The sequence below is a fragment of the Acinetobacter sp. 228 genome, from assembly GCF_048147885.1.
The window spans coordinates 57,672-115,342 of the sequence record NZ_JAYWYV010000008.1; the positions used below are offsets into that span (position 1 = coordinate 57,672).

The 57,671-nt window shown below is 42.5% G+C and carries 58 protein-coding genes and 1 other RNA gene (2 of these 59 cut by a window edge); 32 read left to right on the forward strand and 27 right to left on the reverse strand.

The window, feature by feature from the left end:
- The 7 genes from ispC to lpxA form a co-directional block, all read left to right on the forward strand.
- On the forward strand, window positions 1-541 hold the 3' end of the coding sequence (ispC, locus tag VXQ92_RS08195; protein WP_416681072.1) for a 1-deoxy-D-xylulose-5-phosphate reductoisomerase. The gene continues 656 nt to the left of window position 1, outside the view; 541 of the gene's 1,197 nt are visible here — the last part of the coding sequence; its start codon lies off the left edge, out of view; its stop codon occupies window positions 539-541.
- 3 nt (window positions 542-544) lie between these two features.
- Window positions 545-1,900: an RIP metalloprotease RseP gene (rseP, locus tag VXQ92_RS08200; RefSeq protein ID WP_064096003.1), complete on the forward strand. Its 1,356-nt coding sequence runs from the start codon at window positions 545-547 to the stop codon at window positions 1,898-1,900.
- An 84-nt stretch (window positions 1,901-1,984) separates the two neighbouring features.
- Window positions 1,985-4,516: an outer membrane protein assembly factor BamA gene (gene bamA / locus VXQ92_RS08205; protein WP_416681106.1), complete on the forward strand. Its 2,532-nt coding sequence runs from the start codon at window positions 1,985-1,987 to the stop codon at window positions 4,514-4,516.
- Between the two features lie 82 nt (window positions 4,517-4,598).
- Complete coding sequence (locus VXQ92_RS08210; RefSeq protein ID WP_064096005.1) at window positions 4,599-5,096, forward strand: OmpH family outer membrane protein; 498 nt, start codon at window positions 4,599-4,601, stop codon at window positions 5,094-5,096.
- Between the two features lie 3 nt (window positions 5,097-5,099).
- Complete coding sequence (lpxD, locus tag VXQ92_RS08215; protein ID WP_064102044.1) at window positions 5,100-6,170, forward strand: UDP-3-O-(3-hydroxymyristoyl)glucosamine N-acyltransferase; 1,071 nt, start codon at window positions 5,100-5,102, stop codon at window positions 6,168-6,170.
- Between the two features lie 5 nt (window positions 6,171-6,175).
- A complete protein-coding gene (gene fabZ / locus VXQ92_RS08220; RefSeq protein WP_171254947.1) occupies window positions 6,176-6,661 on the forward strand; it encodes a 3-hydroxyacyl-ACP dehydratase FabZ in 486 nt (161 codons plus the stop codon).
- Complete coding sequence (lpxA, locus tag VXQ92_RS08225) at window positions 6,658-7,446, forward strand: acyl-ACP--UDP-N-acetylglucosamine O-acyltransferase (protein ID WP_064096008.1); 789 nt, start codon at window positions 6,658-6,660, stop codon at window positions 7,444-7,446. Before fabZ ends, lpxA begins: the two co-directional genes overlap by 4 nt.
- Window positions 7,447-7,506: 60 nt before the next feature.
- Here lpxA and VXQ92_RS08230 read toward each other — a convergent pair whose 3' ends face one another.
- Entirely contained in the window at window positions 7,507-8,304 is a 798-nt protein-coding gene (locus VXQ92_RS08230; RefSeq protein ID WP_064096009.1) for a YbgF trimerization domain-containing protein, read from the reverse strand.
- Between the two features lie 294 nt (window positions 8,305-8,598).
- On the opposite strand from VXQ92_RS08230, the gene ffs reads away from it, so the two are divergent.
- An RNA gene (gene ffs / locus VXQ92_RS08235) (signal recognition particle sRNA small type) lies at window positions 8,599-8,695 on the forward strand.
- Between the two features lie 207 nt (window positions 8,696-8,902).
- On the opposite strand, the gene VXQ92_RS08240 is transcribed toward ffs, so the two are convergent.
- From VXQ92_RS08240 to VXQ92_RS08255, 4 genes are all read right to left on the reverse strand, one after another.
- Entirely contained in the window at window positions 8,903-9,520 is a 618-nt protein-coding gene (locus VXQ92_RS08240; protein ID WP_416681073.1) for a regulatory protein RecX, read from the reverse strand.
- Window positions 9,521-9,611: 91 nt separating this feature from the next.
- Window positions 9,612-10,655 carry a recombinase RecA gene (gene recA / locus VXQ92_RS08245; protein ID WP_416681074.1) on the reverse strand — a complete coding sequence of 348 codons (1,044 nt, stop codon included), beginning with the start codon at window positions 10,653-10,655 and terminating at the stop codon, window positions 9,612-9,614.
- Between the two features lie 145 nt (window positions 10,656-10,800).
- Entirely contained in the window at window positions 10,801-11,241 is a 441-nt protein-coding gene (locus VXQ92_RS08250; protein WP_144723958.1) for an RNA-binding S4 domain-containing protein, read from the reverse strand.
- Window positions 11,234-11,908, reverse strand: coding sequence for an HAD-IA family hydrolase (locus tag VXQ92_RS08255; RefSeq protein WP_416681076.1), 675 nt, complete (start codon window positions 11,906-11,908; stop codon window positions 11,234-11,236). Before VXQ92_RS08255 ends, VXQ92_RS08250 begins: the two co-directional genes overlap by 8 nt.
- Before the next feature lie 676 nt (window positions 11,909-12,584).
- Between VXQ92_RS08255 and VXQ92_RS08260 the strand changes: the two genes are divergently transcribed.
- Window positions 12,585-12,824 (forward strand): hypothetical protein, encoded by a 240-nt coding sequence (locus tag VXQ92_RS08260; RefSeq protein WP_064096049.1) that lies wholly within the window; start codon window positions 12,585-12,587, stop codon window positions 12,822-12,824.
- 430 nt (window positions 12,825-13,254) lie between these two features.
- Here VXQ92_RS08260 and VXQ92_RS08265 read toward each other — a convergent pair whose 3' ends face one another.
- A complete protein-coding gene (locus VXQ92_RS08265; RefSeq protein WP_064102046.1) occupies window positions 13,255-14,262 on the reverse strand; it encodes an IS1595-like element ISAcsp6 family transposase in 1,008 nt (335 codons plus the stop codon).
- Window positions 14,263-14,657: 395 nt separating this feature from the next.
- On the opposite strand from VXQ92_RS08265, the gene VXQ92_RS08270 reads away from it, so the two are divergent.
- From VXQ92_RS08270 to VXQ92_RS08280, 3 genes are all read left to right on the forward strand, one after another.
- Window positions 14,658-15,509 carry a 3'(2'),5'-bisphosphate nucleotidase CysQ family protein gene (locus VXQ92_RS08270; RefSeq protein WP_064096050.1) on the forward strand — a complete coding sequence of 284 codons (852 nt, stop codon included), beginning with the start codon at window positions 14,658-14,660 and terminating at the stop codon, window positions 15,507-15,509.
- Window positions 15,510-15,569: 60 nt separating this feature from the next.
- Window positions 15,570-16,310, forward strand: coding sequence for a histidine phosphatase family protein (locus VXQ92_RS08275; RefSeq protein ID WP_064096051.1), 741 nt, complete (start codon window positions 15,570-15,572; stop codon window positions 16,308-16,310).
- Between the two features lie 237 nt (window positions 16,311-16,547).
- Window positions 16,548-16,673, forward strand: a complete 126-nt coding sequence (locus VXQ92_RS08280; RefSeq protein ID WP_416681077.1) for a hypothetical protein — start codon at window positions 16,548-16,550, stop codon at window positions 16,671-16,673.
- A gap of 193 nt (window positions 16,674-16,866) precedes the next feature.
- Here VXQ92_RS08280 and rpsT read toward each other — a convergent pair whose 3' ends face one another.
- Window positions 16,867-17,136 carry a 30S ribosomal protein S20 gene (rpsT, locus tag VXQ92_RS08285; RefSeq protein ID WP_005096723.1) on the reverse strand — a complete coding sequence of 90 codons (270 nt, stop codon included), beginning with the start codon at window positions 17,134-17,136 and terminating at the stop codon, window positions 16,867-16,869.
- A 214-nt stretch (window positions 17,137-17,350) separates the two neighbouring features.
- Between rpsT and VXQ92_RS08290 the strand changes: the two genes are divergently transcribed.
- The 3 genes from VXQ92_RS08290 to VXQ92_RS08300 all read left to right on the forward strand — a co-directional run bounded on the left by VXQ92_RS08290 (window position 17,351) and on the right by VXQ92_RS08300 (window position 19,419).
- Window positions 17,351-18,016: an NAD(P)H-binding protein gene (locus tag VXQ92_RS08290; RefSeq protein ID WP_064096052.1), complete on the forward strand. Its 666-nt coding sequence runs from the start codon at window positions 17,351-17,353 to the stop codon at window positions 18,014-18,016.
- 12 nt (window positions 18,017-18,028) lie between these two features.
- Window positions 18,029-18,538: a ribonuclease E activity regulator RraA gene (gene rraA, locus VXQ92_RS08295; protein ID WP_416681078.1), complete on the forward strand. Its 510-nt coding sequence runs from the start codon at window positions 18,029-18,031 to the stop codon at window positions 18,536-18,538.
- A gap of 101 nt (window positions 18,539-18,639) precedes the next feature.
- A complete protein-coding gene (locus VXQ92_RS08300) occupies window positions 18,640-19,419 on the forward strand; it encodes a glutathione S-transferase N-terminal domain-containing protein (RefSeq protein WP_416681079.1) in 780 nt (259 codons plus the stop codon).
- Between the two features lie 77 nt (window positions 19,420-19,496).
- On the opposite strand, the gene VXQ92_RS08305 is transcribed toward VXQ92_RS08300, so the two are convergent.
- Genes VXQ92_RS08305 through VXQ92_RS08315 form a run of 3 tightly spaced genes read right to left on the reverse strand, consistent with a single transcriptional unit; the run spans window position 19,497 to window position 21,672 of the window.
- Window positions 19,497-20,666, reverse strand: a complete 1,170-nt coding sequence (locus VXQ92_RS08305) for a JmjC domain-containing protein (RefSeq protein WP_416681080.1) — start codon at window positions 20,664-20,666, stop codon at window positions 19,497-19,499.
- 29 nt (window positions 20,667-20,695) lie between these two features.
- Window positions 20,696-21,289, reverse strand: coding sequence for a Maf family protein (locus VXQ92_RS08310; protein ID WP_416681081.1), 594 nt, complete (start codon window positions 21,287-21,289; stop codon window positions 20,696-20,698).
- Window positions 21,289-21,672 (reverse strand): DUF2237 family protein, encoded by a 384-nt coding sequence (locus tag VXQ92_RS08315; RefSeq protein ID WP_004279857.1) that lies wholly within the window; start codon window positions 21,670-21,672, stop codon window positions 21,289-21,291. The genes VXQ92_RS08310 and VXQ92_RS08315 overlap by 1 nt, the downstream gene beginning before the upstream one ends.
- Window positions 21,673-21,811: 139 nt before the next feature.
- Here VXQ92_RS08315 and VXQ92_RS08320 point away from each other — a divergent pair, with 139 nt between their 5' ends.
- From VXQ92_RS08320 to VXQ92_RS08335, 4 genes are all read left to right on the forward strand, one after another.
- Window positions 21,812-22,999, forward strand: coding sequence for a phosphoglycerate kinase (locus VXQ92_RS08320; protein ID WP_064102051.1), 1,188 nt, complete (start codon window positions 21,812-21,814; stop codon window positions 22,997-22,999).
- A gap of 151 nt (window positions 23,000-23,150) precedes the next feature.
- The gene (locus tag VXQ92_RS08325; RefSeq protein ID WP_064102052.1) at window positions 23,151-23,429 is read left to right on the forward strand and encodes a hypothetical protein; all 279 of its coding nucleotides are present in this window, start codon (window positions 23,151-23,153) and stop codon (window positions 23,427-23,429) included.
- A 120-nt stretch (window positions 23,430-23,549) separates the two neighbouring features.
- Window positions 23,550-24,587, forward strand: coding sequence for a class II fructose-bisphosphate aldolase (gene fba, locus VXQ92_RS08330; protein WP_064096059.1), 1,038 nt, complete (start codon window positions 23,550-23,552; stop codon window positions 24,585-24,587).
- 86 nt (window positions 24,588-24,673) lie between these two features.
- On the forward strand, window positions 24,674-25,528 hold the full coding sequence (locus tag VXQ92_RS08335) for an EamA family transporter (protein ID WP_416681083.1): 855 nt from the start codon (window positions 24,674-24,676) through the stop codon (window positions 25,526-25,528).
- Here the strand turns inward: VXQ92_RS08335 and VXQ92_RS08340 are convergent.
- A complete protein-coding gene (locus VXQ92_RS08340; protein ID WP_416681084.1) occupies window positions 25,491-25,718 on the reverse strand; it encodes a hypothetical protein in 228 nt (75 codons plus the stop codon). The genes VXQ92_RS08335 and VXQ92_RS08340 overlap by 38 nt on opposite strands.
- A 107-nt stretch (window positions 25,719-25,825) precedes the next feature.
- On the reverse strand, window positions 25,826-26,479 hold the full coding sequence (gene nfsB, locus VXQ92_RS08345) for an oxygen-insensitive NAD(P)H nitroreductase (protein ID WP_064102054.1): 654 nt from the start codon (window positions 26,477-26,479) through the stop codon (window positions 25,826-25,828).
- Between the two features lie 243 nt (window positions 26,480-26,722).
- Here nfsB and hpaI point away from each other — a divergent pair, with 243 nt between their 5' ends.
- Together hpaI and VXQ92_RS08355 are read left to right on the forward strand one after the other, a co-directional pair.
- Window positions 26,723-27,517 carry a 4-hydroxy-2-oxoheptanedioate aldolase gene (hpaI, locus tag VXQ92_RS08350; protein ID WP_416681085.1) on the forward strand — a complete coding sequence of 265 codons (795 nt, stop codon included), beginning with the start codon at window positions 26,723-26,725 and terminating at the stop codon, window positions 27,515-27,517.
- A 673-nt stretch (window positions 27,518-28,190) separates the two neighbouring features.
- On the forward strand, window positions 28,191-28,412 hold the full coding sequence (locus VXQ92_RS08355; protein WP_171254949.1) for a transposase: 222 nt from the start codon (window positions 28,191-28,193) through the stop codon (window positions 28,410-28,412).
- Window positions 28,413-28,442: 30 nt separating this feature from the next.
- On the opposite strand, the gene VXQ92_RS08360 is transcribed toward VXQ92_RS08355, so the two are convergent.
- Both VXQ92_RS08360 and VXQ92_RS08365 read right to left on the reverse strand, forming a co-directional pair.
- Window positions 28,443-29,162, reverse strand: a complete 720-nt coding sequence (locus VXQ92_RS08360) for a UDP-2,3-diacylglucosamine diphosphatase (protein WP_416681086.1) — start codon at window positions 29,160-29,162, stop codon at window positions 28,443-28,445.
- Between the two features lie 110 nt (window positions 29,163-29,272).
- A complete protein-coding gene (locus tag VXQ92_RS08365; RefSeq protein WP_064096065.1) occupies window positions 29,273-29,782 on the reverse strand; it encodes a peptidylprolyl isomerase in 510 nt (169 codons plus the stop codon).
- A gap of 423 nt (window positions 29,783-30,205) precedes the next feature.
- Here VXQ92_RS08365 and VXQ92_RS08370 point away from each other — a divergent pair, with 423 nt between their 5' ends.
- Window positions 30,206-31,933: a glutamine--tRNA ligase/YqeY domain fusion protein gene (locus VXQ92_RS08370; protein WP_416681087.1), complete on the forward strand. Its 1,728-nt coding sequence runs from the start codon at window positions 30,206-30,208 to the stop codon at window positions 31,931-31,933.
- Window positions 31,934-32,002: 69 nt separating this feature from the next.
- The gene (locus VXQ92_RS08375; RefSeq protein WP_416681088.1) at window positions 32,003-32,914 is read left to right on the forward strand and encodes a bestrophin family protein; all 912 of its coding nucleotides are present in this window, start codon (window positions 32,003-32,005) and stop codon (window positions 32,912-32,914) included.
- 79 nt (window positions 32,915-32,993) lie between these two features.
- Here VXQ92_RS08375 and VXQ92_RS08380 read toward each other — a convergent pair whose 3' ends face one another.
- From VXQ92_RS08380 to putA, 4 genes are all read right to left on the reverse strand, one after another.
- Complete coding sequence (locus VXQ92_RS08380; protein ID WP_416681089.1) at window positions 32,994-33,554, reverse strand: lecithin retinol acyltransferase family protein; 561 nt, start codon at window positions 33,552-33,554, stop codon at window positions 32,994-32,996.
- 391 nt (window positions 33,555-33,945) lie between these two features.
- Window positions 33,946-34,170, reverse strand: a complete 225-nt coding sequence (locus VXQ92_RS08385; RefSeq protein WP_034436106.1) for a hypothetical protein — start codon at window positions 34,168-34,170, stop codon at window positions 33,946-33,948.
- A gap of 243 nt (window positions 34,171-34,413) precedes the next feature.
- Window positions 34,414-35,496 (reverse strand): tRNA (uridine(54)-C5)-methyltransferase TrmA, encoded by a 1,083-nt coding sequence (gene trmA / locus VXQ92_RS08390; RefSeq protein ID WP_064102057.1) that lies wholly within the window; start codon window positions 35,494-35,496, stop codon window positions 34,414-34,416.
- Between the two features lie 184 nt (window positions 35,497-35,680).
- The gene (gene putA, locus VXQ92_RS08395) at window positions 35,681-39,436 is read right to left on the reverse strand and encodes a trifunctional transcriptional regulator/proline dehydrogenase/L-glutamate gamma-semialdehyde dehydrogenase (RefSeq protein ID WP_416681090.1); all 3,756 of its coding nucleotides are present in this window, start codon (window positions 39,434-39,436) and stop codon (window positions 35,681-35,683) included.
- Between the two features lie 118 nt (window positions 39,437-39,554).
- Between putA and VXQ92_RS08400 the strand changes: the two genes are divergently transcribed.
- A complete protein-coding gene (locus VXQ92_RS08400) occupies window positions 39,555-40,049 on the forward strand; it encodes an Lrp/AsnC ligand binding domain-containing protein (protein WP_416681091.1) in 495 nt (164 codons plus the stop codon).
- A 64-nt stretch (window positions 40,050-40,113) separates the two neighbouring features.
- On the opposite strand, the gene putP is transcribed toward VXQ92_RS08400, so the two are convergent.
- Window positions 40,114-41,622, reverse strand: coding sequence for a sodium/proline symporter PutP (gene putP / locus VXQ92_RS08405; protein WP_416681092.1), 1,509 nt, complete (start codon window positions 41,620-41,622; stop codon window positions 40,114-40,116).
- A 409-nt stretch (window positions 41,623-42,031) separates the two neighbouring features.
- Here putP and aspA point away from each other — a divergent pair, with 409 nt between their 5' ends.
- From aspA to VXQ92_RS08430, 5 genes are all read left to right on the forward strand, one after another.
- Complete coding sequence (gene aspA / locus VXQ92_RS08410) at window positions 42,032-43,483, forward strand: aspartate ammonia-lyase (protein ID WP_416681093.1); 1,452 nt, start codon at window positions 42,032-42,034, stop codon at window positions 43,481-43,483.
- 129 nt (window positions 43,484-43,612) lie between these two features.
- Complete coding sequence (locus tag VXQ92_RS08415; RefSeq protein ID WP_171255283.1) at window positions 43,613-43,978, forward strand: hypothetical protein; 366 nt, start codon at window positions 43,613-43,615, stop codon at window positions 43,976-43,978.
- Between the two features lie 123 nt (window positions 43,979-44,101).
- Window positions 44,102-47,560, forward strand: a complete 3,459-nt coding sequence (gene mfd, locus VXQ92_RS08420) for a transcription-repair coupling factor (protein WP_416681094.1) — start codon at window positions 44,102-44,104, stop codon at window positions 47,558-47,560.
- 229 nt (window positions 47,561-47,789) lie between these two features.
- Window positions 47,790-48,224 carry an HIT domain-containing protein gene (locus VXQ92_RS08425; RefSeq protein WP_004646760.1) on the forward strand — a complete coding sequence of 145 codons (435 nt, stop codon included), beginning with the start codon at window positions 47,790-47,792 and terminating at the stop codon, window positions 48,222-48,224.
- A 56-nt stretch (window positions 48,225-48,280) separates the two neighbouring features.
- Window positions 48,281-49,726: an adenylate/guanylate cyclase domain-containing protein gene (locus VXQ92_RS08430; protein WP_064102061.1), complete on the forward strand. Its 1,446-nt coding sequence runs from the start codon at window positions 48,281-48,283 to the stop codon at window positions 49,724-49,726.
- An 88-nt stretch (window positions 49,727-49,814) separates the two neighbouring features.
- Here VXQ92_RS08430 and fdx read toward each other — a convergent pair whose 3' ends face one another.
- From fdx to VXQ92_RS08470, 8 genes are all read right to left on the reverse strand, one after another.
- Window positions 49,815-50,153 (reverse strand): ISC system 2Fe-2S type ferredoxin, encoded by a 339-nt coding sequence (gene fdx, locus VXQ92_RS08435; RefSeq protein ID WP_191731178.1) that lies wholly within the window; start codon window positions 50,151-50,153, stop codon window positions 49,815-49,817.
- Window positions 50,154-50,168: 15 nt separating this feature from the next.
- The gene (gene hscA / locus VXQ92_RS08440; protein WP_416681095.1) at window positions 50,169-52,028 is read right to left on the reverse strand and encodes a Fe-S protein assembly chaperone HscA; all 1,860 of its coding nucleotides are present in this window, start codon (window positions 52,026-52,028) and stop codon (window positions 50,169-50,171) included.
- 36 nt (window positions 52,029-52,064) lie between these two features.
- Complete coding sequence (gene hscB / locus VXQ92_RS08445) at window positions 52,065-52,580, reverse strand: Fe-S protein assembly co-chaperone HscB (RefSeq protein WP_064096077.1); 516 nt, start codon at window positions 52,578-52,580, stop codon at window positions 52,065-52,067.
- Window positions 52,581-52,682: 102 nt separating this feature from the next.
- Window positions 52,683-53,003, reverse strand: a complete 321-nt coding sequence (gene iscA, locus VXQ92_RS08450) for an iron-sulfur cluster assembly protein IscA (protein WP_005107159.1) — start codon at window positions 53,001-53,003, stop codon at window positions 52,683-52,685.
- 34 nt (window positions 53,004-53,037) lie between these two features.
- Window positions 53,038-53,424, reverse strand: coding sequence for a Fe-S cluster assembly scaffold IscU (iscU, locus tag VXQ92_RS08455; RefSeq protein ID WP_004279815.1), 387 nt, complete (start codon window positions 53,422-53,424; stop codon window positions 53,038-53,040).
- 104 nt (window positions 53,425-53,528) lie between these two features.
- The gene (locus VXQ92_RS08460) at window positions 53,529-54,746 is read right to left on the reverse strand and encodes an IscS subfamily cysteine desulfurase (protein WP_064096078.1); all 1,218 of its coding nucleotides are present in this window, start codon (window positions 54,744-54,746) and stop codon (window positions 53,529-53,531) included.
- A gap of 1 nt (window position 54,747) precedes the next feature.
- Window positions 54,748-55,221 carry an Rrf2 family transcriptional regulator gene (locus VXQ92_RS08465; RefSeq protein WP_005096769.1) on the reverse strand — a complete coding sequence of 158 codons (474 nt, stop codon included), beginning with the start codon at window positions 55,219-55,221 and terminating at the stop codon, window positions 54,748-54,750.
- Window positions 55,222-55,333: 112 nt separating this feature from the next.
- Entirely contained in the window at window positions 55,334-55,984 is a 651-nt protein-coding gene (locus tag VXQ92_RS08470; protein ID WP_144723971.1) for a hypothetical protein, read from the reverse strand.
- A 203-nt stretch (window positions 55,985-56,187) separates the two neighbouring features.
- On the opposite strand from VXQ92_RS08470, the gene VXQ92_RS08475 reads away from it, so the two are divergent.
- From VXQ92_RS08475 to VXQ92_RS08485, 3 genes are all read left to right on the forward strand, one after another.
- Entirely contained in the window at window positions 56,188-56,667 is a 480-nt protein-coding gene (locus VXQ92_RS08475) for a phasin family protein (protein WP_064102064.1), read from the forward strand.
- 157 nt (window positions 56,668-56,824) lie between these two features.
- A complete protein-coding gene (locus VXQ92_RS08480) occupies window positions 56,825-57,097 on the forward strand; it encodes an HU family DNA-binding protein (RefSeq protein ID WP_004279807.1) in 273 nt (90 codons plus the stop codon).
- Window positions 57,098-57,227: 130 nt separating this feature from the next.
- Window positions 57,228-57,671: the 5' end (the start) of a SurA N-terminal domain-containing protein gene (locus VXQ92_RS08485; protein ID WP_416681096.1), read on the forward strand. 1,422 nt of this gene lie beyond the right edge of the window; 444 of the gene's 1,866 nt are visible here — the first part of the coding sequence; its start codon is at window positions 57,228-57,230; the stop codon falls past the right edge of the window.

The window sequence follows — 57,671 nt, forward strand, 5'->3', positions numbered from 1 at the left end:
AGTCGATTCTGCTACCTTGATGAATAAAGGTTTGGAATTGATCGAAGCCTGCCATTTGTTTGCAGTTCAAGAACAATTTGTTACAGTTGTTGTGCATCCACAGAGTATTATTCACTCAATGGTTCAATATGTAGATGGTTCGACTTTGGCACAAATGGGTAATCCGGATATGGGCACGCCTATTGCACATGCTTTGGCATGGCCTGAGCGTATCAGTACGCATGTGGCACCGCTGGATCTGTTTATGCATTCACAACTCAATTTTCAAGAACCGGATGTGCTCCGTTTCCCTGCATTAAAACTGGCACGTCAGGCCATGCAGAGTGGCGGAATTGCACCTACGATTTTAAATGCGGCCAATGAAATTGCAGTTGCTGCATTTTTAAATCAACAGATCAGATTTACTCAAATTCCTCAAGTGGTTGAGCATGTTCTGAATCAGATGGACAATCAGCCCGCACATGATCTGGAGGCTATCTTGCAAGCAGATCAAATGGCACGAGGTTTATCACAGCAGTATGTTGTGAATAAAGGAAGTTAAAACATGAGCGCCTTGTTTATTATTGCAGCCGCAATCCTGTTACTCGGTCCCTTAATTGCGATTCATGAGTTTGGTCACTATATTGTAGCGCGTAAACTGGGCGTTAAAGTTCTGGTCTATTCCATTGGTTTTGGACCGACCTTATTAAAATGGACCTCGAAAAAATCTGGAATTCAGTACCAATTGTCTGCCTTGCCTTTGGGCGGGTACGTCAAAATGCTGGATGAGCGAGAAGGCAATGTCGCTGAAGAAGATTTACCGAAAGCCTTCAATCGGCAGCATCCGTGGAAGCGGATTGCCATTGTGGCCGCGGGTCCGTTGATCAACCTGATTTTTGCAGTCCTTCTGTTTTGGGTGCTGTTTTTACCGGCACAAGAACAACTCAATACCCGGGTAGGCAAAGTTCTTCCAAATACTCCTGCTGCGACCGTACAGATGCAGCCAGGTGACAAGATTGTAGCTGTGGATGGCACTCAGGTAGAAACCTGGGAAAAACTCAATTATGCCTTGGTAGATCGTGTTGGTGAAACTGGCGTGGTTTCTATACAGGTGGACCGTGCGGGTGAGAACAAACAGTTCCAGTTGCCGATTCAGGAATTCCTCAAAGATCAAAGCCAGTCACCACTCGATAGTCTGGGCTTCTTGCCATATCGTCCACAGATTCCGGCAGTCATCTCCAAACTCAGCGATGATGGAGCAGCCATCCGTCAAGGCTTGAAAGAGGGTGACAAGATTCTGGCCATTGATGGTGTGCAGATGAAAGACTGGTTTGATGTCGTACAGGTGGTGCAGGCATCTCCAGAAAAGTTGCTTAAAATTGATGTACTACGTGGAAATCAGGTGGTTCAGCTTGAGGTCATGCCGCAAGGCAAACGTGACAATATGGGGAATGTGACCGGTATGCTGGGCGTGCAAAGTGACCCGGGTAAAATTAACATTCCTGCAGAATATAAGCAGACCATCCATTATACGCCAGGTGAAGCGCTGGTCATGGCATTTGATAAAACAGCACATTTATCTTCAATGATTCTGAACTCGATTGTCAAAATGGTGCGTGGCCTGATTGGTCTGGATAATTTATCAGGACCAATTACCATTGCCAAAGTGGCCGGGCAGAGCGCAGAAATGGGTTGGGAAACTTTTATTTCCTTTATGGCCTTAATGAGTGTAAGTTTAGGAATATTAAACCTATTGCCTATTCCAATGCTTGATGGTGGACATCTGGTTTACTATTTTGTTGAATTAATTCGTGGTAAACCTGTTTCCGAACAAATACAATTGGTTGGACTAAAAATTGGTATGGTACTGCTCGGCAGTATGATGCTTCTAGCATTATTTAATGATTTTATGCGTTTATAACAACGTAGATGGAATAAATTAACAGCGGAAAAGACTGGCATGCAGCACACACATTTATTTATGCCTCTGGCACTCGTTAGTGCAATGGCAGTAGCACAACAAGTATATGCAGCAGATGAATTCATTGTACAAGATATAAAATTTGATGGATTAGTACGTTTAACTCCTGACAATGTGTATGGCCTAGTGCCGATTAACAGTGGTGATCGGGTCAATGATCCCATCATCTCTAATGCAATTCGTAGCTTGTATGCATCAGGCCTGTTTGATGACATTAAAGCTGTTCAGCAAGGCAATACTTTGGTTTTCCAGGTGGTTGAACGCCCAGTCATTTCAAAAATTGAATTGAAAGGCAATAAACTGATTCCTAAGGAAGCACTTGAAGATGGCCTGAAGAAAATGGGTCTGGCTGAAGGTGAGGTGCTGAAGAAGTCAGCATTACAAACCATTGAAACTGAACTTGAACAGCAGTACATGCAGCAAGGTCGTTATGATGCGGATATTACAGTTAAGACAACTCCTCGACCAAATAACCGGGTTGAATTGCTAATTGATTTTGTTGAAGGCAAAGCAGCCAAAGTTTTCGATATCAATATTATTGGTAATACTGTATTTAAAGAATCCGATATCAAGCAGGCTTTTGCAGTAAAAGAAAGTGGCTGGAGTTCTGTCATTTCCCGAAATGACCGTTATGCACGTGAAAAAATGGCGGCAAGCCTTGAAGCTTTGCGTGCCATGTACCTGAATCGCGGTTATATCAACTTTAATATTACCAATTCTAGTCTTAATTTGAGTGAAGATAAAAAGAATGTCTTTATCGAAGTTTCTGTGGATGAAGGTGAGCAGTTTAAATTTGGTCAAACCAAATATTTAGGCGATGCGCTTTATAAGACTGAAGAATTACAAGCCTTGCAAATCTTCAAAGAAGGCGAAATTTATTCTCAGGAAAAGGTCAACGCGGTTAAGCAGTTATTGTTACGCAAATATGGTAATGCGGGTTATTACTATGCCGAAGTCAACGTTGTTCCTCAAATTAACAATGACACCAAAATGGTTGATCTGAATTACTATATTAATCCGGGTCAGCAGGTTACGGTACGACGTATTAATTTTACCGGTAACAATAAAACAGCCGATGAAGTATTACGCCGTGAAATGCGCCAGATGGAAGGTGCATTGGCAAGTAATGAGAAGATTGACCTTTCTAAAGTGCGTCTGGAGCGTACCGGCTTCTTTAAAACCGTAGATATTAAACCGGCACGTATTCCTGGTTCGCCGGATCAGGTAGATCTGAATGTTGCAGTCGAAGAGCAGCATTCAGGAACCAGTACCTTGGCGGTTGGTTTCTCGCAAAGTGGGGGTGTTACATTCCAGGCCGGTTTAAGCCAGACCAATTTCTTGGGTACCGGTAATAGTGTATCGATCGATTTATCACGTTCTGAAACGCAAGATTACTATAACCTGAGTGTGATGGACCCGTACTTTACGATTGATGGGGTGCGTCGCGGTTATAATCTTTATTATCGTAAAACCAAGCTGGATGATGACTATAACGTCAACAACTATGTAACAGACAGTTTTGGTGGTGGGATCAACTTTGGTTATCCAATTGATGAGAACCAGAGTGTGAGCATGGGGCTCAATATTGACCAGACCGAAGTAACAACTGGTCCGTATGTATCTACTTATGTACGTGACTATTTGTTATCGAAAGGTGGTAAGGCCACGAATCGCCGGACTGATGTGTGTACAGCTTATCTGTATTCTCAGGCAGATTTAGATGTGTTGGATAAAAAGCCAAGACCAACAAATCCACCTGAAGGTTATGACATCAAAGACAAGTGTCTGGATGCCGATCGTCAGACAGCGAACTTGGTTGATTTTGATGACCAGTTTAAAGGTGACTTCTTAACCTACAATTTGAATTTAGGATGGTCTTATAATACCTTAAACCGCCCGATGTTCCCGACAAGTGGTATGTCTCATCGAATCAATGGTGAAGTCGCATTGCCGGGCAGTGATGTGGAATACCAAAAACTGACTTATGATGCACAGGCATTCTTCCCGCTAGGTAAAGATTTTATCCTGCGCGGTTATGGCAAGTTGGGTTATGGTAATGATCTGCCATTCTATAAGAATTTCTTTGCAGGTGGTTTCGGCTCGGTTCGTGGTTATGAGAACAGTACACTGGGGCCTAGATATCCAGGCGTAACTTTTAATGAAACCAATCAAAGAGATTGGGATCCTGAAGAAGTCGGTGGTAATGCTTTAGTGCAGTTTGGTACTGAACTGGTACTTCCTATTCCGTTCAAGGGGGATTGGGCACGTCAGGTTCGTCCGGTCCTGTTTGCTGAAGGTGCACAAGTATTTGATACACAATGTGATGTGCCACGTGGTGAGATATATATCAATAGTCAGGTTGGCCGGGTAGATGCCAAGCAGTATTGTAAGGACAACTTCGGTTTTGATGTGGATAATATGCGTTATAGCGTAGGTGCTGGCTTTACCTGGATTACCATGATTGGGCCATTATCATTGAGCTATGCTTATCCATTGAATAAAAAAGACGGCGATGAAACCAAAAATATCCAGTTTGAAATTGGACGTACTTTCTAAGAGTCTCAGGAAATCCTGAAGGTAGATTTTGCTCATGAGGTTTAAAAACTTTGTGAGCAAATTTTTTTGAATGAGTAAGAATATGAAAAAAATGATTATGGCGATGAGCCTGGCTTTAGCGAATATTGCTCCTATAACTCAAGCGGCCAGTATTGGGGTAATTGATCTGGAACGAGTGGTTGAGGGGAGTACATACTTGAAACAACAAAATTCGATATTCCAGCAAAAAATTCAGCCGCAAACGACCAAGATTGAGCAGCTCAGTAAAGAACTAGAAGCTTTACAGCAACGTGCTCAGTCAAATACCAAATTGACTGATGCAGAAAAACAGCAAATGTCTGCCCAGTATCAAACCAAGTTTCAGGAATTAAACCAGCTCCAGCAATCTGTGCAGAGTAGTGTTCAGGGTTCAATTAAACAGATTCGTACCATATTTGATGCACGTGTCAAGTTGGTTGCTGAGCAACTGCGCAAAGAAAATAACCTGGATGGGATTTTAAATAAAAATTCAGCACTTGCTTATGACGCTAAATATGATTTAACTGATAAAATGATTCAAAAGGTTAATGCAATTAAGTAATCAATGAATCATCAAAAACTTCAGTTAGCTGATCTTGCTCGCCTTGTACAAGGCGAGTACGCAGGTCAGGCAGATTTGTGTTTGAGAGGTCTGGCAAGTCTTGAAAAGGCAACTTCTCAAGACCTGGCATTTGTTAATGCAGATAAATATCTGGAACAGGCTGCTCAGAGTCAGGCGGGCGCTTTGATTGTAACTGCTGAATTAAAAGAGCAGCTAAGGTCCAAGCACAATTTTATTATAGTGGCCAATCCTTACCTGGCTTTTGCTATTCTGACTCACGTTTTTGAGAAAAAGCATACGAATCGGGGCATTGAGAGTACTGCGCAAATTCATCCATCTGCCATCATTGCTGACAGTGCCTATATTGGACATTATGTAGTAATTGGCGAGAACTGCGTAGTGGGTGAAAACACGATTATTCAGTCGCATGTTCAAATAGATAATCAGGTTGAAATTGGTAATGACTGTTTTATCGATGCACATGTCACATTGACCGGTGAAACCAAAATCGGAAATCGTGTTCGCATTCATGCCAATAGCGTGATTGGCAGTGAAGGTTTTGGTTTTGCGCCTTATCAAGGTAAATGGCATCGTATTGCCCAGTTGGGTTCGGTGCGCATTGCTGATGATGTCCGGATTGGTTCAAACTGTAGTATCGATCGTGGTGCCTTGGATGACACGATTTTGGAACAAGGTGTCATTATTGATAATCTTGTGCAAATCGCCCATAACGTCAAGATTGGTGCTAATACCGCTATTGCGGCTAAATGCGGTATTGCAGGTAGTACCACAATTGGCAAAAACTGTATTCTGGCAGGTGCTTGTGGTGTATCAGGACATCTAGATATAGTCGATAATGTGACATTAACTGGAATGTCAATGGTGACAAATAACATTACTGAAGCTGGTACATATTCTTCAGGTATGGGATTGCTGCCAAATCAGCAATGGAAACGCACGGTGGTTCGTTTAAGACAATTAGCAGATGTGCCATTGACCCAATTGGTAAAACGATTAGATCATATGCAATCTCAAATTGAGTCCATTGAATCAACATTTAAGTTGCGTAAATAATTATGATGATAGAGTCGAATTTGCCTACATTCACGAAGCCTGAATTGCCAATGAATATTCAAAAGATTCGTGAATATTTGCCCCATCGTTATCCATTTTTACTGGTTGATCGCGTTGTTGAGATTACCGAAAATGGCATTGTTGGTTATAAGAATGTCTCAATTAATGAAGAGTTTCTGCAAGGCCATTTCCCGAATTATCCCATCATGCCGGGTGTGCTGATTGTAGAGGCATTGGCTCAAATTTCTGGAATCTTGGGCTTTGTGATGAATAATGAAGTTCCAAGCGAGGGTTCATTGTTCCTGTTTGCGGGTGCGGAGAGGGTTAGATTTAAAAAACAGGTGGTTGCAGGTGACCAATTGGTTTTAAAATCTGAATTAGTGATGCATAAACGCGGCATTTACAAATATAATTGTACTGCCACAGTAGATGGCGTCGTCGCAACAACCGCGGAAATTATGGTTTCGCATCAGAAAGTCGAGCAGGCATGAGCAATAATCCCCTGATTCATCCAACTGCCATTATTGATTCATCAGCAGTCATTGCTGCCGGTGTAGAAATTGGTCCTTATTGTATTGTTGGGCCAAATGTCACTATTGGGGCGGGTAGCAAACTTCATTCACATGTCGTGGTGGGAGGCTATACGCGTATAGGTGAATATAACGAAATTTTCCAGTTTGCCAGTGTGGGCGAAGTTTGTCAGGATCTAAAATACGCAGGTGAAGAAACCTGGCTGGAAATTGGTGATCATAACAAGATTCGCGAGCATTGCAGTCTGCATCGTGGTACGGTCCAGGATCAAGGTATAACCAAGATTGGCAGTCATAATCTGCTCATGGTGAATACGCATATTGCTCATGACTGTATGGTCGGTGATTATAATATTTTCGCCAACAATGTCGGTGTGGCTGGTCATGTGCATATAGGTGATTACGTCGTCATTGGCGGTAACTCTGGAATCCATCAGTTCTGCAAGATTGACTCTTATAGCATGATTGGGGGTGCATCATTAATTCTAAAAGATGTCCCGGCTTATGTCATGGTTTCAGGCAATCCGGCGCATGCATTTGCCATGAATGTCGAAGGTATGCGTCGTAAAGGCTGGTCGAAAGATACCATTAACGGTTTGCGTGAATCCTTTAAGCTGATTTATAAATCGGGATTAACCACTCAGGAAGCGGTTGAGAAAATCCGTGGCGAAATTCTTCCAGAAGTTCCTGAAGCACAACGTCTGATTGATTCACTTGAGCAGTCTAAGCGTGGCATCGTGCGCTAAATGACAGAATTAAAAAAAGACACCTTCATGGTGTCTTTTTTTGTTTTAGAACTTTCTATTTTACTTAAGAAATTTTATTTCCTCTGCTTTCGGATAATTCTTCAATAACTTTGTTTTATATTGCGATGCAAGCGTAGCATTCTTTTCGACATCTTTGCTGATGTTATAAAGCTGATACAGGGCAGTAGAGGCTTTTGCCGAATTTGGATAGCGGTCCACTACAATCAGATAATTTCGTTTCGCTTCAGCAAATTTTGGCGGGTCGATCGCCAGATTGAATTCTGCTAACCAGAAATAAGCATTGCTGATATAAACGCTATTCGGATTGTTTTTAATAAAGTTTTGCATGGGTGCAATGGCTTTGGCTGCACCGCCATTTTTATAAGCATCTAAAGCCACGGTATAAGCTGCTTTTTCCAGCTCAGCAGGTTGCTGTCCGCTGCTTGCTGTATTGACCTTATTTGCGCTTAGGCTGGGTGCAGTATCCTGTGGGTTTTCCTCCGTTGGATTGTCTTCAGCAGGTTCAATTTTTTGCTGTAACAGTTCTAGGCGCTGATCGAGATCGGCATAACGATTGTTCAGTTCATTTTTAAGCTGCGCAATCTCATTTTCCTGTTCCTCTATTTTACCGCGCAAAATCCGCAGATCATTCTCGAGCTGCTGGTTCTTTTGCATGATTTGCCAGCTGGTATTGGTTTGAACGGCTGGAGCTGCGCCAGCAGGGATTGCGGCTGGGGTATTGACTGCAGTCTGGTTGCTGGTTTGACTCAAGCCACGCGATTCAATAGGAATATTGGCAAATAGAGGAATGGTAAAGAGTGCTGTCACTGCACACAATACGGTCTTTTTAAGCATCATAAAATTTCCATAATTCTTTGTGAGATGCGGATCCGCTACTCATCTTTTCAAGATAGATCATTGATATACGTTGCACACATTAAAAACGGCATTTTTAGAAAATGCAACAAGGTTTTACAAAGATCATGTGAATCTGAGTATTGATGGATTGATTGTGAAGATTGCTCCCAAAGCTGCAGAAATATCGATATTGTTTTTAAAATAATCAAACGGATAGCTGAAAGGGGTATTTTAAGAAACAAGGCTTGCAACTTGATTAAAAATCTCTATACTCTGTTTTTGTAATGGTAGCCCTGCTGGTTACTTCGCAATTGTACTCTATGAACCCCGCCAGGACCGGAAGGTAGCAACGGTAGTAGAACTATGATGTGCCGGAGCTTTGCTGGTAGGGTTGCCACCATATTCTTATTATAATAACAATGCGACTTCGCAGTTTTATATTTTCACATATCATTCCTTTTTCAATATCCTCACACAGCATTATCTTATTAGTTTAATGATTAAATCATTATTAGTTTATATTGTGCTTTACTTTATTTTCTCAACTATATGGGATTAAATATTTAATTCATTAAGGCTTTCAAAAAAAAGATAAGAGTTAATCTTCTGCTTTACGGTTAATTGCCTTGATAATCGCATCCATTTCAAAACCACGATACATCAGGAAACGGATCTGTTTGGCTTTGAGCTTAGGATCTTTAGTGACTTCTATTCCATATTTTTTTACTTTTAGCTCGTAGGCCTGCTGTACCCAGTCGGTTTCCTTGAGTTCTTCCGAAATAAGCGCGGCATCAATCTTTTTACTCTTGAGTTTCATTTTAATTTGATTGGGGCCTTTGCCTTTACGCTTTTGACTCGACAACATGGTTTCCGCTACGCGCTGATCACTTTGATAGTTCTCACGGGACAGCTCTTCAACCAGATTAATAACTTCATCACGATGCTCTGCATAGAGGGCGAGTTTCTCTATCAGTTCAGCTTTGGAATATTCCTTGCGCGTCAGTACCGCAAAAGCATAAGAACGTAAACGTGAGCCAGTCAGTCCTGGTTTTTTTTCATCTTTGGCTGATGATGAAGAAAACAGGCGTTCCTCGGGATCAAATTCAGGAGTGTCTTGCAGCGCTGTTTTTGCAGGTCGAGTATGATCTTCAGTATCGCCAAACTGCTGTTTTAAAGTTTTATAATCGAGCAGTTTGCTAAATTTCGCGTCTGACATGATTCTCTCGGATTTTACATTCCATATATAATAACAAAACGCCCCGTAGGGCGCTGTGTCTTGACGTTTATAGATGATGCATCTAATAAGATCACGCATCTAAAAAGTCGGGCTCTTCCTTGCTATTGTCTTCTTCAACAACCACTGCTTTAGTCAGAAGCTGGTCGCGAATCAGTTTTTCAATCGTCTGAGCCATTTCTTTATGCTCTTCCAGATAACGGATGGTGTTGTTCTTACCTTGGCCAATTTTTTCGCCTTGATATGAATACCACGCACCGGCTTTCTGCACGATTTCTTGCTGTACAGCAAGGTCGATCAATTCACCTAGATGGTTAACACCTTTACCGTAAAGAATCTGGAATAGTGCTTCCTTGAACGGAGGCGCCATTTTGTTTTTCACGACTTTGACTTTGGTTTCAGACCCAACAATCTCGTCACCTTCTTTCACTTGTCCAATACGACGAATATCCAGACGTACAGATGCATAGAACTTCAGTGCGTTACCACCAGTTGTGGTTTCAGGGCTACCGAACATGACACCAATCTTCATACGAATCTGGTTAATGAAGATCACCATGCAGTTTGAGCGTTTGGCATTACCGGTAATTTTACGCAGTGCCTGGCTCATCAAGCGGGCTTGCAGACCCATATGCGAGTCACCCATTTCACCTTCAATTTCAGCGCGCGGAGTCAAGGCAGCCACGGAATCGACAACGATCATGTCGATCGCGCCAGAACGCACCAGCATGTCTGCGATTTCAAGTGCCTGTTCACCGTGATCGGGTTGCGATACCAGCAGGTTGTCGATATCTACACCCAGTTTGCGTGCATATTGAGGATCAAGTGCGTGTTCTGCATCGATGAATGCACATGTACCGCCTGCTTTTTGACACTCTGCAATTGCTTGCAGAGTCATTGTGGTTTTACCTGAAGATTCAGGACCATAGATCTCGACGATACGACCTTTAGGTAAACCACCAATACCGAGCGCGATATCCAGCGTTAAAGAACCTGTAGACACAGCTTCAACTGCCTGAACGGTATTGTCACCAAGACGCATAACTGTATTTTTACCAAACTGTTTTTCAATCTGGCTTAAGGCAGCATTGAGCGCCTTGTTTTTATTCTCATCCATCTTACAACCTCAATACGATGTCACTAAGTTAGTACTCAAGTGGATGTCTTAAATTAGAGCTTTGTTCCACAGGTGTATAGTGACAGAATTTTCCCTAGTGTTCTATAAAAGTCAGCGCATGTACGACATATTCTGACGCTTAAATTTAATCGTCATTATAGGACCATGACTCATCAAAATTCTGACTATTTTCATTTTTAAATTTACTGATGTCACGACGATCTTTCTTGCTTGGACGATGGTCGGGACGAGCTAGATTATGCAACTTTCTTTGTGATGTAATCAATTCCCGACGTGCAATACTGACTTCGGTTTCTTCATACAGTTTTTGTGCCACCGGTGCAGGGCCACGAACATCAGAAAGTTCCTTAACCAGCACGGTTTTTTTGTCGATACCTTGCTGAATCGTCAGTTCCATACCGACGCGGACTTCGCGTGATACCTTGACACGTTCACCATTGTGATGAACTTTACCGCCTTCAATCGCATGTTTGGCAATCGAACGGGTTTTGAAAAACCGTGCTGCCCATAGCCATTTGTCTATACGCATGCCTACCGCATCTTCGGGTAAAGACGATTTACGCATATTTTATTTCTACCTCAGCCTGATTTAAATATGTGATTAAATCTGTTAATTGGTGCAGCATCGGGTAATTGCAAGTCTCGCGTGCGACTTTGGCTGAAGAGGGTTGCTGGATGCTCAACAGATTCTGAATGCCATAGGTTTTGGCGCCATTCAGGACTTTTTCGGTATCATCAATAAAATAAGCATGTTTAGGATCAAATGGATGCAGTGCATTCAGGCCTTGCCAGAATTCGACAAATTCTTTGGCATGCCCAATCGTTTCTGAGCTGACAATCACATCAAAATAATCTCTTAAATTCAAATGATCCAGTTTGAAAGCTAGACCGGCACAGTCAGCATTGGTGGCCAGCCAGATGGGATAGCCGTTATTTTTAAGATAATCCAGTAATTCAAGACAGTGAGGGCGTAAAGCGACTTTATCTTTATGTTCAATTTGCATGGCCAAAACATCGACTCCGACTTTCGCCGTCCAGAAGCGCGAGGAGTACCAATTTAAAGTGTGATTATGTTGCTGATAGAATGCAAAGAGTATCGCTTGGCTTTGTTCCAGGCTACAGCCATGAGTTGCTGCATAACGCACAGGCAATAACTCGTTCCAGATAAAATCATCGTAGGCAAGGTCAAGTAAAGTACCATCCATATCGAAAATGATAGTCGGTCTTTGCATTCAGGATTCTCCAAAGTTTTTCAAAGTTCAACAAAGCATGTAGAAAAGCTTTAGATTCAATGAAATTAGCTGTCTTTCGCGTTCTTTAACGGTGATCAAATAATTTCAAAGTTCAACAAAATCATTTACCTTTCAAGAAAAAATGATGTACATCGGGTATACATCATTTCGCTCTGCTTGAATATATGCAAAGTATAGAGCATTTGGGCAGGAAAATTTATATGGGTTGAAGTGATGGTGGGCTTAAATTCAATAAAGCACAACTACATGAAAAGGTGGGGGTGGTGACAGATCGGGGTGGTCCGTCGATTCGACTAATACCTAACCTTAATATCGTGTGGCAATACCGCTATTGTGTTGAAAGGAGGGGGATGAATATCTGAAACAGCTCACAGTTAAAGACATTTGCGATCTTTGGTGGGATACGAATGCGTTTCATAAAGTTTTTTATAAGTAGAATTATCGGGCCTTTGAGTTGCTGGTTTATCTGCAATAAGTAGACGCGAGCAATGAGGTTGAAACGCATCAGGTGCAAAAAAAATGTACTTTGGCAGCACAGAACCCAACTGGTCGCGCTTTACAAATTGGATAATAATCCATAAAGGTCATTCAATTGTTTTGCTCTATTTTCTTCGCTTAAATAAGAAACACATTAATTAAATTGTAAGGAATAAAAATGGATGCTGATTTTCAAAGTGTCGTTAATCTAGGAGTGCCATCAGGTCCTCAACCCACACATTTAATTGCTTACATGCAGAACGGTGAAATTAAGACAGTCGAACTCAAAAATGCTTCTGTCGGACTGGCAGAACATGGTGGAACTGATCTAGAGCAGATTTCTAAAGAAGTCATGAGTTATCTTGATTTAAAAGAGGATATTAAGATTATCGCTATTACTGATTTAGGAATGCATTAATTTTCTTAGCCAAGAAATTATATTTTTACTAGGCTGTGTTTTAAGAATACGTTGATTTAAGAAATGAAACTATGATTTTCATTTGTAAAACTCATAGTTTTATTTTTAATTAAGGCAATAAATTAATTTTTTATAAAAAATCTAATTTACGAAAATTTTCCAAACCCATCTAAATATATTTCCAATAAAATTTGGAAATAAATAACCTATAATGAAGCAAGAAATTATAGTGATAATAACTATTTTAACTGAACTAAATGAAGTGCTGAGATAAAATGATGTAAAAATCGCCAATCCCAATCCTAGAATAACCCCACCTATTGAGTAATACAGTGCCGTTATTAATCGCTCTTGATTATTCATTCCCCATCCTCAGAGTAATTTTTTTATTAATATAAAATCACAAGTGCTTGATTTATTTTGAATTACATCAAATCGGTACACATGGTCTTTTTGAAATATCAATAGATTTACTTAAACAGATAGTATCTCTAATGTACTCAATTAAAATTAAATTTTTATTCTCAATCGTATCTTTATAAAAATTAACGAAATTATGATACACAAGATAGTTATTCAAATATTTTGTTGCTACTCCTTTAAATGTATTAATAATCATAGCTTTTAAGCAACTATGATAATTATTAATGGTTTGAATATTAAATATACCTTTAGAGCGCTTATCGGTATCAATGCGTATATGATTCAGATTCATATCATTTGATAGCTTTTGATATGGGCGCAGGGAATCAGTAACAAAAATCGACTCAGTTTTAATTTTTCCATCTAAAACCTTTTGTACATCCGATAAAGTTGGGCGACCAAGATTAGATATTTTAGCAATAGATAGCCCACTGAGATTTACACCACAGGTAACACAGACCTGCTCTTGAGATATTCCTCGTTTGGTTGCTTTTGTCCCTCGCTGATGCGCTGGGCGTGGCAACATAAAGTGTTTATGATTACCTTTGTAAGATATAGTCGTATATGTTTCATCTGCTTGTACTACCCCATACAATTCAACTTCATCCATCATTTTTTGTAAGGCATCAAGTATTTTATGTCGCCAAGCAAATGCTGTTGCAATGTTGATTTTACAAATTCGAGCGCTTTTGCGAATTGAGTATTTCTCTAAAAAGCACTCAATATATTTATCCCAAACATCTATACTTTTATGAGTCTTATATAGAATAGTACCTGTTTGTTCTACAAAGGATTTTTTACAAATCCTACATAAATAGCGTTGATTGTTATTTTCTTTTCCATTCTTTACAAAATGTTTAGACTCGCAATGCAAACAACAAGAAATTTTTTTAGGTTGAATAACTTTTTTAATATTATCTTTTGCTGATACAGACAATAAGAAAGCTTGCTTATCATGCTCAGAAAGATTGCTAAATAATTGTTTTATAACATCAAGGTTTTTAGTAACATCCATAATGTATCACCTTGCCAATCACTATTTAGCTTTAAACATATCGCACAAATATTAATCAATCAACGATTATTTAAAACACAGCCTTTTACTAAAGCTCGGATGGTGGTACTTATCCGGGCATTTTTATCTTAAAAAAATAATACAAAATCGCGATAGTCGATGGGCGTCTGCAGTCAATCTAGCGGGTAATACGGGTATGCAAATAGAATTGAAATCGTAGCAAAGTCCTCCAGTTAAGAGTTTCTATCTATTATGAATGTAAGTATGTTTTTGAATATATGTATAAAATTAAATAATAAATAAAAATATATCTAAATTAATATTTTGAAACTCTATCCCTGCCTATTGAAAAATATGTTAGGTTTTTCAGAGCATTTGAGAGATTCAGGTTTTCTATGTTTAGAGCAACAGCAGCGCCACAAGACCCGATGGTTTTACAGTTCGTGCCCATTTTGACCCAAGCTTGTGAAATTTTGCGAGAAGAATATCAGCGTTATTGTTCTGGTGCAGCTTTTGATGTCATTAAAAAGGATGATAATTCTCCGGTGACTCAGGCAGATTTTCGGGTTAATACTTATCTGACTCGGGCTTTGGCGGAGATTTCAGACTTACCTTTATTGTCTGAAGAAGGGCAAGAGCATGAACGCCGCTCATGGACAGAATTCTGGTTGCTTGATCCGCTAGATGGAACCAAAGAGTTTTTGCACCAACGGCCTGAATTCACCATTAATTTAAGTCTGGTCAGAGGCAGTTTAACCACTTTTGCCATATTGGCGGTTCCTGAGCAGCAACTGATTTATTTCTGTCCAGAGCAGGGATTGCCTTATAAATATGATATTCGAACTATGGCCTGGTTCGAATATGAAACGTCTTTGACAACCAAAATACTTTCTGTAGGTTTGAGTCAAAGCAGCCAGCAGAAACCGAAATATACCGAGTATTTGCAAAGTCTGGCCAAGCTTACTGACTATACGGAATTTAAAGCGGGTAGTGCCTATAAATTTTGCCTGATGTTAGAAGATCAGGTGGATATCTATCCACGGTTTCATCCGACCTCGGAATGGGATACCAGTGCTGGTCAATGTATGCTCGAACGGATTGGTGGTGGTCTGGTCGATTTTAAAGGCCGTCCATTTACCTATAATCATCGGAATACCTTGCTGAATGGCGGATTCATTGCCTTTAAAAATAATGAGATGAAAAATATTGCATTGCAGGCAGTGTCTGACATGCAGACTGAGCATTGAGCAAAATCCTGAGCATGTTATAGTGGTAATTAAGCTATTACAAATCCACTAGGCTGTAACGTGTCCCTGAAACTGCTTCCTCCGAGTATGTTGAGTGCAATTGATCTATTGCCCGATGTACAGACGCCTGTCACCTTATTCACACGACATTCGATTCGTGAGGATGTGCGGGGTCAGGGTTTAGCAGGTTATGACCTGCAACTGACCAGTCAGGGACGGGATCTGGCGCAAGAATGGGGCGCTTATCTGGCTGATCAGACGGATCGCATGATTCATCACTGTATTTCGAGTCCGATCCAGCGCTGTATCGATACCGCTGCCCTGATGATTGAAGGGGCAGATGCGGTTACTCCTGAGCAAAATACCCATAACATTGAAATTATAGAGCAGGGGCTTCTGGTTGAGCCGGGCAGTTTTGTGCTGGATATTCAAAAAGCCGGACCTTATTTCGCCAAGCAGGGTGCGCTCGGCTTCATTAACAGTTTTGTCAATAATGCCTTGCCGGGGATGAAACAGCCGATTCATGGTGTGGTGGATGTGCTGGAACTGATTTACAACACTCATCCGCAAAATAAATATGGATTGAGTCTGGCCGTCAGCCACGACACCATTTTGGCAGCAATGATTGCGGTGATGTCGGGACGTCAGGATGTTAGTCGGGAAGACTGGCCAAAAATGATGGAAGGGTTATTTGTCTGGTTCGAGGGAGATATATTTTTAGAGTCCAAACTAAAATGGATCTGGCGTGGTCAGGTACATGAACTGGATATTGCTGATTTTAAGCGCTCACAGACTTCTTAAATAAAATTATTTTATCCAAGACTCAATTGTTCGCAGCAATTGAGTTTTTTATTTTTAGCTGGAAAATTTATAAAGATGCTGAACTTCTGTATTGACCATCAACTATAAGTCAGTCTAAAACGTTAAAGAGTAAATTCTAAAATAGCATTTTTTACATTTATAAGATAAAAGTTCAATAATGTAACGCTGAAAATTATCTATGCTTGATAGATATGGAAATCTTCTTGAGAAAAAATTATGAAAATTATTACACTTTTAAGCCTGATCGCGATTTTGGGTTTAACCGCATGTCAAAAACGGGACACTGACAATTCGAAACAGGACAAAACGACTTCGCCATCCTCTATGGATAAAGATCGATAAGTTAAAAGAACTTGAAAATAGAAATATGACTTGGTTTTGAATTTATTAAATAGTTATCCAATCTCAGCATGGTATTGGCAGGTTAAATACATCAGCCAGGCGGTATGAATATGAAGATTGATATTTTTTTTCTTTAAATTTTCTAAATTTCAGATACAAAAAAAGCCCTAAAAAGGGCTTTTCTTATTTGCGATTAGTTAGAAGCTAGTGCTTTAACTTGCGCGTTCAAGCGGCTCTTGTGACGAGCTGCTTTGTTTTTATGGATGATGCCTTTGTCAGCCATGCGGTCGATTACTGGAACAAGCGTTTTGTACGCTTCAGTAGCAACAGCATAGTCATTAGTGCTGATAGCAGCTAATGTACGTTTAAGATAGGTACGAACCATAGAACGCAAGCTTGCGTTGTGTTTGCGTGCTTTAACGTTTTGACGAGCACGTTTTTTAGCTTGAGCAGAGTTTGCCACTCGTGCACTCCTTGAAATTGATTGGTCTGGGCGGGCTGAAACTCAACTGAAAACCAACATCAGAGGAATTATCACCAGCCCGTAAACAAGTGCCATATTCTGATTAAACTAAGCACCGAAGTCAAGTCTTGACATGCTTTGACAACATTTTAGATGCAGAAAAATTCTAAAGAAAACGTTAGATTAGTATTCCACCTAGGAGATCGTATAAAAAATGACTAAATCACTGACTCATCCCGTTGTTATAGGTGCCACCGGATTGGTAGGGAAACAACTAATAAAACGTTTGCAGGAAGAACCCACTTGCCAGCAGATTACTGCAGTGGTCAGAAAATATCAAAAAGATCTGGATGCTCTGGATAAAGTTCAACAACTGGTATTAGAGGATTTCCTGATGCTGAATGATCAGGATGTCAGCCAGCATAGCCATGGCTTTAGCTGTCTGGGCAGCACCATGAAAAAAGCCGGATCTAAACAGGCATTTTATAGTATTGACTATACGATAAACGCACACTTTGCAGAGCTATTGCAACAGACTTCAGCGCATTACCTGCTGCTGAGTGCGATGGGCGCCAATTCGCAATCACATTTTTACTATAACCGGGTTAAAGGCGAACTGGAGGATTATGTGCAAACATTGACCCTGGATAAAATCAGTCTGATTCGGCCTTCATTGCTTATTGGTGAACGTCCAGAACAGCGTTTTCTAGAAGATATCGCGCAGCAGGTTTACCATAAAGTATCGCGTTTTATTCCTGACAATTTTGTTTACAAGCCAGTGACAGCTGAACAGGTCGCTCATACTATGGTCGAGGCTGCGCTGACCCAGACGGTAAAATTTGAAATTTATGATAATTTACGTATACAAAAAATGAAATGAGGGGAAAACACCGTGTCTACAGCAGCATTTGTTACCTGTGACTTGTTAGATGACCATCCTGAGCTAGAGCTTCAAGTAGTTACACCTTGTCTGGACGGTAAATTTTTTAAGAGTTATGGATCACGAAAAAATTTTGGCGGTCAGATCGTCACGGTGAAATGTTTTGAAGATAATTCACGTGTCAAAGAATTGTTGGCCACAGATGGAACCGGCAAGGTACTGGTGGTAGATGGTGGTGCATCAATGCGCTGCGCCTTGATGGGTGACCTGATTGCAGAGTCAGCTGTAAAAAATCATTGGAATGGTGTAATTATTTATGGTTGTGTGCGTGATGTCGATGCAATCGCTGAACTTGATCTTGGTGTGAAGGCCTTAGCTGCGATTCCGCAAAAGAGCAATCGTAAAGGCATTGGTGAAGTTGATATACCACTGTACTTCGGTGGTGTTACCTTTCAATCAGGTGAATACGTCTATGCAGACAATAATGGTATCGTTTTGTCTAAAGAAAAACTGGTGGACTAATCCTGTTTATTGAAAACATACAAAAATCAGCTATAACGTGAAAGTTCGGCAGTTTAGATTGCAGCTTTCACGGCTTGAAAATAATAAAGAGGATAGATGATATGTTAGGTCATCAGATTAAAGTAGCACAGGCATTGGCATCTGCATTTCTGGAAGGCGGTCGAGGAACGACTGGAACCCCGTTTCCAAACCAGCCTGAAAAGCCGCTAAAGCTTTATGAATACGAAGGCTCACCATTCTGTCGCCGTGTACGTGAAGTGATGACTTTACTGAACCTCGATTACGAAGTGTATCCATGTCCACGAGGTGGTAAACGCTTTCGTCCCGAAGTAAAACAGCAGGGCGGTAAACTTCAGTTCCCATTTTTAGTGGATGAAAACACGGGAGATAAGCTCTACGAATCTCAGGATATTATTCACCACCTGTTTAAGCATTATGGCAAAACTGGTAAAACCCCAGCCAAATATGCAAATTATCCAAAGGTGCCAGTTGCCGCCATTGCCGGTACGATGGTGAACGGCCTGCGTGGTGGTATGGCGAAACCCTTAAAGAAAGATAAACCTGTACCTGCACAGCTTCTTGAACTGTGGGGCTTTGAAGCCAGCCCATATACCCGTATTGTCCGTGGTGTATTGTCTGAGCTAGAAATTCCCTATATCTACCATAATGTAGCGAAAGAGCGCTGGCAGGATCAGGGTCTGGCAAAACTGCGACTAAAACCGGGTAAATATGAACCATTGCCGGGCGGTAAGCGTGAACATGTCTTGGAAGTGATGGGAAATAATATTCAGGTACCTTATCTGGTCGACCCGAATACCAATGTGAAAATGTTCGAATCGAAAGATATTGTGGATTATCTAAAACGTCAGTATGGATCTTGATTCCTGTAACTGTTTTAAATAAAAGAATTCCTAAGCCAGAAAAAAAGAGGATCATTTGATCCTCTTTTTTATATTTCTTATTCTTCTTCAGCAGGTGGAACCAGCATGAGAATTGATTCATTGAGCAGATCTGCCAGATCTTCCAGCATATCTTCATCAGCAAAGTCCAGGTCCAGCATCACAGACTCACCATTGGCAATCAGCTTGAGTTTTTCTGCAAAAGCTTCCGAGACACATAAACCTTCGCCATTGCCCCAGAACAGTACTTCACCATCTTCTTCAGTATAAAGCAGGCGTGATGCAGGCTCGAGCATAATGCTATAACCCTGATCCAATGCCTCTTCCAGGTCGCCCGTACCAATTTCCTCAGCTTCCGGAAGGTTTTCTGGGTATTTGGGTTCAGACATCAGGCTCATAATGGCATCTTCAAGTACATTGGAGTTATGCAGCTGCTCCATGATTTTGTCTTTCAGATATTCAAGCTCATTGCCTGTGACTTCACCGGCAGCACTGATTTGATCACGAATGATGTCAGTCAGAGGATTGCGTAAAGCTTCATTTTCGGCAAACTTGTCGCCGACACGATCCATCATGTCACTGACATTCGGCATACGGAAACCGAAAGAATAAGTCAGGCAGTCATCTTCAGCGACGCCGTAGTGAGCCAGACCAGGCGGCACATAGAGCAAGTCGCCAGGTGTCAGGACTTCATCAAAATTAACTTCCATTTCTGGTAACAGTTTGAGTGGTTGACCTGGAACGAATGCAGTTTCGGCATCACACATTTGCCCAAGCTGCCAGCGACGGTGGCCATAGCCTTGTACCAGAAATACATCATAGAAGTCGAAATGTTTGCCGACTGAACCGCCTTGCGGTGCATAAGACACCATAATGTCATCGCGACGCCATTGTGGAATAAACGGGAATTTTTTCCAAAGTGCCGACAGGTCAAATGAATAGTGATCTACAGCCTGAACCAAAAGCGTCCAGAGCTTAGGCATCTTCTGGAAATCTGCTTTGAGTAAAGGCGAAGATTTCACGCTCCACTGATTCGGATCACGGTCTTTCTGCTTGATGAGACGGGCAGTGACATGTTCTTCAAGCGCAAGTTCCATCACATCGTTGGGTTCAAGCAAACTGACGATTTCAGGCATCGCATTACGCACCAGTAAAGGTTTCTTTTGCCAGTATTCACTAAGGAATTGTTCAGCGGTCATACCGCCTAATACGTCTAAAGGTTGAGACATAGAGTACAGCCTGAATTTAAAGGGAGAGATTAAGGAACCAGAATTTTTAATTCACGAAGAATATGACAGAGCTTGATCATCGGCATGCCCATCAGTGTAGTCTGGTCTTGTCCGATCATTTCTTCAAACAAGCTGATGCCGAGGCTTTCGCACTTAAAGCTGCCTGCACATTGCAAGGGTTGTTCAATTTCGATATAGCGCTCGATTTCGGCCTGAGACAGTTTACGAAACTTGACTTTATAGTGTTCAACCAGACTTTGTTCAAAACCGGTCGATCGCTGCTGCACACTGAGCGCCGTACTGAAATATACAATTTTGTCCGAGTTGGCTTGTAGCTGGCGAATAGCTTTTTCAGTCGTTAACGGTTTACCGATAAAAATATCCGGTGCACCTTCACGCCATGCCACCTGATCCGAGCCGATCACAATCGCTTCTGGATTCTGTTCAGCAATATATCTGGCTTTCTCGAAAGCCAGTCGTTGTGCCAGATCATCTGCATGATTTTCCCCGCGAGGAGACTCATCAATATCCGGAACTACGGAAATATAATCAATATGCAAACGATCCATCAGCGCTTTGCGGGTTTGACTGGATGATGCCAAGATAATCTGTACAGAATTCATTAGACAGCATATTCCTCAAGAATATTTAACGGTACGTAAGCAAGAACAGCTTTGTGACAGGCTTGCAGCTTGATCGGTGGTGCCTGACCGGCTTCATAGGCTTCTACCCAGCGCGTCACGCAGATACACCAGAAATCGCCAGGCTGCAGGCCAGGAAAGTCCAGTTCCGGTAAAGGTGTAATCAGATCATTACCGACTTTTTGGGAAAAATTCAGAAACTCTGAAGTCATTTGCGCACATACCGTATGTTGCCCCAGATCAGTGGTTGCAGTATGGCAAAAGCCATTGCGGAAATACCCGGTAATCGGATCGAAGCAACAGCTGGACAAAGGCTCACCTAACACGTTCAAACGGTTAAGATTTGGATCAGGATGTATCGACATAAGGACTGAATCTAAAAGAGGCTTTTTTCTATCATAACAAAACTTTGGCATTCATAATGATTTCTGCAAAAGATGCTAACCTTTTTCTGCATAATCATTTAAAATCGGCTGGTTTTAATATCTATAAAGTGAGCTTTACATGAACTTTCAGCGTATGACTGACCTCGATTTAGCAGGTAAACGTGTTCTGATCCGTGAAGATTTAAACGTTCCTGTTAAAAATGGTGTGATCACCAGCGATGCGCGTCTTCGTGCAGCATTGCCAACGATTAAAGCAGCACTAGAAAAAGGCGCTGCAGTAATGGTGTATTCTCATCTGGGTCGTCCGGTTGAAGGTGAGCCTAAGGCTGAACAGTCACTTGCCCCTGTAGCGGCTTACCTGACTGAAGCGTTGGGTCAGGAAGTGAAACTGTTCACTGACTATTTAGATGGCGTTGATGTTCAGCCAGGTCAGGTCGTTCTGCTTGAGAACTGTCGTTTTAATGTGGGTGAAAAGAAAAACAACCCTGAGCTTGCAGCAAAATATGCAGCACTTTGCGACGTATTTGTAATGGATGCCTTTGGTACAGCACACCGTGCAGAAGCATCTACTGAAGGTGTGGCACGTTTAGCGAAAGTCGCCGCTGCAGGTCCTTTACTGGCTGCTGAACTTGATGCGCTGGGTCGTGCGTTAAAAACTCCAGAAAAGCCAATGGTGGCGATTGTTGCGGGTTCTAAGGTATCTACTAAACTAGACGTATTAACTTCACTCTCTGATATCTGTGATCAATTGATTGTGGGTGGTGGTATTGCCAATACATTCCTTGCTGCAGCGGGTTATAACGTAGGTAAATCATTGTGTGAAAAAGACCTGATCGATACAGCAAAAGCCATTGCTGCAAAAGTATCAGTTCCGCTTCCTACTGACGTTGTGGTTGCAGATGCCTCTGAAATCAACTTTGAAGATTTCCTGGGTTCATTGGCTGCAGCGAAAGCAACGGTGAAAAACGTTGCAGATGTTGCTGATAATGACATGATTCTAGACGTTGGTCCGGAAACTGCGAAAGCATTTGCAGAAATCCTGAAAACATCTAAGACGATTCTTTGGAATGGCCCGGTCGGCGTATTTGAAGTAGATCAATTCGGTGAAGGGACTAAAACTTTATCTTTAGCGATTGCTGAATCGGAAGGTTTCTCGATCGCGGGTGGTGGGGACACACTTGCTGCGATTGATAAATACGAAGTGGCTGACAAAATTGGTTATATCTCGACGGGTGGTGGTGCATTCCTTGAGTTTGTTGAAGGTAAAACACTTCCTGCTGTTGCAGTGCTATTGGAACGCGCTTAAGTGTAGGTTCTGATTTAAAAAGCTGGCACGATGCCAGCTTTTTTTTATTTTTATAGATCAGAGATTCTGAATCTGTTCATCATTTGGTCATTAAAATGCAATAAACCTGTCATATGATGCAGACCATGAGTCAACAAAACGAGATCTCCTGATGAAACAGCAACTCACTTTAGCTGCATTACTGGCAGCATCTTTGGCCTTAACCGCATGTGCGAAACAGGAAAGTGCCCCAGAATCTGAAGTAGAAGGTTCAGCACCTGTTGCTGCAGAAACCGTAAGCCCAGAACAGCAGGCAGCAATTAATGCCATTGATAAGCCGGTTCTGGATGAAAAAAATATGGATGTCCCGCCTGAAATTGCCAATGCGTCGGCAGATGCAGCTACACCAGATGAATCTGGAGCCGCAGCTTCTGAGCCTGTTACACACTAAGTGAGAGTACGCAAGTAAAAATCCCTGCAAAAGCAGGGATTTTTTATAAAATATTGTATTTTTTGGCTGTATTGAAATAGTTGAACATGTAGAATATGGCCCATTACCTGGGAGGATATTATGGCTCTTATTTCGATGCGCCAGCTCTTGGACCACGCCGGCGAACATGCATACGGCGTACCAGCGTTTAACGTAAACAACTTAGAACAAATGCGTGCAATCATGCTCGCAGCAGATGCAACCAATTCACCTGTAATCGTACAGGCGTCTGCGGGTGCTCGCAAATATGCAGGTGCACCATTCTTGCGTCACCTGATTTTGGCTGCAATTGAAGAATGGCCACATATTCCAGTGGTAATGCATCAGGATCATGGTACTAGCCCTGACATTTGTCAGCGTTCTATCCAGTTGGGCTTTACTTCGGTCATGATGGACGGCTCACTGGGTGAGGATGGTAAAACGCCAACTTCATACGAATACAACGTCGACGTTACTCGCCGTACTGTACAAATGGCACATGCATGTGGCGTTTCAGTAGAAGGTGAAATCGGCTGTCTGGGTAGCCTGGAAACAGGAATGGCAGGCGAAGAAGATGGCGTAGGCGCTGAAGGCGTACTTGACCATTCTCAGCTTCTGACTTCTGTTGAAGAAGCGCGTCAATTCGTTGCAGATACCAATGTTGATGCATTAGCAATTGCAGTCGGTACTTCTCATGGTGCCTACAAGTTTACTCGTCCACCTACAGGCGATATTCTTGCGATTGACCGCATCAAAGAAATTCATGCAGCTCTGCCAAATACTCATCTTGTTATGCACGGTTCAAGCTCTGTGCCACAAGAATGGCTGGCAGTGATTAACCAGTATGGCGGTGACATCAAAGAAACGTATGGTGTACCTGTTGAGCAACTGGTTGAAGCGATCAAGCACGGTGTGCGTAAAATTAATATCGACACTGACTTGCGTTTGGCGTCTACAGGTGCAATGCGTCGTATGATGGCTGAAAAACCAAGCGAATTCGATCCACGTAAATTCTTCAGTGCAACTGTAGATGCAATGAAGCAAATCTGTATTGATCGTTATGAAGCTTTTGGTACTGCAGGTAATGCAGACAAGATTCGCCCGATTTCTCTAGAGAAAATGGTCGAGCGTTATAAATAATTCCTGTTGAATGATTTATAAGAAGGGCCCACAGCAAATGTGGGCTTTTTTATGCATAAATAAAGATGAAAAAATAAGAGCAGCGTATGGAACTGATTTTTATTGCAGCATTATGTAGTGTTGTAGTCTCAATATTATTAAAAGTCGCCAGGAACAAGGGCTTGAGCCCGATTCACATGATTAGCTGGAACTATGCCTCAGCTAGTCTCTTATGTTTTGTCTGGTTCAAGCCTGATATTCAGCATATTTCAATGTCCCAGACACCGTGGTTACTCATTTTAGCTTTGGGTATTTTGCTTCCTAGCGTATTCCTGTTTCTGGCTCAGGCCTTACAGACAGCGGGAATTTTAAAAACAGAAATTGCCCAGCGTCTCTCGGTGGTTTTATCTCTGGCGGCAGCCTATTTTATTTTTCAGGAACAGTTCAATCAGCTAAAAATACTGGGTATTGCCTCGGGGATCAGTGCAGTACTGTGCATTCTGCTTTCACATCGCCAAAGTAGCGGGCAGGGCAGTCAGGGAATGTTATATCTGGGCTTGGTCTGGGTGGGTTATGCACTGATTGATGTTTTGCTGAAATATACGACCAGTCTGGGTTTGCAATTTGCCGTAGCGCTTAATCTGATGTTTGTATGCGCCATGATTCTATCGATGCTGTATCTGCTGCTCAAGTATCATCATCTGGGGTCCGGCAAGGACATCGGCTTAGGCCTGCTACTGGGGAGCCTGAACTTCGCCAACATCGCCTTTTATGTCAAGGCACATATGCTGCTTAAAGATACACCGGCAATCGTGTTTGCCGGCATGAATATTCTGGTAGTCATTTTTGGTGTAATTGCAGGGTTGCTGATCTTTAAGGAGCGCCTCAAACCTGCAAGCACGATAGGATTAATCCTAGGTGTGATCAGTGTGATTTGCCTAGCTTATGCAATGTCTGTCTAACATAGGAAGAGGCAAATTCAAGCGGATTACGCAGCACGTCTTCTTTTTCTACCCGTCCCAGCAGCAAGCCGGCCTGTTTACAGTCGGGACAATGCGGATAACGATACTGGGAATGCACATAATGGTGTAAATAGATTTTATCGCAATGTTTGCATTCGAATTTTAAGGAGCGGGAAGCTATAACAGACATGGATACCTCTAATTGTTATTCTAGTTAGATATTTGGAGAATAAAGCAAAAAATAGGCCCGAATTGATATGCAAAGGGGCACTTGGCCCCTTTTATAACATAATTTAATTACAGTTTGGTGAAAATATCTTCGGCAGGTAGGCGTGATTTAGGTAGCTTGGCATTGAAGTCATTTTCACTGCGATAGCCTAAAGTCAACAATACGGAAGGGATCAAACCCTGTTCTGCAAGTTGTAGTTCTTCACTGATAATCTCTTCATCAAAACCGCCAATCGGTGTGGCATCGATACCTTCAATTCCGGCAGCCAGAAGCAACTGGCCTAGTGCAATAAAGGTCTGGTTTTCCGCCCAGCGCTGAATATCTCCTTTTTCATTACGATAGTAATGTATATAGCCTGCGCGTGTATTTTTCTGGCCTTCCTTGGCAGATTCATCTTTAAAACGGCCGCTAAGATCATCACGGTTTAATAAGTTGTCTAAATGTTGCTCATTAATATCTGCTTTGGTGCAGAATAAAATGGTATGTGAAGAATCCAGAACTTTGGGTGCATTGTAGGCATAAGTGCCGACCAGGGCTTTTGCAATGCGCTTTTTGGCAGCATCATGATCCGCAATAAAAAAATGCCACGGCTGAATATTGATCGAAGAGGGGGTAAGACGCAAAATTTCTAACAGGCGATCAAACTGGGCTGGGGGGATTTTTTTGCTAGGATCATAGGCTTTAGTGGTGTAGCGATTTTGCGCGATCTTGAGTAAATCCATCAATGGACTCCAATCTTTTCAAATAAGCAGCGGGTAGGGATTTTAACTATATACACTTTCCTATTCCCCAGATTATTACAATAAAACAGCATCTAGCAAAGCCAATTCTAAAATGATCTTGAACTGTGTATCAGCCAAACTTAGAGCTAAATCAGATTAAAAACTATTTTTTGTCTATTGGCACTTTTAAGCAAGAAGCGTTTAATAAGAGGCATCGGCAGCAACATGCAAATAGGTTAGCGGATGCAAGTGACCAATTATTTTAAACACAAACTTAAAACCCAGCAGCAAATCGGCTTATGGATTGGGCTGGCCGATGCCTATGGTACCGAGATTGCAGCCAATGCAGGCTACGACTGGTTGTTGATTGATGGTGAGCATGCACCCAGTGATCTGAGAACGACCTTGTCACAACTGCAAAGTATTGCTGCTTATCCCTCGCAAGCCGTAGTACGGCCGCCCATTGGCAGCGTACAACTGATTAAGCAGCTCCTTGATATCGGAGCACAAACGCTGTTGATTCCGATGGTGGAAACTGTGGAACAGGCCGAGCTTATGGTAAAGGCAGTTCGTTATCCGCCTGAAGGGATTCGTGGTGTAGGCGCTGCGCTGGCACGTGCTACCCGCTGGAACAGTATTCCGGATTATTATCAAAGGGCTCATGAGGAAATCTGTCTATTAATTCAGATTGAATCAGTAACAGGGCTGGAAAATCTGGATGCTATTCTTCAGCTTGACGGGATTGATGGGGTATTTATTGGTGCTGTCGACTTGTCTGCGACCATGGGCTATCAAGGTGATCCAAATCATCCTGAAGTGCAAAAAGCAGTAGTAGATGCCATTCAACGTATTCGTGCTGCCGGCAAGGCCGCAGGGATTTTGTCGACCCAGCATGAAGTGACTCAGAAATATCTGGAGCTTGGCACTGAGTTTGTCGCTGTGGGCGTGGATACCAGCGTTTTGATAAATTCTTTACGTGATCTGCTAGGAAAATATAGAAAGGATATCAATGTAATTCACCCGACTGGCGGCTATTAATCAATAAGAACTTCTGAATGAATAGCTTGCTTAGATTTTTGGTTTACTTTTAATCAGAAATTTTTTAGGATGAGCTATTCATTCAGCTATAAGAAGAAAATCCCAAGGAATCTTCAGGAAGCGGAACAGTTTTTACAAGAACAGCAGAACACCTTAAAGAATAAACGTCAGCAAAGAACTAGACGAGCGCAACAAGCTTTTTTTATGATTCACGTACTGTTTGCAGCCTTAAATGCTATTCTCTTGATCCTAAATTATCAAAAGACAGGAGAGTGGAACTTGCTGTACCTCGGGCTGAGTTTCATGTCTCTAATATTGATTTTAAGGTATTTAAAGACAGGTTTTGTTTATCAACGGAAATGAAATAACGTTAAAATGAATTTTAGATAATGAAAGTTAAAAGCCTAATAATTAACAAAGCATGAGAAAAGTTCTTAAAAATCCCATTCTATTGTAATGACAATGTATGTTTGCTTTCCTCGGGAATAAAGGGTATAGTGGCAAAACTTCGAGCGAGTATAGTTCTCGCTTTTATTATTTTTAGCTGATTGTGATTCACTTTTGGTTCAAGCATTTAAGCTTGAATAACATCTAGTAACTACAGAATTATTATACAAATTTGGTTTTATTAATCTCTTTGTACTGTCACAAAAAGCTCATATTATGAGTAAATATTTTGAATATATTAAATGAATGGCATGTCGCCACTGCCGTAAATGGTGGTGAAATTAACGTTAAATTAGTTCCTTTAAAGCGTAAACAGAGCACTCTGGATGGTTTTATCTGGGTAGAAGTTGGAAAAATGATCCAGCTGCAAACTGGTGAGGAAATCCTTTTTAATCTTGATGGTAAAAGCTTTTATACCGGTGTGAACCAGCTTTATCGTTTGTGTTAAGCTAATCTATATCTTAAAAAAAGTGGCTGATTAATATCGCCACTTTTTTAGTTTCAGCATATCAAAATTTTGGTCTGGCTGGATTTCCAGAATTTCAGCATATTCCTGTTTCCAGTCACCCAGTACAATGCGCTTTTTATTAGCTGCTTGATGAATGGCAGCCCGATGTGTATGACCGTGAATCAGCACATCAGCTTGTTTGAAGGCAGTTTCTACGGCAGATGCATTCACATCCATCACGGCATAGCTTTTTAATTGCTGCGCTTCATGGCTTTTTTTACGAAAGCCACTGGCCAGTCTGGCACGAAAGCTGAGCGGCATTTTGCGTAATACGCCTAAAACCCAAGGATGACGAATTATTTTTCTAAACCGTTGATAGGACACATCGTCGGTACACAGAGCATCGCCATGTTCAATGCGATATCGGGTCGAGCCAATATTAAAATGGGCAATCTCTGGCAAAAGTTGTCCAGAAAATTGATCCAGAAAATCCTGACCTAAGGCAAAGTCCCGATTACCTACCAGAAAATAAACCTGATTGCCTGCTTGAGTAAACTGTTTTAATGCAATGACAATCTCGTCCAGCCATGGAGAGGTATAGTCATCGCCAATCCAGGCATTGAACCAGTCACCCAGAATATACAGGTGGGTGTTTCGATCTTGATATTCAGTTAATAAATCTAAAAACCCCCGAACAAGTCGAGGGTGATCAGGTGACAAATGTAAATCTGAGATAAACAGATAGGTCACGAATCTTTTCCTTTTATTCCTCTCTAGATCCCTCATTCATATGAGGGATTTTCCATTACACCGTTTTAAAGCATCGCTTTAAAACTCATAGAGAACGGAGAGGACGTTTTTTATTCAGAAATGATTTTTGCAGATTCGATCACGACATTTTCTAGAGGAACGTCAGCGTGATAGCCACGGTTGCCAGTACGCACGTTTTTGATTTCATTTACAACATCCATACCTTCAACAACTTTACCAAATACGGCATAGCCCCAACCTTGAGCAGTTTTGCCAGTGTGGTTCAGGAATGAGTTGTTTTTCACGTTAATGAAGAACTGGGCAGAAGCAGAGTGCGGAGCCTGAGTACGCGCCATTGCAATCGTACCTTCGTCATTGGTCAAGCCATTGTCTGCTTCGTTTTCGATTGCATCACGTGTTGCTTTTTCCTTGAAGTTTTCATCCATGCCGCCACCCTGGATCATGAAACCATCAATAACACGGTGGAAAATTACGCCGTCATAAAAACCGTCACGTACGTATTCTAAAAAGTTAGCTACGGTTTTAGGTGCTTTTTCAGTATTGAGTTCTAGAACAATACGACCTTTATTGGTGTTTAATTCGACTTGAGGAAAACTCATTGTGTAATCTCCTGATCATGGACAAGTGCCATGGTTTTTTCTGAATGAGTGAAGCATAAGCAAACTGCGTTCGACAAGGCAAGTAAAAACATTATTTTCTTTGTTAAAAGCATAAAAATAATACCTTATTTATACGTTGATTTATCAAGGTATTTCAAATACTGACAGACATGGCGTAATATTTCTGACAAGCATGGATTAAAACATTTTCTAATCTTTTAACGCCTGGATAGTTTGGTTATAGACAGGTTGCCGTATTTTCACTTTTTAAAATGAGTGAATTGAAATCAAATACCCGAGTTAGCGGTTGAGAGATTAATCACCTATAGTTAAACTAAGTAACTTTGTTAATGAATATACGTACAAATTGTACGATTAAATATTTGTTAATCCCTTTTTAACTTTAGAAGTGAATGATTGATCATGAAGCCAAATGATGTTGTGACATCTCTGCCCGAGAACCCGACCCAAAATAACAGTGCAGTCGATTCAGTGCAGCAGCAAGAGCAACAACCAGGCTTGGATTTTGTACGTCAGGTCATTACCGATGATTTAGCTGCTGGTCGCGTTCAACAGGTGGTGACGCGTTTTCCGCCTGAGCCGAATGGCTATTTACATATTGGCCATGTGAAAGCAATTTGCTTGAACTTCGGAATTGCTGAAGAATTTAAAGGTGTTTGTAACCTGCGTTTTGATGATACCAATCCGGATGCCGAAGAACAGGAATATGTTGATGGTATTGCCAATGACGTGAAATGGCTAGGCTTCCAGTGGGAAGGTGAGCCGCGTTATGCATCAAGCTATTTTGATCAACTTTATACTTGGGCAGTTCAGCTGATTGAGCAGGGTGATGCCTATGTTGATTTGCAAAGTCCAGAAGAGATCCGTTTAAACCGTGGTAACTTTGTTGAGCCGGGTAAAAACTCGCCACAACGTGATGCAACTGTTGCGGAAAACCTAGAACGTTTTGAAAAAATGCGTTGCGGTGAATACGCGGAAGGTCAGGCGGTTCTACGTGCCAAGATCGATATGACGTCACCAAACGTACATATGCGTGATCCGATTCTGTATCGTATTTTGCATTCTGAACATCATCAGACTGGCGATAAATGGAAAATTTATCCAATGTATGACTATGCGCATCCGCTCTCTGATGCAATTGAAGGCATTACCCATTCGCTGTGTACCTTGGAATTTCAGGATCATCGTCCGTTCTATGATTGGGTTGTAGCGAAAGTTAAATCACCTTCAGTACCGCATCAGTATGAATCTAGCCGTTTGAATGTGGACTATACTATCACTTCAAAACGCAAATTGCGTAAACTGGTTGAGGGTGGCTATGTTCAGGGCTGGGATGACCCACGTATGCCAACTGTAGTCGGTATGCGTCGTCGTGGGTTCACCCCTGAAGGATTACGTGATTTCTGTCAACGTGTCGGTGTATCGAAGGTTGATGGCAGTATCGTCGATGTAGCCATGCTGGAATACTGTATTCGCCAGTCTCTGGAAAATACCGCCGCGCGTGGTATGGCCGTGTTAAATCCACTCAAAGTGACTTTAACCAATTTGCCAGCTGACATGGACCTGACCCATTCACGTCATCCGAATGTCGATATGGGTGAGCGTGTTATTCCACTGACGACCGAGCTGTTTATTGACCGTAAAGACTTTGAAGAAGAGCCACCAAAAGGCTTTAAACGTCTGATTCCAGGCGGTGAAGTCCGTTTACGTCATGCCTATGTCATCAAATGCGATGAAGTCATTAAAGATGAAAATGGTGAAGTGGTTGAGCTGAAATGTTCGATTGATCCTGAAACTTTAGGTAAAAATCCTGAAGGTCGTAAGGTGAAAGGCGTGATTCACTGGGTATCTGCGACTAAGGGTATTCCTGCCGAAGTGCGTATTTACGATCGTCTGTTTACGGAGTCTGATCCTGAAGTGGGCGATGACTTTCTGGAAAACCTCAACCCTGAATCATTGAAGGTGGTTCAAGCCGTGATTGAGCCTGCTTTGTCGCAAGCTCAGCCGGAAGATCGTTTCCAGTTTGAGCGTGAAGGCTATTTTGTGGCGGATCAATATGATCATTCCAGCGAAAAACCGGTATTTAACCGTATCCTTGATCTTAAGGACAGCTTTAAACCGGGCAAATAAGCTGGTTTAAGTCAAAATGTAAAAAGCCCAACTCTGGTTGGGCTTTTTTAATACAGCAGGGAACATTCCATGATTGTGCGTGATAAGAATAATAGTTTAGGTTTACTGTTTGCCTGGCAGGGAACGATTCTGCCCAAGGTGCTGCCCGCATTGGTTTTGGTGGTCTTTATTTCTGCCTTGCTGGTGTATTTGAGTCAGGCGCATTTCGTCAGCCTTCCTGCTGTCCCGGCAATTGGCTTTACGATTTTTGGTGTCATTCTCTCGATTTTTTTAAGTTTTAGAAATACGGCCTGCTATGATCGATGGTGGGAAGGACGCAAGCTTTGGGGTGCGCTGATTGCAACCACGCGTCATTTATGCCGTGACAGCCACGTTCTGGACGATCAAACCCGTGAAATCTTATTGTACCGCATGATGCTGTTTACCCATCTATTACGGGACCGATTGAGACAGCAGATCTCCAGCATTCAGGCTTATCAGGTCACTGCCGGTTTTGAACCTGAATCATTCGAGCAATTGCCCATGCAAATCAATCCCTCACAATGGGTACTGGAGCAGATGCAAAAAGAGCTGGTGCAGCAATATAAGCAGGGCAAGATCAGCGATATTATTTATAACAACCTGAATCAGCACACTGTAGCTTTGGGAGATATTCAGGCCGGTTGTGACCGGATCTTGTCCACACCATTACCATTTTCTTATTCGGTGTTGTTGCATCGTGCAGTTTATTCTTTTTGCTTCATCCTGCCTTTCAGTTTGCAGGCGAATTTAGGCCTGTGGACGCCGATTCTGGTCGGATTGATTGCTTATATGCTGCTCGGGCTGGACGAGCTCAGTGCGGAGCTGGAAGAACCTTTTGGCCTGCAGGACAACGATCTGCCGCTAGATTCAATTGTACGAATGGTAGAGCGGGAAACCCTAAGCTCTTTAGGTAAAGCACTACCTGAGGCGACTCAAGCCAGAAAAGGCTATTTAACCTGATTTGCTATCTATATCTTCAAAATGTAAACACGGCCTCAACCTTTCCTGCTCATCATTTATCGGTAGACTAGGTGTTGAATTAACGATGTTTAAAATTAGTCAGGTCTGATACCTTGGTTTTAGCCTGATCTTGCAATTCACGATATTGTTGCAAACGCTGCTTAGCTTTATCTCTGAGTTTTTTCTTGATGTACAGTGCCAATGCGAAACTGGTGGTGGTCAGGGTCAGGAACATGCTGTTCATAAAACTCATCATTGAGCTGATATAGCCAATCGTCGTCAGGCGATTCATCATGTAAATTACTTGCGGACTACTTTCCACGCCGGTAATGGCCCAAGTACATAAATGCTCGCAATTATTAATAATCAGATGATAGTTATTTTCATGCATTCTGGAGCGCATGCGACGTACCACTTTACGACCTTTATATTTTGCCGAATCATGATGCTGGATGTGAATTGGTTTACCATGACTGAAATTTTCAATCGAGGTGATTTCAATAGGGCGTTTTTTGAATAAATGCGCAAAACCGGAATAATGAATGACACGACCACGTCCGGCATAAATCCCGTGATGGGTATAGCCGAAATGTTTGACCATAAGATGCGCCCCTATGGGAAACCGTTTAGTCCGCTGCATATCAGAATTAAGCCATTTAAAAGCATTGTCGTTTAATAGGAAGTGTACTGTGTTTTACAAAATTAATCGATGTCTTGTCTGCATTTCAGAATAAAATTGGAGACTTGATCATCATTTTTTAAATAATTCAAAGAAGCTAGAATCGAAGAAATATAGAGGTGATAAAAAGCTCTAAATAGCCTAAGAAAATCAGCTCTTGCTCTAAAATCAAAACCTGGAATCGAAGGTATCATGCAGAATTTCTCTGCCTCATGACAGAGACTCTCAAGTCATTTTTAGCCTTATAACCTGAGTAAAGGAAGAGGGGATTAAATTATTCAATCCCACTTCTCCAAATAAAAAAAGCACCTGATGAAACAGGTGCTTTTTTTACGGCTGTAACGTTGGCCGATTATTGCAATGGCAAGTGCTGAAGTTCATTCAGCTCTTTGCGGCTATAGCCTCGAGATACGAGAACCTTTTTAATTCCGATGATGATTTCTTCATCAGTGGCTTTAGAAAGTGCTTCAAGAAGCTGTTCATTTGTCTTGCAAGAGCAATCATTTTCAACACAAGCGATTTGATTCTTGTGTTCATTGTGTTGTTCATTAGAAAACAACTTTTGCCAAAAACTCATAGAGCCTTCATACAACAACCTAACATAGAGTGAAATATAGCCAATTAAATAAATAAAGCAATAGGGCCTATGTGATAAAAGCATCAGTCAGACTTGAAAATTTCCGATTAAAGCCAACATTTCTAACGATATTTATTGCTGTACAAGTCAATATTTATTATTAAGTTTATGATTATTAATACAAAAAATGGAGCTTCAAAAAGCTCCATTATTGTAACAATATAATAAATTGAAACAAATTCTTTATACTTTTTCCAGTAAAACACCTGTCTCTACATGGTGAGTATAAGGAAACTGGTCGAACATGGCGAATTTGCTGATTTTGTGGGTGTGAGACAATTGTTTCAGATTGTCATATAAAGTATCTGGATTACATGAAATGTAAATAATACGCTGGAAACGTTGTAACAACTTCAGTGTTTCAGTATCAATCCCAGCACGCGGTGGATCGACAAATACCGTATCAAAATCATAAGTCGAAATATCGATTTGTGCTTCCTGCAAGCGGCGGAAAACACGTTCGCCATTATAAGCTTGAGTGAATTCTTCGGCAGACAGACGCGCAACCTGAATATTTTCAATCTGGTTCTGCTCAATATTCCACTCAGCTGCATAAACTGAAGATTTGGCTAATTCAGTGGCCAATACACGGCGGAACTTGGTTGAAAGCGGCAGAGTGAAGTTGCCATTACCACAGTAGAGTTCCAGCAAATCTTTATCTGATTGTTCCGCTGCATCACATGCCCATTCCAGCATTTTTTGACAAACTTGTGCATTGGGCTGGGTGAAGCTGCTTTCGATCTGCTTATATTTATAGCGACGATCAAAAACAGACAGTTCTTCCACCACATATTCATCAGTCAGGACAAATTTCTGGCCACGGCTGCGACCAATCAGTTTGATGTTGAGTTTTTCCGCCAGCGCTTTTGCTGCTGGTTCCCAGCTTTCATCCAGTTTACGGTGATAAATTAGGGATACCAGAACCTGACCACTTAAAGTCGCCAGAAAATGTACTTCAAACAGGCGATGACCCAGATTGGCATCTGCCTTGAATGCTGCCAGTAGTTGCGGCATCAAGTCATTAATACTGCGGTCTGCAATTGGAAACTCATCAATCCGAATCACTTTTTTATTGTTGTTCTCGTCACGTTCAAACATGGCATAAAACAGATCATCTTCAGTATGCCAGATCCGGAATTCAGCACGCATGCGGAAATATTTTTCAGGAGACTGGAATACTTCTAAAGCAGGTGGTTGATATTCGGCAAACTGAGCGCTGATGCGTTCAATTTTGGCTTCCAGTTGTTGCTGATAAGATGAGGTCATATGCAGTAAGAAATCGCAAATATTTTAAAGCGCAAATGGTAGCAAAAAATTGCCGATCTGCCTAAGCCTATTCTGGTAGAACGGCTTTAAAAACTGCATAAAAAAGACCAAACCCTCTGAGGAGAAAAATTTGGTCATAAAGAGGAAATATTTGAACTAAAAATGCGGGATTTATTCGACTTATTTAGAGATTACCCATGGTCATTAAACTGGCATTGCCGCCTGCCGCCGCCGTATTGATGCTGATGGCGCGTTCAATCACCAATCGTTCGACCGGAATATCGTAGTTTCCCGAACTCAAATGAGTAACACTAATAATTGGACCTTTTCGGGCTGCAATGCGTTTCTGCAAATCAATCAGTTCAGCAGTGTCACCATGATGCAGGACGGCATCAAACGCGCCTGTTTCAATATCCCGAATCACTTTGAATTGCTTGCTGACCGCGGCCGGCATTGTTGGTAAATATTTCAGCATAAAAGTATTGTTCGCCAGTACCGCAGGACGACTGCCAACCGATAAAATCGCCAGAATTTGCTGAATCTGATCCTGCTCGGTATGTGCTAAAGATAAAACGCTTTCTCGTGGCAAGATCATGTATTGATTTTCTTCACCGGTTGGGCCTTGCAGGCTAAAGCTTCGACCAGTCGAAATTTGCATAGGCGCTTTTAAAGATAAAGTCGGAAAAGTTTTAGCTACCCAGGCTTTAAACTCCTGAACAAGGTGATTTTCAACAAGTGCTGGCCCCACTTGAGCTGCATAAGGCTGCGCCAGTTTTTTCTCGGATACTTGATGCATTAAACGATAGATATACAACGGGCCACCCGCTTTCGGGCCGGTGCCGGACAGACCTTCGCCACCAAAAGGCTGGACGCCCACGACTGCACCAACGATATTGCGGTTAATATACAGGTTGCCGACTTCTGCTCGCGCAATCACGGTTTGCATGGTTTCATCAATACGCGTGTGCAAACCCATGGTCAGACCATAGCCTTTATTATTGATCTGATCTAATAACTGTTCCAGTCCGCCATATTTATAGCTGATCAGATGCAGTACCGGACCAAATACTTCTCGTTCCAGATCATCCAGATTTGGCAGTTCAATCAGGGTTGGTGCAATGAATGTTCCTGGAGTTAATTCAGTCTGGTCTTGATTAAACATCAACTGATGAACTTTATGACCTTTGCTGCGCATCTGCTCAATATGCTTTTGGATATTCTGTTGGGCTTCTGCATCAATCACCGGACCAATATCGGTTTTAAGCAAGATCGGATTGCCAACACGCAACTGATGCATCGCACCTTTAAGCATGTTGCGCACAGCCTCTAGATTATCTTCTTGCACACAGAGGACACGCAGGGCAGAACAACGTTGACCGGCACTGTCATAGGCAGAGTTCACAACATCCAGCACCACCTGTTCAGTCAATGCAGATGAGTCCACAATCATGGCATTCTGACCACCGGTTTCAGCAATCAGAGTGACGCTTTCTCCAAACTGGTTTAGCCGTTCTGCAAGGGTTTTTTGTAGAATTTGGGCGACCTCGGTGGAACCGGTAAACATGATGCCCTGAATACGCGAATCTGCAGTGAGCTGTGCACCAATGGTTTCACCGCGCCCAGGTAGCAGCTGTAATACATCCTGCGGAATCCCTGCTTCCCATAAAATCTGTACGGCTTGTGCTGCAATCAGCGGCGTTTGTTCAGCCGGTTTGGCAATCACGGTATTACCTGCCACCAGTGCCGCTGAAATCTGGCCGGTAAAAATCGCCAGCGGGAAATTCCATGGACTGATACATAGCACGGTGCCTAAAGGCTGGATCTGTACATGGTCACTGAGATCCAAAACTTGAGCTGCATAATAGCGTAAGAAATCTACTGCTTCACGAACCTCGGCAATCGCATTGGCATAGGTTTTACCTGATTCACGAGAAAGAAGAACCATGAGCGGAAGCAAGTGCTGTTCCATCAGTTCTGCGGCTTTATTCAGGCAGGCAGCACGCTCATTTTTAGGCAAATTAGCCCAGAAACTTTGTGCATTGAGGGCTTGGGTGAGTGCAATTTCGGCCTGCTCGGAAGTTGCTTCATAGACCGTGCCGACCACATCCTGATGTTGTGCCGGATTGATTACGGGAACTGCATGGGTCGTATCCACGTTGCTAAATGCCGTTCCCATAGCCGCTGCCTGAAATTGCGTATTTGCCAGATTGGATGCGACGTCATTTAAAACCCTGAGTTCAGCATCATTGGCCAAATCGAGTCCTGAAGAGTTCAGTCGTGCATCGGTATAAAGATCTTGCGGATAGGGAATATGCGGATGCTTGGCACCCAATACGTTTTCCTGTTTTGATGCCTTTAAAATCGTTTGCTGTGGATTTTCAATCAAATCTTCAATTTTCAAGGTCTTGTCGGCAATACGATTGACGAAGGACGTATTGGCACCATTTTCCAGTAAACGACGCACCAGATAAGCCAGCAAGGTTTCATGATTGCCGACTGGCGCATAGATCCGGCAGGGAACACCCAGTTTATTTTTCGATGGATCGCCCACGACATTTGCATACAGCGGTTCGCCCATGCCATGCAGACATTGAAACTCGTATTGGCCTGCATAATACTGCTCAGGTTGCGCCAGCTGATAAATCGTCGCTACCGTTTGTGCATTATGAGTGGCAAATTGCGGGTAAATATAATCCGGTTCAGCCAACAGCTTACGCGCACAGGTGATATAAGACAGATCGGTATGTACCTTGCGGGTAAATACCGGGTAATCCGACATTCCATCAATCTGGGCCTTTTTGATTTCACTGTCCCAATACGCGCCTTTGACCAGACGAATCATCAGACGTTTCTGGCTGCGCTTCGCCAGATCAATGATGTAATCCACGACATAGAAGCAGCGTTTTTGATAGGCTTGAATCACAAAGCCAATGCCTTTCCAGTCCTGCAATTGCGGTTCAAAACAGAGGCGTTCTAACAGTTCCAGCGAAATTTCAAGGCGATCGCTTTCTTCAGCATCGATATTTAAACCAATATTGTATTGCTTGGCCAGGACCGCGAGTTTCAGTACTTTTGCATAGAGTTTGTTATGTACACGATCCATTTGTGAGCGCTGATAACGTGGATGCAGCGCAGAGAGTTTGATAGAAATTCCAGGCCCGTCATAAACATCTTTATCCTGTGATGCTTGACCAATGGCATGGATGGCTTGCTGATAATCCTGATAATAACGTTCAGCATCCGGATCGGTCAGTGCTGCTTCACCCAGCATGTCATAGGAATAGCGAAAGCCTTTTTCTTCCAGCGGCTCCGCATTTTTTAATGCTTCATCAATGGTTTCACCCGTAACAAACTGCTCGCCCATCATGCGCATGGCAACATCGACGGCCTTACGAATAATTCCGCGGCCACTGCGTGCCAAAATCCCAGTCAACAAGCTAGACAGGTTTTTTTGCTGTGGGGTTTCCATCAGCTTGCCGGTCAGCATCAATCCCCAGGCGGCCGCATTCACAAACATCAATTGGCTCTGGCCCAAATGTTCTTTCCAGTTACCTTGATTGATTTTGTCACGGATCAGCAAGTCACGTGTGGCTTTGTCCGGAATACGCAGCAAGGCTTCTGCCAGACACATCAGGGCAATGCCTTCCTGAGAGGATAAAGAAAATTCCTGCAATAAGCCCTGTACGATCCCGGCTTTCCCGGTGGAACTTTTGCGCTCACGCAAGGAATGCGCGAGATCAAAGGCAAGCGCCTGAATCTTGTCACTCATCTCGGAAGAAATTTCACTATGGGCCAATAACTCTTCGACGCATTCAGTTTCAGCACGACGCCATGCCGTATTAATCCGTTCTTCGTATTGGTTTTTATGTTTAAATTCAGCAATATAATTCGAGTGCTGGGCCGCATCTAAAATTGAATCTGGGCGGAGAGTGGTTGGCATAGTGACTTCCTGTACTGCGTCAATCAGTTCTTTGAGGTGAATGAGTTTTAATCTATAATCACAGAATATTTGACGAATATCTCACTATAGTTTTCGCTTTTTTTAGAGAATAATTCTAATGCCAAGTCCTTATTTGAACCTTGACCGTATAGATATTCGTATACTGGGTTTATTGCAATCTGATGCCAAGCTGTCCAATATCAAACTGGCTGAACTGGTCAATCTGTCACCTACGGCAGCCTTGGCCCGTGTACAAAAGCTGACCCGTGAAGGTTTTATTGTGGGCTATGAAGCGCGTCTCAACCCCGTGATGTTGAATAATGGTTTTGTGGTCTTTGTTGAAATTTTACTGGATAAAACCACACCGAATGTTCTAGATGAATTTTCCCATGCTGTGCGGCAGATTCCTGAAATTATTGAATGTCATATGATCAGTGGCGGTTTTGATTTCGTGGTGAAAATCCGCTGTGCCAATATGGATGAGTTCCGGAAAATCTCTGGTCAGATCTTGTGGCAATTGCCCGGAATTAAGGAAACGCGCAGTTATCCGGTGATGGAAGTGATTAAAGAAAGTCAAAGAATTCATCTGAAAATGCCGGGAAAAGCCAAATAATTAGCAGTAAATTAAAATCAAAAAGGGACGCGAAAGCCCCTTTAATTTATGCTGAAGAAAATGTTTATTTTTTCATTTCCGCCATTTCTTTTTGATACTCGGCTTTAGCCATTTCAAAGCGTTCGACTACATCAGCGTTCGGTGCTCTATCCAGCAGGCTGACGATGATAATGCTGAGGGTGGCCAGAATAAAGCCCGGAATAATCTCATAAAGTCCGGTATCGCCCATGTAATTTTTCCAGACAATTACAGTCACGGCACCAACCACCATACCCACAATCGCGCCGTTGAGGGTCATACGCTTCCAGAACAAAGACAGGATAATTAGCGGGCCAAATGCAGCACCAAAACCTGCCCAGGCATAAGCCACCAGACCCAAAACTTTACTGTTCGGATTAATCGCCAGTGAAATCGCAACCAACGCGATCACCAAGACCATGCCGCGACCGACCCAGATCAGTTCTTTTTGTGAAGCATTTTTGCGCAGGAAGCTCTTATATAAATCTTCGGTCAGGGTGGTTGAGCAGACCAGAAGCTGACAGCTCAAGGTACTCATAATTGCCGCCAAGATAGCAGCCAGAATGATTCCGGCAATCCACGGATTAAACAGGATTTTGGTCAATTCCATAAATACCGTTTCAGGGTTTTGATTGACCACCGAGGCCAATGCCGGATTGACACTGAAGTAGGCAATACCGATATAACCGGCAGCCACTGCACCGCCTAGGCATAGAATCATCCAGGTCATGCCAATGCGGCGTGCAGCAGGAATGGTTTTGACCGAATCCGCTGCCATGAAACGCACCAGAATATGCGGCTGACCAAAATAACCCAAGCCCCATGCCAGACTGGAAATAATCGCGACGGTGCTTAAACCTTCAAGCATGCTTGAGGCATGTGGACGAGCCGATTCAAGAATGACACTCACTTGCTGGCTGTTGTCACCCAAGGCGAGGAAAGTAATGATCGGAGTCAGCAATAAGGCAAAAATCATCAGGCCGGCCTGGAATGTATCGGTCCAGCTGATTGCCAAAAAGCCGCCAATACAGACATAGAGAATGGTCGCCATCGCACCAATCATAAGTGCTGTGGTGTAATTCCAGCCAAAAAGACTTTCAAACAGACGTGCGCCTGCAACCATACCCGAGGCACAATAAATCGCAAAAAACACCAGAATCACCAAGGCAGACAAGACCCGTAAAATACGTTTACGATCGGAAAAACGGCTGGTGAAATAATCCGGCAAGGTCAGGGCATTGTTCTGATATTCGGTATGGGCACGCAGTCGACCTGCCACCAGTAACCAGTTCAGCCATGCGCCGATAATCAAACCGACGGCAATCCACGCTTCTGACAGGCAGGAGAGGTAAATGGCTCCCGGAAGACCCATCAATAGCCAGCCACTCATGTCCGATGCGCCCGCCGAAAGTGCAGTAACGACACTGCCCAGACTTCGCCCACCTAAAATATATTCATCAAAATTAGAGGTTGCACGGTAAGCATATAAACCGATTGCAATCATGGCGATAATATAAAACATGAAGGTAATCAGGGTGGGATTTAAATAAGTCATAGGCAGGGCATCCTGTAAATATGAAAATCATCGTCCAAGATGATTTTTTGTACGGAGATCGCAAGGCAGTGATTCAAGCATGGTTTAAAAATTACACTCTGTAACAATTGCACGGCTTTTATGTTTTCTTATTGTAAATTCATTCCGGATCCACTGAAATTGAACGATGAGTAGCTACGGGTATACAAGGCGAAAAGACGTCGATTAAGAAAAAAGTGGCAATGCATAATAAACAATTAACGTAGAGAAATTTTAGCCAGCAAATTACATAAACTTACAGAATTAACAGCTCTATCGTATTGGTAATAAACAGTAGCAAATCTAGGTCAAAGTCTTCATATTAGATGTGGATTTGTTTGCTCATATTGAGATCACACCAAATACGGTGCATCGCCAAGAGTATTTTTCCGTGGACAATTTGCTTCAAATCGAACCGACCCGCATAGAACGTGATTTGTTGGGTGAAAAACAGATTCCATTACATAGCTATTATGGGATTCATACCTTACGTGCTATCGAAAATTTTAAGATTTCCGGACTGGCCGTAGGACAACAACCGCATTTTATTCGTGCCTTGGCCCAAGTAAAAAAAGCCTCGGCACAGGCTAATCTGCATTTTAAAAAATTGCCTGAGCAGACCAGTCTTGTTATTCAGAAAGCTTGTGATGAATTGATTCAGCATCCGGAAGCGTGGCAATCGGCATTCCCACTCGATCCTTATCAGGGCGGTGCCGGAACATCCATCAATATGAATGCCAATGAGGTGATCGCCAATATTGCCCTTGAAATGTCGGGCCATCAGAAAGGTGATTATCACATTCTGCATCCGAATGATCACGTCAATACCTCGCAATCGACCAATGACGTTTATCCAACAGCCTTGCGTCTGGCAACCTATAGCAGTCTGGACGAATTATTGAATGTACTTAACGCATTAATAGAGTGTATAGGCCAGAAGGCGGCTGAATTTAAATATGTTATCAAGATGGGACGTACCCAGTTACAAGATGCAGTTCCGATGACTATGGAACAGGAATTCCGAGCATTTGCGACTTTATTAAAAGAAGATCTGAAAATGATTAGGCAGATGCGACAGTTGTTGCTGGAAGTCAATTTAGGTGCTACTGCGATTGGGACCGGGGTCAATACACCACCGGGCTATGCCAAGCGGGTGGTAGAAACCTTGGCGCATCTGACCGGTCTGCCTTTAAAAGGAGCCGCAGATTATGTCGAGGCGACCAGTGATTGTGGCGTCTTTATTATCTTGTCGAGCAGTTTAAAACGTCTGGCGGTAAAACTGTCCAAAATCTGTAATGATCTGCGCCTGCTCAGTTCGGGACCGCGTACAGGTCTGGCTGAAATTCGGTTACCCGAATTACAGGCGGGTTCTTCGATCATGCCGGCAAAAATCAATCCGGTCATTCCGGAAGTTGTGAATCAGATTGCCTTCCGGGTGATTGGTAATGATTTAACCATTACTATGGCTGCGGAAGCCGGGCAGCTACAATTGAATGTCATGGAACCTGTGATTGCCGTGGCGATGAATGAATCAATTCAGTTATTGACCCAAGGCATGCAAACTCTGAATCAGAAATGTATTGCTGGTATTCAGGCCAACGAGCAGATCTGCTTAAGTTCAGTTATGCGCAGTGTCGGGATTGTGACCTTGCTTGAACCGATATTGGGACATGCCAAATGCGATGAAATCGGCAAACAATGTATGCGCGAAAATAAAACCGTGCCACAAGTGGTATTAGAGTTGGACTTATTGAGTGAAGCGCAATTAGAAGAGATTTTTGCATTTGAAAATCTGGTGTCTGAAATCCCTTCAGCAGAGAATCAGCTCGAACAGGTTTCTTAACAGAGCCAGAGACGTTAAGTCGTATGTAACATCGAACAGCTGCTATTTTGATAATTTGCCTTAAGTTCAGGATGTGGATTTGAGGCATTTTCATCTAGACTATAAGCTGAACTATATTTGGCTGGGTAAATGGCGATGTTTGATAAAATCAGTGCATTATTTAAAAGTAATAAACCGACTGCTGCACAGCTATATTTAGAAGAGCAGAATATCCAGTATGTAGAAGGTACAGGTTATATCGTCGATGGTATTCAACTCAATCAGGAATTGGGTGCACGATTAGAGTATTTGTCCAATCGCCGTTTAAAACAGTTTGATGATTTAAAAGCGTTATATGATACCGCGATGCTGATCAATGAAAAAATTGATCTGGAAATTGCCCATCAGCGTTTTAATGCGACTTTAGGCAATACCAAAGAAAACCTGCTGCAATTCAAAATGATCCTTAAGAAGTTAAATGATTATTATCGTAACTTTCTGCGTGATCAAAAATAAGCTGCAAAAGTGGCTTATTTTTGATGTGTATTGATGTCGCAAGACTGCATAAAAATAACAAAATATCCTGAGATCATCGTGCTAGTATAAGCCTCAGGTTATTTAGACTTTAAAGCTATATCCATGTTCCAGCAAGAAATTTCCCAACTCAATTTACCACAGCTCAAAGCAGGCGAGAAACGCTGGTTAGGCAATCTGCAAGGTTCCTCAACTGCATTATTGCTTAAAGAAATCGTGCAGCAGCAATCGCGTTTATTTATCGTGATTGCACGTAATAATCAGCATTTGGGTCAACTGGAAAGTGAACTGGAATTTTATGGGATTAAACCCACGATTTTTCCAGATTGGGAAATCTTGCCTTATGACCGTCTCTCCCCACATCAGGATATTGTCTCGGAACGTCTGGCAATCTTATCCAATATGCCCAAAACAGGTGTACTGTTGCTGTCCGCCTCAACTCTGGCACAACGTGTAGCGCCGACCTCATGGATTCTGGGTGAGCATTTTGATATTCATGTCGGTCAGAAATTTGATCTGGAAGAACAAAAGAAAAAGCTGATTCAGGCGGGTTATCATCTGGTCGATACCGTTTATGATCCGGGTGAATTCGCAGTGCGCGGCAGTATCATGGATATCTACGCATCGGGACAGGAAGCACCAATTCGGATTGACCTGTTTGATGATGAAATTGAAAGCCTGAAATTTTTTGATTCTGAAACTCAGCGCACCACAGAAAGTTTGCAGCAGTTTACCGTATTGCCGGCACAGGAATTTCCGCTCAAGGAAGGTCGTGCCACTTTCCGTGACCGCTATGCCGAATTTTTCCCGACCGCGAATCCAAAGAAAAACCCGATCTATCAGGATGTGATGGATGGCATAGTCTCGCCGGGAATCGAGTTTTATTTGCCCTTGTTTTTCAGCGCGGAAGCAATGCAAGGCCAAAGTTCACTGATTTCGTACCTACCAAAGAATGGCATTGTCATTACAGATAGGGCTCTCGAAGAAAGTCTCAGCCAGTTTTGGCAGGATGTGGTACGCCGTTATGAAGATCGTCGCCACAATGTCGATCAGCCGATCCTGCCTCCAGAAAGCCTGTTTTTTCAGACCAATCAGGTGCTGGAGCAGCTGAATCAGTTTGCACGTATCATTGCCGCACAAACACCTTTTGATCAAAAAGCTGGAGTATTGAATCTCGATACCCAGTTGCCACCGCGTCTACCTGTAGACCCGAAACGTGAAAAACCGTTTCATGAAGTCAAAAAATATATTGATCAGGCCAATCATCCAGTACTGCTGGTGGCTGAAAGTGCTGGACGCCGTGAAAGTCTCAAAGATGCATTAAGACCAAGTCTGGGTGATATTCCAACAGTTGAAAATTTTGATAGCTTTGTCAAGTCCCTGCATGCAATTGCCATTACCAATGCACCTTTAGAGCGCGGTCTGGTATTGACTGATCGTGTTAGCGTAATTTCTGAAAATCAGCTGTATGAACATCGGGTGGTACAGCGCCGTCGCAAGCGTCTGCAGGAAGTTTCCGAAGAGTTTCTGATCCGAAGTCTAACTGAGTTGACCATGGGTGCGCCTGTGGTACATATCGATTATGGGGTCGGACGTTATGCTGGTCTGGTCACCTTAAGTATTGATGATCAGGATCATGAATTCCTGCAGCTAGATTATGCCGATGCCGCCAAAGTCTACGTGCCGGTGACCAATCTGCACTTGATCAGCCGGTATAGTGGCGGTGATCCGGATCTGGCACCCTTGCATAAACTCGGTACAGATGCCTGGAATAAAGCCAAACGTAAAGCGCTGGAGCAGATTCACGATGTCGCGGCCGAATTGCTACATATTCAGGCACGGCGTTCTTCCAAGCCCGGGATCAGTTTTGAAATCGATCAAAGCCTGTATATGCAATTTGCTAGTGGCTTTGCTTATGAAGAAACACCGGATCAGGCCAATGCCATTGAAGCGACGCTGCAGGATATGCAGCAGGCCAAACCGATGGATCGACTGGTGTGTGGTGATGTCGGTTTCGGCAAGACAGAAGTCGCGATGCGTGCCGCATTTGTTGCAGTACAGAATAACCGGCAGGTGGCAATTCTGGTACCGACTACCTTGCTGGCCCAACAGCATTATGATTCATTCAAAGATCGTTTTGCCGACTGGCCGGTCCGGATTGAAGTGCTGTCACGTTTCGGTTCTTCCAAATCACATACCAAGACCATTGACGACCTGATTGAAGGTAAAGTCGATATTGTGATTGGTACACATAAGATTTTGCAGGAAAATGTCCAGTTTAAGAATCTCGGTCTGATGATTGTCGATGAAGAGCATCGTTTCGGTGTGCGCGACAAGGAACGAATCAAGGCCATGCGTGCCGATGTTGATATGCTGACACTGACTGCGACCCCAATTCCACGTACGCTGAATATGGCCTTTAGTGGCATGCGTGATCTGTCGATTATCGCCACACCGCCGGCACGCCGTCTTGCGGTGAAAACTTTTGTGCAAGAACATACCGATGACACCATTAAAGAAGCGATTCTGCGTGAATTACTGCGCGGTGGTCAGGTTTATTTTTTGCATAATGAAGTTGATACGATTGATCGTGCCGCCGAGCATATCCGTAAATTGGTGCCGGAAGCGCGGGTGATTGTGGCCCACGGGCAGATGCGTGAACGTGAACTGGAGCAGGTGATGCAGCAGTTCTATCATAAGGAATATAATGTTCTGGTATGTTCGACCATTATTGAAACCGGGATTGATGTTCCGAATGCCAATACCATTCTGATTGAACGTGCTGACAAACTCGGATTGGCACAACTGCATCAGCTGCGCGGACGTGTAGGGCGCTCACATCATCAGGCTTATGCCTATTTAATGGTGCCGTCTTTAAAAGCCTTAAAAGGTGATGCGGAAAAACGTCTGGACGCCATTCAGCGTGCATCAACCTTGGGTGCCGGTTTTATGCTGGCAACTGAAGATCTGGAAATTCGCGGCGCAGGTGAATTGCTCGGTGAGCAGCAGAGTGGTTCGATGCAGGCGATTGGTTATAGCCTGTATATGGAAATGCTGGAAAAAGCCACCAAAGCCATTCAAAAAGGCAAAACGCCAAACTTCGATGCACCATTGTCTTTGACTGCCGAAATTACCCTGCATATGCCCGCACTGATTCCGGATGAATATCTTGGCGATGTCCATCAACGTCTGTTGTTTTATAAGCGTATCAGTAATACCGATACCCAGGAAAAACTGGACAATATCCGGATGGAATTGATCGACCGTTTTGGCATACCGCCACAACCTGTCAAACAGCTATTTACCGTCCATCAGATTCGACTGAAAGCCGAACAGCTTGGTATTACCAAAATTGATATCAGTAGCCAGGGCGGGCATATTGAATTTGCCCCGGATACCCCGGTTCAGGCGATGACCATCATCCAGATGATGCAGAAACATCCGACCTATTTCCGTATGGAGGGAGGACAGCGTCTGAAAGTGATGGTCATGCTGGAAGATTATCAAAAACGGATTCAGTTTATTCAGGATTTGCTGGATAGTCTGCTCAAAGAATTACACTGATTTTATTCGATTAAATCAGCCTGAAAATTCAGCTGGGATTACATTACAGGATGAAATTTGCAGGAACGACAGGCTTGATTTTTTTGATGAATTGTTTAGAGTGATTGTTGTGATCTGCTTTGCAACAAATCATGAGAATTTGTCTTTAAACACATTGCTTCCAATATTCAGCTTCAGTTGGATATGTTAGTATTAGCCATCATTCTAATTTTGCATCATTTATAAAGATATGTTTAGTTTGCATCCACAACTTGCTCAAGATACTTTTTTTGTAGGCGACTTTCCTTTGTCAACATGTCGTTTGATGAATGATATGCAATTTCCCTGGCTGATTCTGATTCCACGTGTGCCGGGTGTCTCTGAACTATATGAATTGAGCCAAGCTGACCAAGAGCAGTTTTTAAGAGAGTCAAGCTGGTTATCTAGCCAGCTGGCACGTGTTTTCCGTGCGGATAAGATGAACGTAGCAGCGCTAGGCAATATGGTGCCGCAATTGCATTTTCATCATGTGGTCCGTTACCAGAACGATGTTGCATGGCCAAAACCGGTTTGGGGCACACCTGCAGTTCCATATAGCAGTGAAGTACTTGCACACATGCGTCAAACCTTAATGCTGGCTTTACGTGGCCAGGGCGATATGCCATTTGACTGGCGCATGGACTGATCAGTCAAAGGCATTCAAAGAACCATGGACAGTTGCGGACTTCAGGGAGTGAGTGAGTGCAATTAGACGACTGGATTCAAAAAGAGCCTCATCAGTTCGAATATTTCCATCGCATGATGGGATATATCATGTTGTCTGTGGTTCTGGTCGTTTTTCATTACACTGAACCAGATACCCAGTATCAACTTTTTGTTCCCTTTTTTTTGTTTCTGGTTTTACTGATCATCCCCAAGCTATCTCGCTGGATGATTTATAAATATGATTATCATATCCGGCGCAATATTCTTTTTCTGATCGATGTGATTGTCATTTCGGTGGTTCTGGCGGCCGTGCATCTGGACCTGGTATTGTCTTTACTCGGTCTGGTGGCAGTCCTCTATACCGCAATTAGTAATAAAATCTCATTTATGATGGCTTCTCTAGCCAGCCTGATCGGGATTACGCTTTTCTATCTGGCCAATATTCTGGTCTTCGGGTTTAATAATTATTTTGAGTCGACCAGTAGTGAACTGACGGTTCTTGGTTTTATCTGCCTGATTACCTATTTTGGTGTTGGAAGTTTTTATCAAAGTGGTCGTGTGCAATACATGACCCAGAAGAAAGACCATTATTTCGAACAGATGAACCGCTATATGGAATTTGCCAATCAGTTGAGTCGCTATGCGCCTATGCAGTTGTGGCAATCGATCATGAAAGGTGAGTCTGAAGCCAAAATTGAGTATAAACGTAAAAAACTGACGATTTTTTTCTCAGATATTCAAGGTTTTACAGAGTTGTCTGAAACCCTGATTCCAGATGATCTGGCATTCCTGCTGAATGATTATCTTCGGCATATGACCGAAATCGCAAAAAACTATGAAGCAACTGTTGATAAGTTCATGGGTGATGCCATCCTGATTTTCTTTGGTGATCCGCATTCTGAAGGCGTGGAGCAGGATGCCAAAAACTGTATGGAAATGGCATTGGCAATGCGTCAGCAAATGAAGTTGCTGCGCGAACGCTGGATAAAAATGGGTTATCCGCCGCTCCATATCCGCATGGGAATTTCAACCGGCTATTGCCACGTAGGAAATTATGGGGCCACGCATCGTATGGCTTATACCATTGTAGGGCGTGATGCCAATCTGGCAGCGCGTTTGCAAAGTGCCGCGGCAGTCGATGAAATCCTGATTTCAGAAGATACTCATAATTTGATCAAGGATGATTATCTTTGCGCACCGAAAAAGCCGATTTTCCTGAAAGGCATTAAAACGCCAGTGCGAACCTGGCAGGTGATGGAAAAATATGCGTCTCAGAAAGTCGAATACCAGCGCTGGTTCGATTACGAATATAAGGGTTTTCATTTACTGCTTAATCTGGACGAAGTGCAAAACTTTGAATATCCTGAGTTAATTCATGTACTGGAAAAAATGATTAAACGCATTGAAATTCAGCAGAAAATGACCAACTCGCAGGGTATTGTCAAACTAAAGCTTGAAGATGAAGTGATTGAACATATTTAGAGAGTTCATCTAAATTTAGTTTAATTCTTTCTAGCAAAGAAAAAACCACGCCTGAGCGTGGTTTTTTATCGAGCTTGCAGCGAAAATCTTAATGATTTTCCGACGCATGGTTAATTGTATATTTGGGAATTTCAATTTCCAGATCTTCACCGTCTAGCTTAACCTGACAAGAAAGACGTGAGTCTGGTTCTAGACCCCAGGCGCGATCCAGTAAATCAGCTTCAACATCATTCATTTCTTCGAGGCTGTCAAAACCTTTGCGCACGACTACATGACAGGTCGTACACGCAGCTGACATATCGCAAGCATGTTCAATTTTAATGCCATTTTTCAGCAGGCTTTCGCAAAGATTGGCATTTGGTTCGACTTCAAACTCAGCACCTTCGGGGCAAATCTGCGCATGTGGAAGAACTTTAATACGTGGCATAGTCGTTACCTTAAATTAGTTTGAGTTTGACCAGTCGTCGAGTTTAGTACCCTTGAGAGCAGCATCAATATGTTGATTCATACGTGCTGCTGCAAAAGCATCACTATGTATTTTAAGCTGTTCAACGGCAGATTCAATTGCTTTGATATCTGAACCCTGAAGTTCAGTTTCAAGTTGGGTTTGTGCAGTTTGCAGAGCTGTAAGCTGATCTTCCGTTAAAAGAGCGGCATCTACCTTAAGTGCCTGAATCAGTGCTTCCAGCTCACGCCGTGCTTCAACTTTGGTTTCATTCAAATGACGAAGATTTTTATCTTCTTCAGCGAACTTATAACCCTCTAGCAGTAGACGTTCAGTATCTTCACCCGATAAACCATAAGATGGCTTGATATCGATATGGGCATTCACACCAGAGGTGGTTTCTTTGGCAGATACAGTCAGCAAGCCATCTGCATCGACCTGGAACGTCACTTCAATACGTGCCTGACCAGCAGTCATTGGTGGAATGCCATGCAGCACAAATCGGCCCAAGCTGCGGCAATGTTCAACCAGATCACGTTCACCTTGAACCACATGAATCAACATGGCAGTCTGGCCATCTTGATAAGTGGTAAATTCCTGACGACGAGCCACCGGAATTGCGGTGTTGCGCGAAATTAAACGTTCAACCAGTCCGCCCATGGTTTCAAGACCAAGAGACAATGGGGTCACGTCCAATAACAATGAACCATCGGTTGAATTGCCAATCAATTGGTTCGCAGTAATTGATGCGCCAATCGCCACTACTTCATCCGGATTAATAGTACATAGCGGTTCTTGGTTGAACACTTCACGCACAGCTTTTTGTACCGCATAAGAACGTGTTGAACCACCGACTAAAACGACATTCTGAATGTCATTCAGTTCAAGCTTGGCATCACGCATCACACGTTTGCAGACACTGATGGTTTTGTCTAAAGCAACTTTAATGATGTCTTCAAATGTCGGACGATCCAGTGTTAATACTTGATCAAGCAGTTGGAGTTGAACTGAATCTGCATCCGACAAAGCTTCTTTGGCTTTGCGCGCAGCGACAATGAAATGTGCATATTCAGTATCATTCAAAGTCTCGATATTCAGCTGTTTTTTGGCCCATTTCAGGATTAAACGATCCAGGTCATCACCACCGAGCGCAGTGTGACCACCGGTTGCCAGAACTTCAAACACACCTTGAGAAAAACGCAGAATGGAAACGTCGAAAGTACCGCCACCCAAGTCATAGATCACATAGTTGCGATCTGTACTTAAATTGCTTTCTTGATCAAGACCATAGGCCACGGCAGCTGCAGTAGGTTCGTTTAATAAACGTAAAACATTCAAGCCGGCAAGCTGGGCAGCATCACGGGTTGCCTGACGCTGCGCTTCATCGAAGTAAGCTGGAACAGTAATGACTGCATCATTGACCGGGTTTTGCAGGCTTGCTTCAGCGCGGTCTTTTAACTGCTTTAAAATTTCTGCAGAAATTTCAACCGGAGTCTTACGACCCTGCACAGTTTCAAAAGCCGGCATTTCATTCGCTTCACCGACCAATGTATAGGGATGCTGGAATTTAATGTCGGCTTTTGAACGACCCATGAAGCGTTTCACAGAAACGATGGTATTTTTCGGGTCAGTAATAATGAAAGGCGCTGCTTCATTGCCGTATTGAGTCTGTTGTTCTGCATAATGCACGATAGAAGGAAGTAGCACACGACCTTGTTCGTCATTAAGTACTTTGGCTTTACCTGAAAGAACCGTGGCAACCAAAGAGTGGGTGGTGCCTAAATCGATACCAATCGCAATGCGGTGTTCATGTGGTGCACTTGATTGACCTGGTTCTGCAATTTGCAAGAGAGCCATAGTGTTACATCCTTTGCACGTTAAATATTAAAAAAATTAGAAATCATCATCAAGATCAAAGCTGTCATCGTCCAGGAAGCGGTCTTCCGCTTTGTCGATATCGGCCATGACTTTGACAAAGAAACGTAGTTTACGCACTGTATCGCGTGCTTCAGCCCAGTCTTCATCCGCATAATCAATTTTAAACTCGCGAACCAGACCCTCGATCCATTGCTGGACTTCGAGTTTAAGTGAGGTTAAATCTTCAGCAGAAGTTGCATCGTCCAGTTGTTCACGAATTTCCAGAGCATCCTGCAAGAATTCAAAATCACTGATCGACTGATCTAAGTGATAATCCTGTTTCTTGAGAGACAGTAAATACGCTGCACGGCTATCGACCGCTGACAAGACTTTAAATGCCTGATTGATATCACTTGATTTAATCAGAGCCTGATCTTTGTCTTCAGCTTTATCTGGGTGATATTGTTGCTGCAACTTTAAGAATTCAGTCTTTAAAGCCGCCAAATCAATATCGAGTGCTACAGGAAGGTTGAACAGCTCAAAATGATTCATGGGAGAGGTGATCCGCGATTAATGTGCAAAAATAACTGTATAAATGCAATTAAAACAGTGTGAAACACACTGTTTTAATGTCAAAGAGAATAACTGTCGGGTTTATACAGTGAAGGACTCACCACAACCGCATTCGCCTTTCTTGTTGGGGTTGTTAAATTCGAAGCCTTCGTTCAAGCCGTTTTTAACGTAGTCCATCTCCATACCTTCAAGATAAACCAGACTTTTCGGGTCAACGAATACTTTAACCCCAAACTGTTCAAAAGCCTGATCATGTGCATCGACTTCATCGACGAACTCGAGCACATAAGCCAGACCAGAACAGCCTGAAGTTTTCACACCAACGCGAATACCTTCACCCTTACCGCGATTTTTTAAATAATTGCTGATATGAGTTGCAGCATTTTCAGTTAAATGGATCATGAAAACTCCGTTAAAATTTCAAAACGTGGAACAATTAAGCTTTAACTTTCTTGCTACGGTAGTCTTCTACAGCTGCTTTAATTGCATCTTCAGCAAGAACAGAGCAGTGTACTTTTACTGGTGGAAGTGCAAGTTCAGTTGCAATATCAATGTTCTTGATCGCTTGAGCTTGATCCAAAGTTTTACCTTTGAGCCATTCGGTCACCAGTGAACTTGATGCAATGGCAGAACCACAACCATAAGTTTTGAAACGTGCTTCTTCAATCACGCCTTCGTCGTTTACCTGAATCTGTAAACGCATTACGTCACCACATGCTGGCGCACCAACCATACCAGTACCAACGTTTTCAGCATTTTTGTCTAAAACGCCAACATTACGAGGGTTTTCGTAATGATCAATTACTTTTTCGCTATAAGCCATGTTGCTTCTCCAAACCTCGGGGTCAGCCTTAGTATTAAATATGGGGGTAAAAAAATTTTTCTCAATGAGACAGCAACGGATTCGTTACTATCTCAGGATGAAAATTAGTGCTCAGCCCACTCAACTTTAGAAAGGTCAATACCTTCCTTATACATATCCCAAAGCGGAGAAAGTTCACGTAACTTCTCAACAGCAGCTTTAGTGATAGTCAATACGTGATCGATATCTTCTTCAGTGGTGTATTTACCAAAGCTGAAGCGGATCGAACTGTGTGCAAGCTCGTCTGAAAGACCGAGCGCACGAAGTACATAAGATGGTTCAAGTGTTGCAGATGTACATGCTGAACCTGAAGATACCGCAGCATCTTTCAATGCCATCATCAAAGATTCGCCTTCAACGAAGTTGAAACTTACGTTGAGGTAGTTTGCAACGTTTTGAGTCGGGTGACCATTTAGGAAAACCTGTTCCAAATCTTGCAGGCCATTCCAAAGCTTGTCACGAAGTACGCGTATACGAGTCTGTTCAGCTTCCAGGTTTTTACCTGCAAGTTCAAAAGCTTCACCCATACCTACGATTTGATGTGTTGCCAGCGTACCTGAACGCATACCACGTTCATGACCGCCACCATGCATTTCAGCTTTAAGGCGTACACGCGGGCTGCGACGTACAAATAATGCGCCGATACCTTTAGGACCATAAATTTTGTGTGCAGAGAAGCTCATCAGGTCCACTTTTAAAGTCGAAAGATCAATTTCAACTTTACCCGCTGCTTGGGCAGCATCGACATGGAAGAAAATCTTGTTGGCACGAGTGATTTCACCAATCGCTGCAACATCAGTCACCGTACCGATTTCATTGTTTACCATCATCAGGGAAACAAGAATCGTATCTGGGCGAATCGCTGCCTGTACCATCTCAGGTGTAATTAAACCAGTTTTAGGCTGTGGTTCAATATAGGTAATTTCAAAACCTTCGGATTCAAGCTCACGACAGGTATCTAAAACTGCCTTATGTTCAATTTTAGAGGTAACAATATGTTTACCTTTAGATGCATAGAAATGAGCTACACCTTTAATTGCAAGGTTGTCTGACTCGGTCGCACCTGAGGTCCATACGATTTCACGCGGATCAGCTTTAACTAAATTGGCAACTTGCTCACGTGCATATTCAACTTTTTCTTCAGCCTGCCAACCATATGCGTGTGAACGAGATGCTGCATTACCGAAGGTACCATCGAATGTTAAGCATTCCATCATACGTTCAGCAACCTGAGGATCTACAGGAGTTGTAGCTGCATAATCAAGATAAATCGGACGTTTCATGTCAAATACCTGTAACCGATAAAAGGGCTGAATCAAAGGGGGCTGAATTTTGGCGTAATGACACGGTTTGTACATTGTCACGCGCAACCAGATCAGCAAGCGAGATTTTTGCTAAATAATCGGCAATGTGATGGGAGAGTTCCTGCCATAAATCATGAGTCAAGCACATTGCGCCATTCTGGCAGTTGCCTTTATGGTCGCATCGAGTCGCATCAACTGTTTCGTTTACAGCTTCAATAATTGCTAATACTGTAATTTCATCTGCATTGCGTGCTAAATGGTAACCACCATTTGCTCCGCGAACACTTGAAACTAAGCCATGGCGTTTGAGTTTTGCAAATAACTGCTCAAGATACGCGACAGAAATAGTTTGGCGTGCCGCAATTTCAGCGAGCGTAATCGTTTTTTCAGAAGGCTGTAAAGCTAGATCAAGCAGAGCAGTCACAGCGTAGCGACCGCGAGTGGTTAGGCGCATGATTCGATACACATGGTTAGACTAGATGTGTCAATTCTAAGAATCCCGACTAAAATAGTCAAGTTATTTTTGGTAGACCTTAGTGGGATTTAAATTTTGGATAATGAAAGATTTACACACTCAGCCAATTATACACTAATAACGTAATCAAAAGTATGGTGCTCAGGCCAAAAGCAATATTAATGCGCTTTTGACGCTGCTCGATCCGTTTCAGACGGTTTCTGTACTGTTTAACTTCTACCTGCAAGGTATTGATCTTGGAACGTTGCTCTTCAATTTTCTTTAGAAGTGGTGCAATACGCTTTTTAGAGGCAACAATTTCTGTCTCATCTGTAGGTGCCTCGGACAGCCAGTGCCTCCAGTCAGCCAAGACTTTTGGTAAACTAAATACAGTTAACAGATCACGAAACTCATCTTTTAAAACCTGATGACCATCAATGCGCATATTGCGGATGCTGCGACGATTGCCAAAAATAAAAATTTTAATCAGGTCAGGGAGGGTCGTGCGTACATCCAGATCTACAATGCGGCCTGGTGCTTTATGGTCAAACAATAGCCCGTTTGGGGTGAATTGCACATAAAAGTCAAAATATGGAATATAGCTATTGATTTTAACCGAGATATTTTCATCTACAAACTTTTTGGCCTGTAGAGCAACGACACGATCATGCTTGAGAATGAAGGTAAATATTGTTTCAAGAACAATTAACATCATCGTAAGCAACAAATGCGGTTGATTTTGACTTTGTTGCGATTCGCTCATATACAACCAATCCTTACCTGAAATATAAAGTGAAAAAGCTTCCTGCCTGTAAAAAGATTTCAGGGTTAAATCAAATTAGACTTGAAATAAATTGCTTTGTAGAACAGTTTACCAAATCTATCAAGTACTAAATTTGCTATTATGCAGTGATTTTGTAGAATAATTTATAATAATTGAGTGGAAAATAAGCAGGAGCCGTGCACATGGACAAGTCAAAAACAGCACAAGATTCAACGGAAGCTTCGAATGAGAAAACGCTAAAAGCCAAGTCCAAATCTGCCTCAGAGCGCAAATCGGTTCTTGATTTTCGTAAATACACCAAACAGATCTGGCTGGCAGGGCTGGGGGCATTTTCGCGTGCAGAAGAAGAAGGCAATAAACTGTTTGACTCGCTGGTCAAGGTGGGTGAAGAACTGGAATCTAAAACTGTCGATATTGCTGATCAAACTGTAGAAAAGGTTTCGGAGAAAGCCAAAGAGTCGGTTATCGACACCAAAGACAAAGTGGAAAAATTAATTGACAACTCTGTTCATCATTCATTGAATCGTATAGGATTAGTCACACTGAAGGATGTACAATATTTGGAACGTTTAATCCTTCAGTTGCATACCAAAGTTGATCAATTGACTGCGGAACAAGAAAAAATGAAAGAAGAATTATCGAAAAAAACACAAATAAAATGACTTTATTTATTATTCAATGTTTTTTTCGCATATTTTTTGAAAAAAAAGAGGTTCTTAAGTATTGCGTTTATACCTAAAGCATTGCTATAAAGGCGTTATGGCATGTTAAACCAATTCTTGAACCTTAAATAAACGATATTAAGAGGACGTAATCTTCATGAATAAATCAGAATTAATTGATGCAATTGCAGAGAAAGGGGGATTATCTAAGGCTGACGCAGGTAAGGCTTTAGATGCTACAATTGCTTCTGTTACTGAAGCTTTAAAATCGGGTGATACTGTAACTTTAGTCGGTTTTGGTACTTTTGGCGTGAAAGAACGTGCTGCACGTACTGGCCGTAATCCACAAACTGGTGCTACTCTTGAAATTAAAGCAAGCAAAGTACCTAGTTTCAAAGCAGGTAAAGGCTTAAAAGACGCTGTAGCTTAAGTCTTTCTAGCGACAAAACGCGCCTTATTTGGCGCGTTTTTTATTAATAAATTTAATTGAGATGATTAACACATTCATTCAATGGGTATTTTCGGTTAAAATCCTTGGCAAATAAAATATTGGAATACTTATGGAAGCTTTTCGTAAAGTTATTAAGGGCTGGTTGGGCAAAGTCTTGCTCGTTCTATTTTTGACCCCGTTAGCACTTGTAGGTATTGAAGGATATTTTAGCGGCGGAAGTTCTGATGCAGCAAAATCAGTAAACGGAACTGAAATATCTCAAAAAGAATTAGAGACACTGACGAAATCATTTAAAGAACAATATCTCAGTTATGCCAATGGGGATGAAACTTTACTGAATCAAAGCTTCATCGACCAAAAAGCCATGGATACGCTGGTCGCCCGTACTTTATTGTTGCAACAGGCTGAAAAATTGGGAATCAGTCTCAGTGACCAGCAGATTGAACAGATGATCGCCCAACAGCCTACTTTCCAGCAAGATGGCAATTTCTCCAATGCTTTATATGAAAACTATCTGAAATCAATTGGCATGACCAATCGTGCTTTGATCGAA

Bases quoted from the DNA above. Each gene is read 5' to 3' on its own strand.
- fba (WP_064096059.1), top strand. From the start codon at position 23,550: ATGGCTCTTATTTCGATGCGCCAGCTCTTGGACCACGCCGGCGAACAT.
- iscA (WP_005107159.1), bottom strand. From the start codon at position 53,003: ATGATCCATTTAACTGAAAATGCTGCAACTCATATCAGCAATTATTTA.
- VXQ92_RS08310 (WP_416681081.1), bottom strand. From the start codon at position 21,289: ATGAATTCTGTACAGATTATCTTGGCATCATCCAGTCAAACCCGCAAA.
- VXQ92_RS08315 (WP_004279857.1), bottom strand. From the start codon at position 21,672: ATGTCGATACATCCTGATCCAAATCTTAACCGTTTGAACGTGTTAGGT.
- VXQ92_RS08460 (WP_064096078.1), bottom strand. From the start codon at position 54,746: ATGAAACGTCCGATTTATCTTGATTATGCAGCTACAACTCCTGTAGAT.
- fdx (WP_191731178.1), bottom strand. From the start codon at position 50,153: ATGCCACGTATTAAAGTTCTTCCACATGCGCAGATTTGCCCCGAAGGT.
- VXQ92_RS08465 (WP_005096769.1), bottom strand. From the start codon at position 55,221: ATGCGCCTAACCACTCGCGGTCGCTACGCTGTGACTGCTCTGCTTGAT.
- VXQ92_RS08325 (WP_064102052.1), top strand. From the start codon at position 23,151: ATGAAACAGCAACTCACTTTAGCTGCATTACTGGCAGCATCTTTGGCC.
- lpxA (WP_064096008.1), top strand. From the start codon at position 6,658: ATGAGCAATAATCCCCTGATTCATCCAACTGCCATTATTGATTCATCA.
- VXQ92_RS08270 (WP_064096050.1), top strand. From the start codon at position 14,658: ATGTTTAGAGCAACAGCAGCGCCACAAGACCCGATGGTTTTACAGTTC.
- VXQ92_RS08240 (WP_416681073.1), bottom strand. From the start codon at position 9,520: ATGTCAGACGCGAAATTTAGCAAACTGCTCGATTATAAAACTTTAAAA.
- putA (WP_416681090.1), bottom strand. From the start codon at position 39,436: ATGCCAACCACTCTCCGCCCAGATTCAATTTTAGATGCGGCCCAGCAC.
- hscA (WP_416681095.1), bottom strand. From the start codon at position 52,028: ATGGCTCTCTTGCAAATTGCAGAACCAGGTCAATCAAGTGCACCACAT.
- VXQ92_RS08230 (WP_064096009.1), bottom strand. From the start codon at position 8,304: ATGATGCTTAAAAAGACCGTATTGTGTGCAGTGACAGCACTCTTTACC.
- VXQ92_RS08370 (WP_416681087.1), top strand. From the start codon at position 30,206: ATGAAGCCAAATGATGTTGTGACATCTCTGCCCGAGAACCCGACCCAA.
- VXQ92_RS08210 (WP_064096005.1), top strand. From the start codon at position 4,599: ATGAAAAAAATGATTATGGCGATGAGCCTGGCTTTAGCGAATATTGCT.
- VXQ92_RS08375 (WP_416681088.1), top strand. From the start codon at position 32,003: ATGATTGTGCGTGATAAGAATAATAGTTTAGGTTTACTGTTTGCCTGG.
- VXQ92_RS08265 (WP_064102046.1), bottom strand. From the start codon at position 14,262: ATGGATGTTACTAAAAACCTTGATGTTATAAAACAATTATTTAGCAAT.
- trmA (WP_064102057.1), bottom strand. From the start codon at position 35,496: ATGACCTCATCTTATCAGCAACAACTGGAAGCCAAAATTGAACGCATC.
- VXQ92_RS08425 (WP_004646760.1), top strand. From the start codon at position 47,790: ATGTTTAGTTTGCATCCACAACTTGCTCAAGATACTTTTTTTGTAGGC.
- VXQ92_RS08380 (WP_416681089.1), bottom strand. From the start codon at position 33,554: ATGCAGCGGACTAAACGGTTTCCCATAGGGGCGCATCTTATGGTCAAA.
- VXQ92_RS08470 (WP_144723971.1), bottom strand. From the start codon at position 55,984: ATGAGCGAATCGCAACAAAGTCAAAATCAACCGCATTTGTTGCTTACG.
- VXQ92_RS08255 (WP_416681076.1), bottom strand. From the start codon at position 11,908: ATGCAAAGACCGACTATCATTTTCGATATGGATGGTACTTTACTTGAC.
- VXQ92_RS08305 (WP_416681080.1), bottom strand. From the start codon at position 20,666: ATGTCTCAACCTTTAGACGTATTAGGCGGTATGACCGCTGAACAATTC.
- nfsB (WP_064102054.1), bottom strand. From the start codon at position 26,479: ATGGATTTACTCAAGATCGCGCAAAATCGCTACACCACTAAAGCCTAT.
- recA (WP_416681074.1), bottom strand. From the start codon at position 10,655: ATGGATGAGAATAAAAACAAGGCGCTCAATGCTGCCTTAAGCCAGATT.
- iscU (WP_004279815.1), bottom strand. From the start codon at position 53,424: ATGGCTTATAGCGAAAAAGTAATTGATCATTACGAAAACCCTCGTAAT.
- lpxD (WP_064102044.1), top strand. From the start codon at position 5,100: ATGAATCATCAAAAACTTCAGTTAGCTGATCTTGCTCGCCTTGTACAA.
- hpaI (WP_416681085.1), top strand. From the start codon at position 26,723: ATGCAAGTGACCAATTATTTTAAACACAAACTTAAAACCCAGCAGCAA.
- hscB (WP_064096077.1), bottom strand. From the start codon at position 52,580: ATGAATCATTTTGAGCTGTTCAACCTTCCTGTAGCACTCGATATTGAT.
- rseP (WP_064096003.1), top strand. From the start codon at position 545: ATGAGCGCCTTGTTTATTATTGCAGCCGCAATCCTGTTACTCGGTCCC.
- mfd (WP_416681094.1), top strand. From the start codon at position 44,102: ATGTTCCAGCAAGAAATTTCCCAACTCAATTTACCACAGCTCAAAGCA.
- VXQ92_RS08250 (WP_144723958.1), bottom strand. From the start codon at position 11,241: ATGCGTAAATCGTCTTTACCCGAAGATGCGGTAGGCATGCGTATAGAC.
- VXQ92_RS08365 (WP_064096065.1), bottom strand. From the start codon at position 29,782: ATGAGTTTTCCTCAAGTCGAATTAAACACCAATAAAGGTCGTATTGTT.
- VXQ92_RS08335 (WP_416681083.1), top strand. From the start codon at position 24,674: ATGGAACTGATTTTTATTGCAGCATTATGTAGTGTTGTAGTCTCAATA.
- VXQ92_RS08385 (WP_034436106.1), bottom strand. From the start codon at position 34,170: ATGAGTTTTTGGCAAAAGTTGTTTTCTAATGAACAACACAATGAACAC.
- VXQ92_RS08290 (WP_064096052.1), top strand. From the start codon at position 17,351: ATGACTAAATCACTGACTCATCCCGTTGTTATAGGTGCCACCGGATTG.
- VXQ92_RS08475 (WP_064102064.1), top strand. From the start codon at position 56,188: ATGGACAAGTCAAAAACAGCACAAGATTCAACGGAAGCTTCGAATGAG.
- fabZ (WP_171254947.1), top strand. From the start codon at position 6,176: ATGATAGAGTCGAATTTGCCTACATTCACGAAGCCTGAATTGCCAATG.
- VXQ92_RS08280 (WP_416681077.1), top strand. From the start codon at position 16,548: ATGAAAATTATTACACTTTTAAGCCTGATCGCGATTTTGGGTTTAACC.
- VXQ92_RS08260 (WP_064096049.1), top strand. From the start codon at position 12,585: ATGGATGCTGATTTTCAAAGTGTCGTTAATCTAGGAGTGCCATCAGGT.
- VXQ92_RS08300 (WP_416681079.1), top strand. From the start codon at position 18,640: ATGTTAGGTCATCAGATTAAAGTAGCACAGGCATTGGCATCTGCATTT.
- VXQ92_RS08400 (WP_416681091.1), top strand. From the start codon at position 39,555: ATGCCAAGTCCTTATTTGAACCTTGACCGTATAGATATTCGTATACTG.
- VXQ92_RS08480 (WP_004279807.1), top strand. From the start codon at position 56,825: ATGAATAAATCAGAATTAATTGATGCAATTGCAGAGAAAGGGGGATTA.
- VXQ92_RS08340 (WP_416681084.1), bottom strand. From the start codon at position 25,718: ATGTCTGTTATAGCTTCCCGCTCCTTAAAATTCGAATGCAAACATTGC.
- bamA (WP_416681106.1), top strand. From the start codon at position 1,985: ATGGCAGTAGCACAACAAGTATATGCAGCAGATGAATTCATTGTACAA.
- putP (WP_416681092.1), bottom strand. From the start codon at position 41,622: ATGACTTATTTAAATCCCACCCTGATTACCTTCATGTTTTATATTATC.
- VXQ92_RS08415 (WP_171255283.1), top strand. From the start codon at position 43,613: ATGGCGATGTTTGATAAAATCAGTGCATTATTTAAAAGTAATAAACCG.
- VXQ92_RS08320 (WP_064102051.1), top strand. From the start codon at position 21,812: ATGAACTTTCAGCGTATGACTGACCTCGATTTAGCAGGTAAACGTGTT.